Annotated in this window: 46 protein-coding genes (1 of these 46 only partly in view); 17 read left to right on the plus strand and 29 right to left on the minus strand. The window is 62.2% G+C overall.

What is annotated here, in order from left to right; translation table 11 throughout:
• Together rstB and PG900_RS17460 are read left to right on the plus strand one after the other, a co-directional pair.
• Window positions 1–27, plus strand: the 3' end of a protein-coding gene (gene rstB / locus PG900_RS17455) for a two-component system sensor histidine kinase RstB (RefSeq protein ID WP_017409702.1). Its footprint begins 1299 nt before the window's first position; the window shows 27 of its 1326 coding nt (coding positions 1300–1326); its start codon lies off the left edge, out of view; it ends in the stop codon at window positions 25–27.
• 54 nt (window positions 28–81) lie between these two features.
• Entirely contained in the window at window positions 82–264 is a 183-nt protein-coding gene (locus tag PG900_RS17460; RefSeq protein WP_010635722.1) for a hypothetical protein, read from the plus strand.
• Window positions 265–340: 76 nt separating this feature from the next.
• Here the strand turns inward: PG900_RS17460 and PG900_RS17465 are convergent, their stop codons facing one another.
• The 3 genes from PG900_RS17465 to rpmE all read right to left on the minus strand — a co-directional run bounded on the left by PG900_RS17465 (window position 341) and on the right by rpmE (window position 3595).
• A complete protein-coding gene (locus PG900_RS17465) occupies window positions 341–1597 on the minus strand; it encodes a malic enzyme-like NAD(P)-binding protein (RefSeq protein WP_024945532.1) in 1257 nt (418 codons plus the stop codon).
• Between the two features lie 181 nt (window positions 1598–1778).
• Window positions 1779–3212, minus strand: a complete 1434-nt coding sequence (locus tag PG900_RS17470) for a DUF2867 domain-containing protein (protein ID WP_065475069.1) — start codon at window positions 3210–3212, stop codon at window positions 1779–1781.
• Window positions 3213–3379: 167 nt separating this feature from the next.
• Window positions 3380–3595, minus strand: coding sequence for a 50S ribosomal protein L31 (gene rpmE, locus PG900_RS17475; RefSeq protein WP_016352348.1), 216 nt, complete (start codon window positions 3593–3595; stop codon window positions 3380–3382).
• Window positions 3596–3742: 147 nt separating this feature from the next.
• Between rpmE and priA the strand changes: the two genes are divergently transcribed.
• Entirely contained in the window at window positions 3743–5950 is a 2208-nt protein-coding gene (gene priA / locus PG900_RS17480; RefSeq protein ID WP_270831921.1) for a primosomal protein N', read from the plus strand.
• A gap of 79 nt (window positions 5951–6029) precedes the next feature.
• Here the strand turns inward: priA and PG900_RS17485 are convergent, their stop codons facing one another.
• The 7 genes from PG900_RS17485 to ilvG all read right to left on the minus strand — a co-directional run bounded on the left by PG900_RS17485 (window position 6030) and on the right by ilvG (window position 15020).
• Window positions 6030–7151 carry a hypothetical protein gene (locus PG900_RS17485; protein ID WP_270799625.1) on the minus strand — a complete coding sequence of 374 codons (1122 nt, stop codon included), beginning with the start codon at window positions 7149–7151 and terminating at the stop codon, window positions 6030–6032.
• Between the two features lie 152 nt (window positions 7152–7303).
• Window positions 7304–8410 carry a porin OmpA gene (gene ompA / locus PG900_RS17490; RefSeq protein ID WP_270831922.1) on the minus strand — a complete coding sequence of 369 codons (1107 nt, stop codon included), beginning with the start codon at window positions 8408–8410 and terminating at the stop codon, window positions 7304–7306.
• A 247-nt stretch (window positions 8411–8657) separates the two neighbouring features.
• Window positions 8658–10178 (minus strand): threonine ammonia-lyase, biosynthetic, encoded by a 1521-nt coding sequence (ilvA, locus tag PG900_RS17495; RefSeq protein ID WP_029304971.1) that lies wholly within the window; start codon window positions 10176–10178, stop codon window positions 8658–8660.
• Between the two features lie 3 nt (window positions 10179–10181).
• The gene (gene ilvD, locus PG900_RS17500; RefSeq protein WP_103827656.1) at window positions 10182–12023 is read right to left on the minus strand and encodes a dihydroxy-acid dehydratase; all 1842 of its coding nucleotides are present in this window, start codon (window positions 12021–12023) and stop codon (window positions 10182–10184) included.
• 145 nt (window positions 12024–12168) lie between these two features.
• On the minus strand, window positions 12169–13113 hold the full coding sequence (locus PG900_RS17505; RefSeq protein ID WP_242796966.1) for a branched-chain amino acid transaminase: 945 nt from the start codon (window positions 13111–13113) through the stop codon (window positions 12169–12171).
• A gap of 12 nt (window positions 13114–13125) precedes the next feature.
• Complete coding sequence (gene ilvM / locus PG900_RS17510) at window positions 13126–13377, minus strand: acetolactate synthase 2 small subunit (protein WP_005306810.1); 252 nt, start codon at window positions 13375–13377, stop codon at window positions 13126–13128.
• Window positions 13374–15020 (minus strand): acetolactate synthase 2 catalytic subunit, encoded by a 1647-nt coding sequence (gene ilvG, locus PG900_RS17515; RefSeq protein ID WP_168968153.1) that lies wholly within the window; start codon window positions 15018–15020, stop codon window positions 13374–13376. The genes ilvM and ilvG overlap by 4 nt, the downstream gene beginning before the upstream one ends.
• Window positions 15021–15403: 383 nt before the next feature.
• On the opposite strand from ilvG, the gene PG900_RS17520 reads away from it, so the two are divergent.
• From PG900_RS17520 to PG900_RS17530, 3 genes are all read left to right on the plus strand, one after another.
• Window positions 15404–16918, plus strand: coding sequence for a YifB family Mg chelatase-like AAA ATPase (locus PG900_RS17520; RefSeq protein ID WP_270831924.1), 1515 nt, complete (start codon window positions 15404–15406; stop codon window positions 16916–16918).
• A gap of 120 nt (window positions 16919–17038) precedes the next feature.
• The gene (locus PG900_RS17525; RefSeq protein WP_029302342.1) at window positions 17039–17953 is read left to right on the plus strand and encodes an acyltransferase; all 915 of its coding nucleotides are present in this window, start codon (window positions 17039–17041) and stop codon (window positions 17951–17953) included.
• Window positions 17947–18903: an acyltransferase gene (locus tag PG900_RS17530; protein ID WP_045525913.1), complete on the plus strand. Its 957-nt coding sequence runs from the start codon at window positions 17947–17949 to the stop codon at window positions 18901–18903. The genes PG900_RS17525 and PG900_RS17530 overlap by 7 nt, the downstream gene beginning before the upstream one ends.
• Here PG900_RS17530 and PG900_RS17535 read toward each other — a convergent pair.
• Together PG900_RS17535 and PG900_RS17540 are read right to left on the minus strand one after the other, a co-directional pair.
• Window positions 18849–19334: a DUF523 domain-containing protein gene (locus tag PG900_RS17535; protein WP_270831925.1), complete on the minus strand. Its 486-nt coding sequence runs from the start codon at window positions 19332–19334 to the stop codon at window positions 18849–18851. The genes PG900_RS17530 and PG900_RS17535 overlap by 55 nt on opposite strands.
• A gap of 97 nt (window positions 19335–19431) precedes the next feature.
• Window positions 19432–20082 (minus strand): NUDIX hydrolase, encoded by a 651-nt coding sequence (locus PG900_RS17540; protein ID WP_011707866.1) that lies wholly within the window; start codon window positions 20080–20082, stop codon window positions 19432–19434.
• Between the two features lie 75 nt (window positions 20083–20157).
• On the opposite strand from PG900_RS17540, the gene PG900_RS17545 reads away from it, so the two are divergent.
• Together PG900_RS17545 and pncB are read left to right on the plus strand one after the other, a co-directional pair.
• Entirely contained in the window at window positions 20158–20793 is a 636-nt protein-coding gene (locus tag PG900_RS17545) for a nicotinamidase (RefSeq protein WP_042067202.1), read from the plus strand.
• Between the two features lie 101 nt (window positions 20794–20894).
• Window positions 20895–22073 (plus strand): nicotinate phosphoribosyltransferase, encoded by a 1179-nt coding sequence (pncB, locus tag PG900_RS17550; protein ID WP_270831928.1) that lies wholly within the window; start codon window positions 20895–20897, stop codon window positions 22071–22073.
• Between the two features lie 75 nt (window positions 22074–22148).
• Here pncB and PG900_RS17555 read toward each other — a convergent pair whose 3' ends face one another.
• The 9 genes from PG900_RS17555 to rph form a co-directional block, all read right to left on the minus strand.
• Window positions 22149–22757, minus strand: a complete 609-nt coding sequence (locus tag PG900_RS17555) for a thiol:disulfide interchange protein DsbA/DsbL (protein WP_043126077.1) — start codon at window positions 22755–22757, stop codon at window positions 22149–22151.
• A 137-nt stretch (window positions 22758–22894) separates the two neighbouring features.
• Complete coding sequence (locus PG900_RS17560; RefSeq protein ID WP_043164000.1) at window positions 22895–23884, minus strand: serine/threonine protein kinase; 990 nt, start codon at window positions 23882–23884, stop codon at window positions 22895–22897.
• Window positions 23885–23972: 88 nt separating this feature from the next.
• Window positions 23973–25421: a cytochrome c oxidase accessory protein CcoG gene (ccoG, locus tag PG900_RS17565; RefSeq protein ID WP_270831930.1), complete on the minus strand. Its 1449-nt coding sequence runs from the start codon at window positions 25419–25421 to the stop codon at window positions 23973–23975.
• Window positions 25422–25620: 199 nt separating this feature from the next.
• The gene (locus tag PG900_RS17570) at window positions 25621–25884 is read right to left on the minus strand and encodes a YihD family protein (RefSeq protein ID WP_005306857.1); all 264 of its coding nucleotides are present in this window, start codon (window positions 25882–25884) and stop codon (window positions 25621–25623) included.
• Between the two features lie 30 nt (window positions 25885–25914).
• Entirely contained in the window at window positions 25915–27069 is a 1155-nt protein-coding gene (locus PG900_RS17575; protein ID WP_017409683.1) for a GGDEF domain-containing protein, read from the minus strand.
• 125 nt (window positions 27070–27194) lie between these two features.
• Window positions 27195–27584 (minus strand): Cu(I)-responsive transcriptional regulator, encoded by a 390-nt coding sequence (gene cueR, locus PG900_RS17580; RefSeq protein WP_010635698.1) that lies wholly within the window; start codon window positions 27582–27584, stop codon window positions 27195–27197.
• Between the two features lie 10 nt (window positions 27585–27594).
• A complete protein-coding gene (locus PG900_RS17585) occupies window positions 27595–30027 on the minus strand; it encodes a heavy metal translocating P-type ATPase (protein ID WP_270831932.1) in 2433 nt (810 codons plus the stop codon).
• Between the two features lie 179 nt (window positions 30028–30206).
• Window positions 30207–30860, minus strand: coding sequence for an orotate phosphoribosyltransferase (gene pyrE, locus PG900_RS17590; protein WP_270799592.1), 654 nt, complete (start codon window positions 30858–30860; stop codon window positions 30207–30209).
• Window positions 30861–30934: 74 nt separating this feature from the next.
• Window positions 30935–31651 (minus strand): ribonuclease PH, encoded by a 717-nt coding sequence (rph, locus tag PG900_RS17595; RefSeq protein ID WP_039213069.1) that lies wholly within the window; start codon window positions 31649–31651, stop codon window positions 30935–30937.
• A gap of 146 nt (window positions 31652–31797) precedes the next feature.
• Between rph and PG900_RS17600 the strand changes: the two genes are divergently transcribed.
• Both PG900_RS17600 and PG900_RS17605 read left to right on the plus strand, forming a co-directional pair.
• Window positions 31798–32661: a YicC/YloC family endoribonuclease gene (locus tag PG900_RS17600; RefSeq protein WP_042067209.1), complete on the plus strand. Its 864-nt coding sequence runs from the start codon at window positions 31798–31800 to the stop codon at window positions 32659–32661.
• Window positions 32662–32827: 166 nt separating this feature from the next.
• Window positions 32828–33895: a glycosyltransferase family 9 protein gene (locus PG900_RS17605; RefSeq protein ID WP_242796922.1), complete on the plus strand. Its 1068-nt coding sequence runs from the start codon at window positions 32828–32830 to the stop codon at window positions 33893–33895.
• On the opposite strand, the gene PG900_RS17610 is transcribed toward PG900_RS17605, so the two are convergent.
• From PG900_RS17610 to rfaD, 6 genes are all read right to left on the minus strand, one after another.
• The gene (locus tag PG900_RS17610; RefSeq protein ID WP_270799585.1) at window positions 33831–34943 is read right to left on the minus strand and encodes a glycosyltransferase family 9 protein; all 1113 of its coding nucleotides are present in this window, start codon (window positions 34941–34943) and stop codon (window positions 33831–33833) included. The genes PG900_RS17605 and PG900_RS17610 overlap by 65 nt on opposite strands.
• 55 nt (window positions 34944–34998) lie before the next feature.
• Complete coding sequence (locus PG900_RS17615; RefSeq protein WP_270799583.1) at window positions 34999–36027, minus strand: glycosyltransferase family 9 protein; 1029 nt, start codon at window positions 36025–36027, stop codon at window positions 34999–35001.
• Window positions 36028–36109: 82 nt separating this feature from the next.
• Window positions 36110–36775: a glycosyltransferase family 25 protein gene (locus PG900_RS17620; protein ID WP_270831933.1), complete on the minus strand. Its 666-nt coding sequence runs from the start codon at window positions 36773–36775 to the stop codon at window positions 36110–36112.
• Window positions 36772–37986: an O-antigen ligase family protein gene (locus tag PG900_RS17625; protein WP_270799580.1), complete on the minus strand. Its 1215-nt coding sequence runs from the start codon at window positions 37984–37986 to the stop codon at window positions 36772–36774. The genes PG900_RS17620 and PG900_RS17625 overlap by 4 nt, the downstream gene beginning before the upstream one ends.
• A complete protein-coding gene (locus PG900_RS17630; RefSeq protein WP_270799577.1) occupies window positions 37987–39750 on the minus strand; it encodes a polysaccharide deacetylase family protein in 1764 nt (587 codons plus the stop codon).
• A gap of 109 nt (window positions 39751–39859) precedes the next feature.
• Window positions 39860–40816: an ADP-glyceromanno-heptose 6-epimerase gene (gene rfaD / locus PG900_RS17635; protein WP_024945510.1), complete on the minus strand. Its 957-nt coding sequence runs from the start codon at window positions 40814–40816 to the stop codon at window positions 39860–39862.
• Window positions 40817–40972: 156 nt separating this feature from the next.
• Here rfaD and PG900_RS17640 point away from each other — a divergent pair, with 156 nt between their 5' ends.
• From PG900_RS17640 to PG900_RS17660, 5 genes are all read left to right on the plus strand, one after another.
• Window positions 40973–41617 carry a TetR/AcrR family transcriptional regulator gene (locus PG900_RS17640; RefSeq protein ID WP_011707886.1) on the plus strand — a complete coding sequence of 215 codons (645 nt, stop codon included), beginning with the start codon at window positions 40973–40975 and terminating at the stop codon, window positions 41615–41617.
• Window positions 41618–41732: 115 nt separating this feature from the next.
• Window positions 41733–42923: a glycine C-acetyltransferase gene (locus PG900_RS17645; RefSeq protein ID WP_219255706.1), complete on the plus strand. Its 1191-nt coding sequence runs from the start codon at window positions 41733–41735 to the stop codon at window positions 42921–42923.
• Window positions 42924–42979: 56 nt separating this feature from the next.
• The gene (tdh, locus tag PG900_RS17650; protein ID WP_270831934.1) at window positions 42980–44008 is read left to right on the plus strand and encodes an L-threonine 3-dehydrogenase; all 1029 of its coding nucleotides are present in this window, start codon (window positions 42980–42982) and stop codon (window positions 44006–44008) included.
• Between the two features lie 200 nt (window positions 44009–44208).
• On the plus strand, window positions 44209–44664 hold the full coding sequence (locus tag PG900_RS17655; protein ID WP_024945508.1) for a c-type cytochrome: 456 nt from the start codon (window positions 44209–44211) through the stop codon (window positions 44662–44664).
• Window positions 44665–44749: 85 nt separating this feature from the next.
• Window positions 44750–47035 (plus strand): putative bifunctional diguanylate cyclase/phosphodiesterase, encoded by a 2286-nt coding sequence (locus PG900_RS17660; RefSeq protein WP_041216899.1) that lies wholly within the window; start codon window positions 44750–44752, stop codon window positions 47033–47035.
• A 7-nt stretch (window positions 47036–47042) separates the two neighbouring features.
• On the opposite strand, the gene rep is transcribed toward PG900_RS17660, so the two are convergent.
• On the minus strand, window positions 47043–49055 hold the full coding sequence (gene rep / locus PG900_RS17665) for a DNA helicase Rep (protein ID WP_016352380.1): 2013 nt from the start codon (window positions 49053–49055) through the stop codon (window positions 47043–47045).
• A gap of 152 nt (window positions 49056–49207) precedes the next feature.
• Here rep and PG900_RS17670 point away from each other — a divergent pair, with 152 nt between their 5' ends.
• Both PG900_RS17670 and PG900_RS17675 read left to right on the plus strand, forming a co-directional pair.
• The gene (locus tag PG900_RS17670) at window positions 49208–50428 is read left to right on the plus strand and encodes an aminotransferase class V-fold PLP-dependent enzyme (RefSeq protein ID WP_270831936.1); all 1221 of its coding nucleotides are present in this window, start codon (window positions 49208–49210) and stop codon (window positions 50426–50428) included.
• Between the two features lie 13 nt (window positions 50429–50441).
• A complete protein-coding gene (locus PG900_RS17675) occupies window positions 50442–50876 on the plus strand; it encodes a SufE family protein (RefSeq protein ID WP_270831938.1) in 435 nt (144 codons plus the stop codon).
• A gap of 21 nt (window positions 50877–50897) precedes the next feature.
• On the opposite strand, the gene tcdA is transcribed toward PG900_RS17675, so the two are convergent.
• Window positions 50898–51734, minus strand: a complete 837-nt coding sequence (gene tcdA / locus PG900_RS17680) for a tRNA cyclic N6-threonylcarbamoyladenosine(37) synthase TcdA (protein WP_106551451.1) — start codon at window positions 51732–51734, stop codon at window positions 50898–50900.
• Between the last annotated feature and the right edge of the window lie 180 nt (window positions 51735–51914).

Here is a 51914-nt window from a genome sequence, read left to right on the forward strand (position 1 = left end):
ACTGAACCGCAGGTCGAACAGCCCTAGGATGAAGTCATGGAGAAACGCTCCATGTCATCAACCCGAATGAGGAACTGGAATATGAACAAGCTGATCCCCCTGAGCCTGGCTGCTGTCTTCGCCCTGACCTCCGGCTTCACCATGGCTGCCACCCCGACCAAGGCTGCCGCTCCCCAGGCTACCCAGACCAAGGTCGTGAAAAAACACCACAAGGCTGCCCACGCCAAGGCGCCGGCCGTCAAGGTTGCTCCCAAGACCAAGTAATCGACCAACAAGCTTCCCGTAATAAAAAGGGGCCCCGACATGGGGCCCCTTCTGTTTTCTGCGCGCTTGCCTTGGCTCAGCCCAGCATGTAATCCGCTGGCAGGGCGATGCGGGCCACCCCGGACTCCACCGCTGCCAGTGCCACGGCACGGGCGACGCGCGGCAGCAGACGGGCATCCATCGGCTTGGGAATGACGTAGTCCTTGCCGAAGGCCAGCTCGCTGACGCCGGCGGCGGTCAGCACCTCGGCCGGTACCGGCTCCTTGGCCAGACCACGGATCGCCTCGACTGCGGCGATCTTCATGGCATCGTTGATGCGGCTGGCACGGGCGTCGAGGGCGCCGCGGAAGATGAAGGGGAAGCAGAGCACGTTGTTGATCTGGTTCGGGTAGTCGGAACGACCCGTGCCCATGATGAGATCCTTGCGCACTGCGTGAGCCAGCGCCGGCTTGATCTCGGGGTCCGGGTTGGAGCAGGCGAAGATCACCGGGTTGGGCGCCATCAGCGCCACCGCTTCGGCAGGCAGCACATCCGGGCCAGAGACACCGACGAACACGTCCGCCCCGTCGATCACCTCCATCAGGGTGCGCAGGGGGGTGTCATTGGCGAAGCGCTGCTTGTACTGGTTGAGATCGGTGCGACCGCTGTGGATGACGCCCTGACGATCCAGCATGAAGATGTTGTGGGGCTTGGCACCACACTTGATCAGCAGCTCCATGCAGGCGGTGGCGGCAGCCCCGGCGCCCATGCAGACGATGCGGCTGTCGCCAATCTGCTTGCCCTGCACTTCCAGCGCGTTGAGCAGGCCGGCGGCGGTGACGATGGCAGTACCGTGCTGATCATCGTGGAACACCGGGATGTCGCAGCGCTCGATCAGCGCCTGCTCGATCTCGAAGCACTCGGGGGCCTTGATGTCTTCCAGGTTGATACCGCCGAAGGTGTCGGCGATGGCGGCGACCGTGTCGATGAACTGGGCGCTGGTCTCGTGCTTCACTTCGATGTCGATGGCGTCGATGCCGGCAAAGCGCTTGAACAGCAGGGCCTTGCCCTCCATCACCGGCTTGGAGGCCAGCGGACCCAGATTGCCCAGCCCCAGGATGGCGGTGCCGTTGGAGATGACGGCCACCAGGTTGCCCTTGCCGGTGTAGCGGTAGGCATCAGCCGGGTTGGCGGCGATCTCGCGTACCGGCTCGGCGACGCCCGGGCTGTAGGCCAGCGCCAGATCGCGGGCGGTCTCGGCGGGCTTGGTGAGGGCGATGGCGATTTTGCCCGGCACGGGCTGGGCGTGGTAATCGAGTGCTTGTTGACGAAGATCGTGACGCTGATCGGACATGGGTGACCCCGATACGGTAGTGAATTGAGTGGTGCATTGGCTCGCCCACGGGCGAGGGCTGGGGATCATAAAGAAAACCATCGGGCTTTCACAGAGGAAAGTATCGTCACCCAGCCACTGACAAGCCAGTAATTAGCATGTCATGCCAACCAATAATACCCATTTAGTTATAGATATGGTTTCACCCCATCACCGGAATGCCGGCTTTCGCCTCCGCCTGTCTGGCGATCGCCTCCGTCATGCCCTGGAAGATGAAGAGGTGGAACGGCAGCATGGCGAGCCAGTAGGCCAGTCCCCAGGCCCCCTGTGGATGCCAGTGGGCCGTCACCTTGAGCCGGGTCAGCCCCGACTCCTCCGGCAGTATGTTGAACTCCAGCCGGCCGACGCCGGGGGCCCGCATGTTGAACAGCAGATCCAGCCTGCGCCCCTCGTCCACTCCGAGGATCTGCCAGGAGTCCAGCATGTCCCCCTTCACGAAGCGATCCGGATTGGTGCGACCGCGGGTCAGCGCCGGGCCGCCGATCAGGTGGTCCATCCATTCGCGCACCACCCACAGCTGGTTCATGTAGAAGTAGCGCTGCTCGCCCCCCAGCTGCTGCAGCACCTGCCACACCACCTCGGGCGAGGCGAGGCAGATGGCATCGCCGCTGGCGGTGCGATCATAGAAGCCGTACTCGGGATGGCGCCAGCGCAGGCCGAGCGGGGTCTCCTCCCCCTGCTGCTCGGCGCCCAGCCGCTGCTCCAGAGAGAGGCTCTCGGCCAGCGCCTCGTCGAAGCTGAGCAGGGTTTGCGGCAGCAGGGCCCGCAGCGGGCCGTCGTCGGCCGGGATGTCGTGCTTGAGGCCACCCACCAGCGCCTTGGCCACCGGCTGCGGCACCGAGGTGACAAACTGCAGCCACCAGGCGGAGAGGCGCGGGCTGAGAAACGGCAGCGGGATGATGGGGCAGCGCTTGCCGATGTGGGCGGCGAACTTCTGCAACTGCTGCTGATAGCTGAGCAGCTCGGGACCGGCGGCGTTGAAGATCTGGCCATCCACCCCGTCGGCCTCCACCAGTCCGCCCAGATAGTGCAGCAGGTTGGAGAGCGCAATGGGCGGCGTGCGCGAGCGCACCCACTTGGGCGTCACCATCATCGGCAGGTTGAACACCAGATCCCGCATCACCTCAAACGCCGCTGAGCCGGGCCCCACTATGATGCCGGCGCGCAGCTCCACCGTCGGCACGCCGGCGCTCCGAAACAGCTCGCCGCAATAACGGCGGGAGTTGAGGTGACGGCTGTTGCACTGCGCCGGCTGGATGGCGCCCAGATAGATGATGCGACGCACCCCGGCGGCGCGGGCGGCGGCGGCGAAGTTCTTCACCCCCTGCTGCTCCAGCCGGTGGAAGTCGGCCCCCGCCCCCATGGCGTGCACCAGATAGAAGACGGTGTCGATGCCGGCCAGGGCGGGCAGCAATGTGATCGGCTTGAGGCTGTCGGCAAGGCGAAACTCTACCCCGGGCGGCAGACGGCAGGGGCGCCGCGCCCCGGCAATCACCCGATAACCCAGTTCTTGCAGATGGGGTACCAGGTAAGAACCTATGTAGCCCGCCGCCCCCATCACCAGACAATCACGCATCTGCACACTCCCTGTCTTGCCCATGTTACCGCCCCTCATCTCCACCCCTGCTCCCGCAAAGGGAGAAAGGAGAGTCCCACCATAGGGCAAAGCGGGCCGTTACAGAACGCCGACCAATAAAAAAGGCGCCCATCGGGCGCCTTTTTCAGAATTCTTCAGAAGTAGAATTACTTCTTGGTGGTCATCGCACCGAAACGCTTGTTGAACTTGTCTACGCGGCCGCCGCTAGAAACTTCTTTCTGCTTGCCGGTATAGAACGGGTGGCACTCGGAGCACACGTCCAGGTTCAGATCTTTACCCAGGGTAGAGAAGGTGTTGATGACGTTACCGCAAGAGCACTTGGCGGTGATGGCTACGTAGTCAGGATGGATACCAGCTTTCATGGACAACCTCAATTATCAGGCCGTGTCGCTATCCGATCTTCTGTCGGACACCACACGATTGTTGAACACAGTTTCAAAGGCTGCGAATAATATAGGAAATGCCTGAGTTCAGGCAAGTGGCTTCGCAGAAAAAATAGGCAATCTCTGGTGAATTCTTCCCAAACGCTGGATCTGGTTCGTGTGGCTGTGCCGGTGCCGTTACGCCGTCACTTTGACTATCTCTCCCCCTTACCTTTGCCTGCTCCCGGCTGCCGGGTCGAGATCCCGTTCGGCCCGCAAACCCTGGTCGGGCTGGTGGTGGATCACCCCGTCGACAGCCAGGTGCCGCGCAACAAGCTCAAGCCGCTCAAACGCGTGCTTGATAGCGCCCCCGTGCTGGGGCCCGACATTCTGGCGCTGATGAACTGGAGCGCCAGCTACTACCAGCATCCATTGGGGGAGGTGCTGCCCCACGCCCTGCCGGTGCTGGTGCGCAAGGGGGAGCCCGCCGCCTATCGCGAACTGGAATTCTGGTTCGCCACCGAGGCCGGCATGGCGATCGATCTCAACGAGCTCAAGCGGGCCGCCAAACAGCAGCAGGCCCTCGCCCTGCTGCGCAAGGGGCCGCAGACCCCCTCCGCCCTCAAGCAGGAGGAGATTTCGAGCGCCGCCCTCACCGCGCTGGAGAAGAAGGGACTGCTGGAGAAGCGCTCGCTGGAGCCGAGCCATGACGGCGACTGGGTCGCCCGCTTCGAGCCGGGTGAGGGGCTGCGCCTCAACGGCGAGCAGGCGCTGGCGGTCTCCGCCGTCACCAGCCAGAGCGACCAGTTTGGTGCCTTCCTGCTGGATGGCATCACCGGCTCCGGCAAGACCGAGGTTTATCTGAGCATCCTCGAGCCCCTGCTCAAGGCAGGCAAGCAGGCACTGGTGATGGTGCCCGAGATCGGCCTCACTCCGCAGACCATCAACCGCTTCCGGCGCCGCTTCAACGTGCCGGTGGTAGCGATGAACTCCGCCATGAACGACCGGGAGCGGCTCGACGCCTGGCTCGCCTGCCGCGACGGCGGTGCCGCCATCCTGATCGGCACCCGCTCCGCGGTGTTCACCCCGTTTCACAACCTCGGCATCATCATCATCGACGAGGAGCACGACGGCTCCTTCAAGCAGCAGGACGGTTTTCGCTACCACGCGCGGGATCTGGCGGTGATGCGGGCTCATCGTGCCGGTATCCCCATTTTGCTTGGCTCGGCTACCCCGTCGCTGGAGACGCTGCACAACGCCCGCAGCGGCAAGTATCACCACCTCACGCTCACTCGCCGCGCCGGTAACGCCCAGACTGCTCGTCAGGTGATCCTGGACATCAAGAATGTGCGGCTGCAGGCCGGGCTCTCCCCCCAGCTGGAGCAGCTGATGGCGGAACATCTGGCGGCGGGCAATCAGGTGATGCTGTTTCTCAACCGCCGTGGCTATGCCCCGGCTCTGATTTGCCACCAATGCGGCTGGAGCGCCGCCTGCGAGCGCTGTGACGCCTGGTACACTTGGCATCAGGCCGGGCGGCGGCTGCACTGCCACCACTGCGACAGCGTCCGACCCCTTCCCCACCACTGCCCCGAGTGCGGCAGCAACGAACTAATCGGCTCCGGCGTTGGCACCGAACAGCTGGAGCAGCTGCTTAGCACCGTGTTCCCGCAATATCCGGTGGTGCGCATCGATCGGGACAACACCCGTCGCAAGGGGGAGTTGGAAACCCACCTCGGCGACATCAAGGCGGGCAAGTACAAGATCCTGATCGGTACCCAGATGCTGGCCAAGGGCCACCACTTCCCGGATGTGACGTTGGTGGGGCTGCTGGATGTGGATGGCGCCCTGTTCAGCGCCGATTTTCGCGCAGCCGAGAAGCTGGCCCAGCTCTACACCCAGGTGGCGGGCCGCGCCGGCCGCGCCAGCAAGCCGGGGTTGGTGGTGCTACAGAGCCACCATCCGGAGCACGCCCTGCTGCAGGATCTGACCCAGAACGGCTATGGCCACTTCGCCGACACGGCGCTGAAAGAGCGCCGCCTGCTGGGGCTGCCACCGTTCAGCTATCAGGGGCTGTTTCGGGCCGAGGCCAACGGCCGCGACGAGGTGCAGCTGTTCCTCAGCCGCCTCGCCGATACCCTGCGCAGCGCCCGTTATCCCCATGTTCAGGTGCTGGGGCCCATCAGCGGCTTCATGGAGCGCAAGGCGGGCAAGTTTCGCATGCAGTTGCTGGTGCAGGGGCCGAACCGGGCGCCACTGGCCCAGTTGCTGGATTGGGCGGTGAAGGAGCTGGAGGGGTGGCCCGAGACCAAACGGGTGCGCTGGAGCCTCGACATCGACCCCACCGAGCTGAATTGAGTCAGGTTCTGGTCGCAGAGGGTGAAACGGCCGCCGACGTGCGGCGTCAGCGACCGGGTTTGCCATGCGGGTGCGGGGGTCAGACCCGCAGGTCGACCTGCTGCACCCAGCCTCCCTTGCCCTGCTCGGTCACATAGAGACCGGACTGGCGCAGCACCCCTTGATTGCCGCTTTCCCCCAGATGGTTGAAGGGGGTCTCGAGAGGATGCAACAGGATGGCGCCGATCCCCAGCTCCACCAGGGCAATAGGAGACTGTTCCGGTTGCCAGAACTGCAGCGCCGAGAACTGGCTGTCCCGCTCGTCCAGCACCCCGTTCCCATCCTCATCCAGGGTCGCCAGCTCGCCAAAACCGTTGCCGGAGCGGGCCCCGAACAGCTCGCCGCCATCATCTATGGTACCGTTGCCGTTGCGATCCAGCGCCACGAAGCCGCTCCCCTCACTCAGGCCGGGCAGGCTGTCCGCCTTGCCATCCTGATCGATGTCGAAATTGACCCGGGCGTCGGTCAGGCCGGCTATCTTGCCGTCCAGGCTGAGCACCAGCGGATCCTTGAGGGCATTGAGGGTGGTACGGCGCTGGCTGATGTCGAGCTGGCGCCAGTCCAGCACAAAACCCAGATCCAGCTGCAGGGTCTGGCCATCCTGGGTCTGCACGTTTGCCGCCGCCACCACGTTGAGCTGCTCTTTTTGCAGCAGGCTGTCGGTCACCTCCACCAACTGATCCGGCTCGGCGGCGGACTGAGTCCCCTCACCCGTCGGCGCGGGTACTCCCTCCGCGCTCTGGTCGGCCGGTTTGATCGGATCCGGCAACTCTATCTCGTGGCCCAGCATCGCCTCGATCATCAGCTTGATGAGCCGCTGGCGGTTGTCGAGCCCGTCGTTGGGAATGCCATCCTGCTCGCCCTTGCCGGCCTCGGCAGGCTTGGCGGGTGCCGGTGTGGGGGCCGCTGGCACCGGGCCGGCAGCAGTACGGCTGACCATCTGCAGCGTCAGCAGGCTGCTGCGGGTGAAGGTGAGCTGGCTGCTGCCTGCCGCAGGCGTCGAGTCCGCCGGCACCGTGGCAGGGGACTGCACCTGGCTGGCAGCCGGCACGGGGCCGAGCCGGCGCACCTTGCGGGACTGCGCCTGTTGCTGCTGGTATTGCACCTCCCCCTGGAGGTCGTAGTGATCGATGCGCATATCTTCGCCCTCGGCGCCATACATCTGGTCAGTTATCGACCAGCTGCCGGGGTAGGCTTAACACCGATTGGCTATATCAGGAGGCTGCGGCATCGGCATCTGCACATAACCGCCCCCGCTGGCGGCAATGAAAAGGGAAGCCTAAGCCTCCCTTGTCGTTCATGCTGCCACCGTGGTCATTGCGCCGGTTGGGAGACCCCTTCCAGCCGCACTTCCACTCGCCGATCCGGTGCCAGACAGGCGATCAGCGCCGGTTTGGAGCCGCTGCTGCAGTTGTTGCCGGTGATCGGAGAGGACTTGCCGCGCCCCTCGACCCGCACCTTGTCGGCAAACAGTCCCTTGGCGATCAGGTAGTCGGCGACGCTGCGGGCGCGCTGCTCGGAGAGCGCCTGGTTGTAGGCGTCAGAGCCGATGCGATCGGTGTGGCCGATCACGGTCGCCACCCCGTCTTTCGGATTGGCCGCCACTATCTGGCTGAACAGGTTGTCGAGCGCCTGGCTGGCAGCCGGCTTCAGGGTCGCCTTGTTGAACTCGAACAGTACGTCCGAGCTCAGGCTGAAGGTCTTGGGCACCACCACCACGGCGGGAGCCGGCGCCGCAGCCGGGGCCGGAGCAGGCGCCGCCACTTCGCCACCCTGCTGGCCGAAGCGATAGAGCATGGCAAACGCCAGCATGCCGTTGTCCATCTCGATGCCGGAACGATCGAGGGAGGTATCCCCGAGCGGGGTGGTGTACTGGTATTCGAGGCGGGCGGCCCAGTCACGGTCGATGGCGTATTCAGTCCCCAGCGCCCCGACGAACACGGCGCCATGCTTGTTGCCGGTATCCTTGATGAAGTCGGTGGCCGTCTGGGCCGACAATTCGCTGTTGGTCCAGGCGTAGCCGCCGCCGAGCCGGCCGTAGAGATCCAGCGCATCGTTGACCGGGAACCCTATCTTCATGGTGGTCTGGATCATCTGGCTCTTGGCTTCTCCTTCTACCCTCACCCCGCTCAATTCGCCGGACGAGGTGTACTTGCCGAACCAGTCATAGCCGAATTCGAAGCCCAGGTTGGGGTTGAGCTGATAGCCGGCAAAGGCGCCCAGCCCGAGCGTATCCTTGCTGGTACTGGTGTTCTGCAGTGCCCCCAGGGTGTCGGAGACGACCTGCTTCTGATCCACGTCGAAGAACTTGGACCAGCCGGCCTTGCCGCCGACGTACCAGGTGTTGTCCTGAGCGGCAGCCTGCACGGCCCCGCTGACGAGCAGGCCGCTGACCAGCACGGCAAGTATCGATTTGTTCATGGTGAAAGCCTCTGCAATGAGTCGTGATGGGCGCTCTTGCGCCTCTCTTCCCTGATGGGGCAAACCCGGCCCCGTCCATCAGGTTATCCCATCTGTTGCCAGCCTCAAATGACTTGGGACTCAAGAGTGTGAAGCACCCGGCATTCCCGGCAGGAAAACGCCCCATGCAGGGGGTATCCGCGGATGTGCCGGCCAGCGCCATGAAAAAGGGAGGCCAATGGCCTCCCTCTTACTGCTTGCAACGCACCTAACTGGCCAGAAACAGCCGGTAGGCGGGATCGTCGCTCACCTCTTTCCAGCCGTAGCCAATCTCGTGCAGGTAGTCGTGGAAGGCGGCCACGTCCTCGTCCGGCAGCTCGAAGGCGCAGAGCACCCGGCCATAGTCGGCACCGTGGTTGCGGTAGTGGAACAGGCTGATGTTCCAGCGGCAACCCAGGGTCTCCAGAAAGCGCATCAGGGCGCCAGGCTGCTCCGGAAACTTGAAGCTGTAGAGACGTTCACCAAGGGGCCGGGCCGGGCGGCCGCCAATCATGTAGCGCACGTGGTTCTTGGCCAGCTCGCTCTCGGTCATGTTGACCACCGGATAGCCATTGCCGCCGAGCTGATCGATGATCTGACCCAGCTCCTCGTCACCGCCGGTGAGGCGCACCGAGACGAACAGGGAAGCCTGCTCGGCATCCGCATAGCGGTAGTTGAACTCGGTCACCATGCGCGGCCCAAGCTGACGGCAGAAGTCGAGGAAGGCCCCCTTGCGCTCGGGGATGGTCACCGCCAACATGCCCTCGCGCTTCTCGCCGATCTCGCAGCGCTCCGACACGTAACGCAGGCTGTGGAAGTTGACGTTGGCGCCGGAGAGAATGGCCGCCATCCGCCCCCCTTTCACCTGCTCCCGCTCGCTGTAGGCCTTGAGGCCGGCCAGCGACAGGGCTCCCGATGGCTCGGCGATGGCGCGGCAGTCGTCGAAGATGTCTTTCAGCGCGGCGCAGATCTGGTCGTTGGAGACGGTCACCACCTCGTCCAGATACTGATTGCACAGCCGGAAGGTCTCCTCGCCGATGCGCTTGACCGCCACCCCGTCCGCAAACAGCGAGACCCGCTCCAGATTGACCGGCTCACCGGCCGCCAGCGCGGCCTTGAGGCAGGCGGAGCCCTCCGCTTCCACCCCGATCACCTTCACATCCGGCAGCAGCTGTTTGATGTAGACCGCCACCCCGGCAGCCAACCCGCCGCCGCCCACCGGTACGAAGACGTGGGTGAGGTGGGTATCCTGCTCCAGCAGCTCCTTGCCGATGGTGCCCTGGCCGGCGATCACCTCGACGTCGTCAAACGGCGGGATCAGGGTGTAGCCCTCCAACTCGGCGAGGCGGCGACTCTCGCCATAGGCCTCGTCGAAGCTGTTGCCAAACAGCATGACGTTGCCGCCCTGCCGGCGCACCGCGTCGATCTTGATGTCCGGCGTGGTCTTGGGCATCACGATGATCGCCTTGATGCCGAGCTTGGCGGCCGACAGGGCGACCCCCTGGGCGTGGTTGCCGGCGGAGGCGGCGATGACGCCGCGCTCCTTCTGCTCCTCGGTCAGGGTGGCGATCTTGTGGTAGGCGCCGCGCAGCTTGAAGGAGTGGACCGGTTGCAGATCCTCCCGCTTCAGGCTGACGTGATTGCCGAGCCGCTCGGAGAGCTTCTTCAGGGTTTGCAGGGGGGTGACTCGCGCCGCCTCATAGACGGGAGAGAGCAACACCTTGCGTAGATAATCCGCCGCAGAGACCATGGTTTATTCCCCCAGCATCGAACGATCGCGCACCGCACCCTTGTCGGCACTGGTGGCGAACATGGCGTAGGCGCGCAGGGCAAAGGAGACCTGACGCTGACGATCGAGCGGCTTCCAGCCACGGGCTTCCACGGCAACGCGGCGGGCAGCCAGCACGCTGTCGGCCACCTCCAGCACCATGCTGCGGGCCGGGATGTCGATGTTGATGATGTCGCCATCCTCCACCAGACCGATAGTGCCACCGGAGGCCGCCTCCGGCGAGACGTGGCCGATGGAAAGGCCCGAGGTGCCGCCGGAGAAGCGGCCGTCGGTGATGAGGGCGCACGCCTTGCCGAGTCCCATGGATTTCAGATAGGTGGTGGGATAGAGCATCTCCTGCATGCCGGGGCCCCCTTTCGGCCCTTCGTAGCGGATCACCACCACTTCGCCGGCCTTGACGGTGCCATCCAGAATGCCGGCGACCGCCGTGTCCTGGCTCTCGAATACCCGGGCCGGGCCACGGAAGGTGAGGTTCTCCTCATCCACCCCGGCGGTCTTGACGATGGCACCGTTCAGCGCCAGGTTGCCGGCGAGCACGGCCAGGCCCCCTTCCAGGCTGTAGGCGTTGTCCAGCGAGCGTATGCAGCCTTCGGCTCTGTCCAGATCCAGCTCGGGCCAGCGGCAATCCTGACTGAACGCCTTGGTGGTGCGGATACCGGCAGGCCCGGCGCGGTAGAAGTCCACCACCTCCTGGCTGGGCTGGCGGCTGACGTCGTATTCGGCCAGCAGCTCCACCAGCGAGGTGCCCAGCACGTTGCGGGTATCCCCGTGCACTAGGCCCGCTTTTTCCAGCTGGCCCAGGATGGCGACCACGCCGCCGGCGCGGTGCACATCTTCCATATGGTATTTCTGGGTAGAAGGCGCCACCTTGCACAGCTGCGGTACCTTGCGCGACATGCGGTCGATGTCGGCCATGGTGAAGTCGACGCCCGCCTCCTGGGCCGCCGCCAGCAGGTGCAGCACGGTATTGGTGGAGCCGCCCATGGCAATGTCGAGCGCCATGGCATTCTCGAACGCCGCCTTGGTGGCGATGTTGCGCGGCAGCGCCGAGGCATCCTCCTGCTCATACCAGCGCTTGGCCAGGGTCACGATACGCTGGCCCGCCAGCTTGAACAGCTGCTCGCGGTCGCTGTGGGTCGCCAGCAGCGAGCCGTTGCCCGGCTGGGAGAGACCCAGCGCCTCGGTCAGACAGTTCATGGAGTTGGCGGTAAACATGCCGGAGCAGGAGCCGCAGGTGGGGCAGGCGCTGCGTTCCACCTGTTCGCTCTGGGCGTCGGAAACCTTGGGGTCGGCGCCCTGGATCATGGCGTCCACCAGATCCAGCTTGATGATCTGGTCGGAGAGCTTGGTCTTGCCCGCTTCCATCGGGCCGCCGGAGACGAAGATCACCGGGATGTTGATGCGCAGGGCGGCCATCAGCATCCCCGGGGTGATCTTGTCGCAGTTGGAGATGCAGACCATGGCGTCGGCGCAGTGGGCGTTGACCATGTACTCCACCGAGTCGGCGATAAGCTCGCGGGACGGCAGGGAGTAGAGCATGCCGCCGTGGCCCATGGCGATGCCGTCATCCACGGCGATGGTGTTGAACTCCTTGGCGACGCCGCCGGCGGCTTCAATCTCTCGCGCCACCAGCTGACCCAGATCCTTGAGGTGGACGTGACCCGGCACGAACTGGGTGAAGGAGTTGACCACGGCGATGATGGGCTTGCCGAAATCCTGATCGGTCATTCCGGTGGCACGCCACAGGGCGCGGGCCCCGGCCATGTTACGTCCGTGGGTGGTGGTGGCGGATCTCAACTTCGGCATGTCTCTACTCCCTGAATGCCCAGCGGGCTCATTATCTTTGGAAATGAAAAAGTGACTCTCGGATCGGGAATCGATCCTGGTGAGGGCACAGCGCAGTGCCCTCACCGGAAGCGACTCGGGGAGGCACAGCGCCTCCCCTCTCTCATCAGTCGTTGACTGGCGTCAGCCAGCCCCACTTGTCTTCGGTCTGACCGTTGAACAGGCCGAAGAAGGCGTTTTGCAGCTGCTCGGTCACCGGGCCGCGGCAGCCAGCGCCCACCTTCATCCGATCGACGGAGCGCACCGGGGTCACCTCGGCGGCCGTGCCGGTCATGAAGATTTCGTCTGCCACATAGAGCGCCTCGCGGGGCAGCGCCTGCTCGCGCACCTCATAACCCAGATCGCGGGCCAGCGTCATGATGGTGTCGCGGGTGATGCCGGGCAGGATGGCGGCGGTAGCGGGCGGGGTGAACAGCACACCGTTCTTCACTAGGAACAGGTTCTCCCCCGCCCCTTCGCTCAGATAGCCGTTCACATCCAGAGCCAACCCCTCGGCGAAGCCGTTGCGCTTGGCCTCCCGGCTGATCAGCTGGGAGGAGAGATAGTTGCCGCCGGCCTTGGCGCCGGTGGGAATGGTGTTGGGAGCGAGCCGGTTCCAGGAGGTGACACAGACATCCACCCCGTTTTTCAGCCCCTCCTCCCCCAGATAGGCGCCCCAGGGCAGAGCGGCTACCATCAGGTCGGCCTTGGCATCCAGCGGCGGATGCAGCCCCAGCCCCACGTTGCCGACAAAGGCCAGCGGGCGCAGATAGCCGCTCTTCAGGCCGTTCTCGCGCACCACGGTGCGGCAGGCTTCATTCACGTCGGCCTCGCTGTAGGGAACGTCCATCCAGTAGATCTTGGCGGAGTCGAACAGGCGGCGGGTGTGCTCCTGCAGACGGAAGATGCAGGTGCCCTTGGGGGTATCGTAGGCGCGCACCCCTTCGAACACCGAGGAGCCGTAATGCAGGGCGTGGCTCATCACGTGCACCTGGGCATCCTGCCAGGGCACCAGTTTGCCGTTGAACCAGATGTATTGCGGGTGAGTGGTGGATTGGGAAGGCTGTGACATTGGCTTGGCTCCTTAAGCTCTGATCCGGGGTTGCTGTTCCAGTGCATCGACCCGGGAAACGTCCACCAGCTTCACCAACTGGCTCCACAACTGCTGGATAGGACGCACCGACTCGACAGTAACCGTGATCCGCAGTTGTTGGCAATCCTGCTCCATGTTGAGGGCGCAGAGGTTGAAACCGCGGTGACGAACCACCCGCAGCACCCGCTCCATCACTTCGGGTCTGGGCTGGGCATGGATTTGCAAGGTATTGAACTGACTCATGGGCGTTGCTCCATCATCTGGTGGTTGGCGACTCCTGGCGGAACCAGGGGCCAGACGTTTTCTTCCTCTGAAATGGCCACATGCAGCAGGTAGGCACTCTCGCTGGCCAGCAGGCGATCGAGGGCGCCGGCTATCTGATCCTTGCATGTGATGGTTTCGCCGGGGATGCCGAAGGCGGCAGCCAGGGCGATGAAATCGGGGTTGTCGGAGAGGATGGTCTCGCTGTAGCGGCCGTCGAAGAACAGCTCCTGCCACTGGCGCACCATGCCGAGGCGCTGGTTGTCCAGCAGCACCATCTTCACCTTGAGCTGGGCCCGGCGGATGGTGCCGAGCTCCTGCACGTTCATCATGAAGGAGCCATCACCGCTCACCAGCACCACTTCATCTTCGGGGCGCGACATCTTGGCGCCGATGGCGGCCGGCAGGCCGAAGCCCATGGTGCCGAGACCGGCGCTGGAGAGGTGGTTGCGCGGACTGGTGAAGCGCATGTGCTGGGCCACCCACATCTGGTGCTGACCCACGTCGCAGGCCACCACGCTGGTCTCCGGCAACCTGGCAGAGAGCTGCTTGAGCAGCGCCGGGGCATAGATGGGCTGACCGGGGTGGTCGTAGCGAAAGGCATACTCGCGGGCCATGTTCGCGCAATGCTCACGCCATGGGTCGATGGAGAGGGACATGGCGAGGCGCGGCAGCACCTGTTTGAGATCCTGAGTGATGCCCACCTCGGCGGCGCGGCGCTTGCCGAACTCGGCGGCATCCACATCGAGGTGGATCACCTTGGCTTCGGGGGCGAACTCCTCCAGCTTGCCGGTCACCCTATCGTCGAAACGGGCGCCCACCACCAGCAACAGGTCGCACTGCTGCACCGCGTAGTTGGCGGCCTTGGTGCCGTGCATGCCGAGCATGCCGAGATAAACGGGGCTGTCGGGGTCGAGCGCTCCTATCCCCTTGAGGGTGGTGACCGCAGGCATACCGGTGGCGGCGGCAAAATCGCGCAGCTGCTGCTCGGCATTGGCCATGCCCACCCCGCCACCGACGTAGAGCACCGGGCGCTCGGCGGAGGCCAGCAGGGTGCGGGCGGCCGTCAGTTCGGCCTGGCTCAGATGCTCGGGCTCTGCCACCGCAAACAGCGGGCTCTGGGCAGGCACCGCGGCCAGTTGCACATCCTTGGGCAGGTCGATCAGCACCGGGCCTGGGCGCCCTTCACTGGCGATGGCGAAGGCCTCGGTGATGACCCGCGGCAGATCGGCCACATCGGTCACCATGAAGGAGTGCTTGGTGCAGGAGAGAGACATGCCGAGCACGTCGACCTCCTGAAACGCATCGGTCCCGACGGCGGCACAGGGCACCTGACCGCTGATGGCCACCAGCGGCACCGAATCGAGCAGCGCCTCCGCGAGGCCAGTTACCAGGTTGGTGGCGCCGGGGCCGGAGGTGGCGATGCAGACCCCCACCTGACCGGAAGCGCGGGCATAACCTACCGCCGCCATGGCGGCACCCTGCTCATGGCGGCAGAGCTGATGGGCCAGGCCACCGTCATACAGGGCATCGTAGACCGGCATGATGGCCCCGCCCGGGTAACCAAACACCTGAGTCACACCCTGTTGTTTGAGAGCCTGTACCAAAAACTGCGCGCCGTTCATCTGCAAAATCCTGTCCTTTGGTCGAAAAAAAACCCCCGAGCTGTGAGGCTCGGGGGTCGCTTGTTTCGTTCTGTCCGGTGGTGGGTCTATCCCTTGTTCCGTGCAGCTAAACGAGCCCCGAGCGGTGAGATAATAATCACCACTAGGACCACAATAATGCTGACGAAACGGGAGGCCATGTTCATAGTTACAACCGGAAATCCTGTGAAGTTGGGCGGTTTTTACCGCGAATGGCTATTAGAACTAGCACGGTGATTTTTATTGGGCAAGCGTTTTTTGCCTGACAAGACTCTGATTTTGACTGAGTCCGAACGCGTCGATTGGAACAAAAAACTAATAAAAAACGGTTAACCAGCACATACATCAAACCAAGGACGGGATTTATGTCATTAGCTGTGGTTTATAGCCGTGCCAGCTTAGGTGTTGCGGCCCCGCAAGTGACGGTGGAAGTCCATTTATCCAACGGGCTGCCCGCCTTCAACATGGTGGGCCTGCCGGAAACCTCGGTGAAGGAGTCGCGGGATCGGGTGCGCAGCGCCCTGCTCAACGGCAATTTCGAGTTCCCGAGCAAACACATCACGGTCAATCTGGCTCCCGCCGATCTGCCCAAGGAGGGGGGCCGCTTCGATCTGGCCATCGCCATCGGCATTCTCGCCGCTTCCAAGCAGATACCGGCAAAATATCTGCTCGATCACGAATTTTTAGGCGAATTGGCCCTGACCGGCGAGATCCGTCCCGTGCTCGGGGTGCTGCCCGCCGTGCTCGCCTGCCGCGATGCGGGTCGCACCCTGCTGGTACCGCGAGAGAACGGCCCGGAAGCCTCCCTCATTCAGGACGCCGAAGTGCGCACCGCTCATCAGCTGCTGGCCGTCACCGCCTGGCTGGCGGGCCAGTACGAGCTGCCGCTGCCGGATCCCCAGACCACGGATGCCCTGCCCGATGTGCCGGACCTGCAGGATGTGATCGGCCAGTCTCAGGCCAAGCGGGCGCTGGAGATCGCCGCCGCCGGCAGCCACAACCTGCTGTTCATCGGCCCGCCCGGCACCGGCAAGAGCATGCTGGCGAGCCGTCTGCCCGGCATCTTGCCGCCACTGAGCGAACAGGAGGCGCAGCAGACCGCCGCCATCCACTCCATCGGCGGCCTCACCCCGCGCGCCGGTCACTGGCATCACAGGCCCTATCGCACGCCGCACCACAGCGCCTCGGCCGTGGCGCTGGTGGGGGGTGGCAGTCACCCGCGGCCCGGTGAAATTTCGTTGGCCCACAACGGGGTGCTGTTTCTCGACGAGCTGCCCGAGTTCGAGCGTAAGGTGCTCGACTCCCTGCGCGAGCCGCTGGAGACCGGCCATATCACCATCAGCCGGGCCGCCCGCCAGGTGGATTTTCCCGCCCGCTTCCAGCTGGTCGGCGCCATGAACCCCAGCCCTTGCGGCCACTATGGCGATGGCCAGACCCGCTCCAGCCCGGATCAGATCCTGCGCTACCTCGGCAAGCTCTCCGGCCCCTTTCTCGACCGCTTCGACCTGACGGTGGAGGTACCGCTGCTGCCCAAGGGCAGCCTGACCGGCAAGGCGGAGCGGGGGGAGTCGAGCCAGCAGATCCGCGAGCGGGTGCTGGCGGCACGGGAGCGCATGCTGAGCCGCAACGGCAAGCTCAACAACCTGCTTGATAGCCGTCAAATCGAAGAAATTTGCCGCCTATCGCCGCAGGATGCCGAGTTTCTGGAGAACGCCATCCAGAAGCTGGGGCTCAGCATCCGGGCCTGGCACCGCATCCTGCGGGTGTCGCGCACCATAGCCGATCTGGCAGGACGGCAGGCCATCGAGAAGGAACACCTGATCGAGGCGCTCGGCTACCGGGCCATGGATCGGCTGTTGTCACGGCTGCGCAGCGGCTGATACAGGGCAGGAAGCGACCGCGATGGCCCCTCGCATGGTCTCGCGGGCCATCGGCTGATATTATGGCCACAGATCTGACCACTTGATGGCCCCTTATCGACAGCAAGACGGACCCAACTCATGCCCAACAAGCTGATTGAGCGACTGCGCGGCAGCCTCTCGACCCTGCTCTATTTTCTCAACACCCTGTTCTGGTTTATCCCCATCCTCACGCTGGGCCTGCTCAAGCTGTTGCTGCCTCTCAAGGGCTGGCGCACCCTCTGCAACGCGCTGCTGGATGGCAGTGCCGGCTGCTGGATTGGTTTCAACAACCTGATCCAGAAAACCATCATCAGAACCCCTTTCGATGTGGTCGGAGTGGACAAAGGGCGCCGGAATGAGTGGTATATGGTGATTGCCAACCATCAATCCTGGGTCGACATACTGGTACTGCAGCGGATTTTTAATCAAAAAATCCCCTTCCTGAAGTTTTTCCTCAAGAAAGAACTGATTTGGGTACCTTTTCTCGGCCTGGCCTGGTGGGCGCTGGATTTCCCCTTCATGCGGCGATATTCGCGCAAGTTGCTGGAAAAGAAGCCGCATCTGAAGGGAAAAGACATAGAGACCACGCGCCAGGCCTGTGCCAAGTTCCGCCATATTCCGGTCAGTGTGATGAACTTCGTGGAGGGCACCCGCTTCACCGCCCGCAAACACGACAAACAGGCAGCACCCTATCGCCACCTGCTGCACCCGCGGGCTGGCGGCATCGCCTTCACCCTGGCGGCCATGGGGGATCAGCTGCACAAGCTGGTGGATGTGACCATCGCCTATCCGGACGGCATCCCCAGTTACTGGGACTTCATGTGCGGTCGGGTCAAGGAGATCAAGGTTCGAGTCCGCTTTTTGCCGATCGAACGCAATCTGGTGGGGGATTACTTCAATGACCCCGAGTTCCAACAAGAGTTTCAACAGTGGCTGAACGGGATCTGGCACGAGAAAGACCAGACCCTGGATCAGCTGCTGGCGGACAAGACGCCCTCAACGACGCCATGCTAACCCTGCTCCCGGGTCCGCTGGTGCTGCTCATCAGCGCCGGTCTGACCATACTGTTTACCGCCCTGTGCGCCAGCCTGATCCTGCTGGTGTCACTGGCCAAGCTGCTGCTGCCGATCCCGGCCTTTGGCCGTGCCTGCAGTCGCCTCAACAACCGTTTCATGCGCCTGTGGCTGGCCTGCAACGCCCTGGTGATCCGCCTCACTACCCGCATCGACTGGCAGGTGGAGGATGACACCCGGCTGCGCAAGGATGGCTGGTATCTGATCGTCAGCAACCACATGAGCTGGACCGATATCGTGGTGCTGGGCCACCTGTTTCGCGACCGGCTGCCGGTGCCCAAGTTCTTCATGAAGCACGAGCTCATCTACATACCGCTGCTGGGGCTGGCCTGCTGGGGGCTCGACATGCCCTTTATGCGTCGCTACTCACGGGAGTTTTTGCTGAGGAACCCGCATCTACGGGGCAAGGACATCGAGACCACCCGCAACGCCTGCGAGAAGTTTCGCCACATCCCCACCACCGTCATCAACTTCGTGGAGGGGACCCGCTTCACCGAGGCGAAGCGCGACGCCTCCCGCTCTCGTTACCAGCACCTGATGTCGCCCAAGGCGGCCGGGCTGGCCTTCACCCTGGCGGCCATGGGAGAGCAGTTCGACAGCCTGATCAACGTCACCATCAGCTACCCGGACAACCCCGAGACCCCCTTCAAGGATTTCCTGATGGGGCGGATGAAGCGCATCCGGGTACGGATCGAGGAGCTGCCGGTGGATGAGCAGCTGGTGGGGGATTACTTCAACGACAAGCAGTTCAAACGCGGCTTCCAACAGTGGCTGAACCAGCGCTGGCAGGAGAAGGACACCGTGCTGGCGCAGTGGCAGGCAGCCGATGCGGCGGCTCAGGCCGAGCCGCAGGCAGCCAAGGCGAGCGCCGAGGCCAGCTCGGGCAGCTGATCCTCGCTGAACACCCGGATGCCGTGGCGGCGCAATAGGGCCGTGGTCATGCCCTCGCCCGCCACAGAGACACCCTCGAAGCGGCCGTTGTAGATGCGGCCGCTGCCGCAGGAGGGGCTCCCCTCCTTCAGCAGGGCGAAGCGAATGCCCTGAGCCTGGCAGAGTGCCAGCGCCAGCCGAGCGCCGTGATCGAACTCTGCCGTCACATCCAGTCCACCCTCTGTCACCACCCGCTCACCCTGCCGTTCGGCAGGTGGGCGCGGGGTCGGCAGGCCGCCCGCTACCTCGGGGCAAAACGCCAGCGCTCGTCCTTCAGCCCCCAGCTCGCGCAGCCAGTCGCTGACAATGCCCTTGCTCTGACCGTCGTAGCGCACCGGCTGACCCAGCAAACAGGCGCTGACCAGCACCTTGTGCACGCGGGTCTCACTCATGCTTTGCTCCCCCGCTGGCTAAAACCTGGGCCCTCGTCGCGCAACGAACATGGACCCAGCAGGCAGGCGCTTACCAGCACACGAACAGGGGATGCGCTCATGCTTCCGCTCCGTTCATCACCTGATCGAACATCACGCAGCAGGGGCTCTCCATCCGGTAGAGGATGGCGGGGCGCTGCTTGCCGGTACGCTTGCGGCCGGTATCCAGCAGGATGCCGGCGCGATGGATCCGCTTGCGAAATGCCGCCGTGTTCATCGGCGTCTGCAGGATGATTTCGAAAGCCCGTTGCACCTCGGAGAGGGTGAACTCGGCCCCCAGCAGTTGCAGCGGCAAGGTGCTGTAGCGGCTCTTGATCCGCAGCCGCTCCAGCCCCCGGGCAATCAGCTGGGTGTGGTCGAAGGCGAGACTGAGCCCCGGCAGGTCACAGAGCGGGTGCCAGCAGCCGTGCACGGCTTCGACCTCGGAGTCCACCAGGCAGAGATAGACCAGGGTGGTGGACCAGCCACGGGGATCCCGCTCCAGATTACCGAGGGTGCAGACCTGCTCGCTATAGCAGTGGCCCAGCCCCCACTCGGTCAGCAGGCGATGGCGAGCCGCGTCCAGATCCCGATCCCGGGTCTCGTCGATGCGCAGCGCCGGCAGTTGCCAGCAGTGGGCAAAGGGTGGGCGATCGCGGGTCTCAAGCAGCAGCTCGAGCCGCTCCTCGTTCAACCGCAGCACCACCATATCCAGACTCATTCTCAACATGCCGATCGCCCTGCTCGCCTTCGATTAATGTTTGGTAGATAATATCACACGAATAGTATGTGCAGGAGCCACTCAATGGGAACCGTCGCCAGCCTGGATATTGATGCGCAGAAGGGCTTTACCCCCCTCTGCCCGAACGAACTGCCCGTCGCGGGCGGGGATGATATTGTGGCTGCGCTCAACGCTCAGGCCACCCTCGCCAGCCTGCGGATCGGCAGCAAGGATTCGCATCCCGCCAACGCCGCCTGGGCCGTCAGCGATCCCGCCGGCATGTTGCTGCCGCTGGACCTGCCCAACGCCGACCTCACCTGGCCGGTGCACTGCGTGCCGGGTACCCGCGGCTTCGAACTGCTCGACGGCCTGCCTGCCCCGGTCGATTACGACTTCTTCGTCTGGAAGGGGGTCGAGCCGGATCTGCACCCCTACGGCACCTGCTTCCACGATCTGGCCGAGCGCCGCAGCACCGGACTCATCGAGTTTCTGCAAGCCCGCGGCGTCACTACCGTGCTGGCCGGCGGCCTCGCCACCGACTACTGCGTCAAGACCAGTGTGCTGCAGCTGCGCCGCGCCGGCTTCCGGGTGATCGTCCATCTCGATGCCTGTCGTGGCATCGCTCCCGAGACGGTTGCCAGCGCCCACACCCAGATGATCGAGGCCGGCGCCGAACTAGCCCAGAGCCTGATCGATGTACAACGCCTGCTGGACGTCTGATATGCCCCTCATTCTCATCAGCCTGCCCAATACCGGCGTCTGCAATCTACAAAAGCGGCAGGGGAGCGCTCTTGCGTTCACCCGCCTGCGGGGAGTCTGATATGCCACCCATACTCAACAGCCTGCTCGATACCGATGCTTACAAGCTGCACATGCAGCAGGCGGTGTTTCATCGCTATCCGGATGCCGAGGTGGTGGCCGAGTTCCACAGCCGCAACGAAGAGGATCTGCTGCCCATGATGGGCCAGATCGAGGAGCAGCTGCATCTCGCCGGCTCGCTGCGACTGACCAGGCCCGAGCTCAACTTCCTGGCTGAGCGTCCCTTCTTTACCGCCGATTACCTCGACCACCTGCGCCGCAAGCCGCTGGATGCCTCCCTGCTCAAGGTGTTCGAGCAAGACGGTCGCATCAACGTGCGGGTCGAGGGCCCCTGGCAGGACGTGATCCTGTGGGAGATCCCGGTGCTCGCCATCATCAGCGAGATGCGCAACCGCTTCCGCTACCCCCAGTTCGGCGTCACTCAGGCGCTGGAGCGGCTCGATCAGAAGATCGACAAGCTGGAGCGGGAGCTGAGCCGGGAAGAGATGAGCGAGTTCAACCTCATCGACTTCGGCACCCGACGCCGTTTCTCCCTCGCGGTGCAAGATACGGTGGTGGGTCGCCTCAAGGAGCGGCTGCCGGCGTTTCGCGGCACCAGCAACTACCTGCTGGCCCAGAAGTACGGCCTGCCGGCGGTGGGTACCCAGGCCCACGAGTGGTTCCAGGCCCACCAGCAGCTCGGCTTCCCGCTCGAGCACAGCCAGCGGGCCGCCCTCACCAGCTGGCTCGATGAGTTCACCAACCACCTCGGCATCGCGCTCACCGACTGCATCACCATGGATGCCTTCCTGCGCGACTTCGACTTCGAGCTGGCCAGCCGCTACCAGGGCTTGCGCCACGACTCCGGCGATCCCGTGGTGTGGGGCGAGAAGGCCATCAGCCACTATCAGCGGCTCGGCATCGACCCCACCGAGAAGACGCTGGTGTTCTCCGATGGCCTCAACCTCGACAAGGCGGTCGAGTTGTTCCGTCACTTCCGCGGTCGCATCAACACCAGCTTCGGCATCGGCACCAAGCTCACCTGCGATCTGCCCGGCGTCAGCCCGATGAACATCGTGTTCAAGCTGATGGAGTGCAACGGCGGCCCGGTCGCCAAGATCTCCGACAGCCCCGGCAAGACCCTGTGCCGTGATGCAGACTTCATCCGCAACCTCAAGCAGGCGTTCCACGTCGGGGTCTGACTTGGGCCAATCTGATGGCAAACAAAAAGCCCGCCGGTTTGCACCGGCGGGCTTTTTTCATCGGGTCTGACGGGATCAGTCTTTCTTGGCCAGCAGGAATTTCACCAGCTGGTTGAACTGTTCCTGGGAAGTAATGGATTCGATCTTCACCATGTACTTGCCGTTGACCAGGAAGGCCGGCACACCGCGGATATTGTAGCTCTCGGTGTTGCGGTCAAACTGGGAGACCATGCCGGAGACGGCGAAGCTGTCGACGGCACCGTCGAACTCCTCGGCCGGCACGCCGTTGTCCACGAAGATCTGCTTCACGTCGGTACGGCTCTGCGGGTACTGACGCTGGGTGTGGATCTTGTCGAAGATGGCCGGGGTCAGCTTGCCTTCAACGTTCAGCAGGCTGGCAACGGCGTAGGCACGCTGCATCTCCGGACCCATCTCGCGGCCCAGGAAGGCCACCGGGTTTTTCTTCATCGGCACGCCTTCCGGCAGGTTCTTCTTCAGATCCTCGGCAATCGGCTCGAACTTGGCGCAGTGGGGGCAGTAGTAGGAGAAGAACTCCAGCACTTCCGGTTGGGCGCTACCGGTCTGTTTGACCACATCGTAGTTGACGCCTTCCTTGAATTCGGGGGCGGCGTGAACCATGGGGATCATCAGCATGGCAGCAAGGAAAAATAGTACTTTTTTCATGACGTTTCCTGTTAAGGGATCACTGTGAGGCACGCCCGGCGAACCGAAGCAGTGCCAAGCCTATTGCGTCACCACTGCGCAGTCAATGGTCAAGCAGGGTACGCGAGTCCCGTCCGCCGCCCGCTCTCTTTCCCTCATCACCAGCCAGGCGTCAGCGTCAGGGGCGGTGCCTTGAGCGCTTCCAGCTGGTCGTGCAGGGTCGCTATCTGCTGGCGCCAGTAGTGATCGGTGTTGAACCAGGGGAAGTGGCGCGGGAAGGCGGGGTCTTCCCAGCGCCGGGCCAGCCAGGCCATGTAGTGGACGATGCGCATGGCCCGCAGCGGCTCGATCAGCGCCAGCTCGCGCGGGTCGAACTCCATGAATTCTTCATAGCCCGCCAGCAGGGTATCGAGCTGGATCAGCTGCTCGTGCCGCTCGCCGCTCAGCATCATCCAGAGATCCTGGATGGCGGGGCCGCTGCGACAGTCATCGAGATCGACGAACATCGGGCCATCGCGCCAGAGAATGTTGCCCGGGTGGCAGTCGCCATGCAGGGAGATCCGGGCCACGTCCAGGGTCATGGCGTCACTGACATGCTTGATCAGCTCGTCCAGCACCCCGAAGAAGGACTTGGCCAGCCCGCTCGGCAGCCACTCGCCGGACGCCAGCAGCTGACGCGGCTCGTGCAGCATGCTTTCCACATCGAGCCGGACTCTGTGGTGGAAGGGGCGGCTGGCACCTATCTGGTGGATGCGGCCGAGGTAGCGCCCCACCCACTCCAGCTGGTCGAGGTTGTCCACCTCGAACTGGCGGCCCCCCACGCTCTGCCAGATGGCGAAGGGGTAGCCCTGATGCTCCAGCAGGGTCTCACCGGCAAAGGCGATGGGGGCGGCAACCGGGATCTCCGCCTCATTGAGGCGGGCGGCAAAGTCGTGCTCTTCGAGGATCTGGGCCCGGCTCCAGCGACCGGGACGATAGAACTTCACCACGTAGCGGCGACGATCTTCATCCTGAAACTGGTAGACCCGGTTTTCGTAGCTGTTGAGTTCGATGAGACCGGAGTCGATACGCAGGCCGCTGAGGTCCAGCGCATCCATGATGAGATCGGGATTGAGGTCGGAATAGTTGAAACGCATGTCATCCACCATGAGAAAGGGGCGCCGTTGCGCCCCATTCTATCACTACTGCTTATCATTGCCGCGCCCGATGACCGGCTAAAACCGGCCATGGTGGCGGTCACAGCCGGCTGATGAACTTGCTTGGCTGGCGCAGGATTCCCTTGCTGTCGTCTGCGGCCGTCCCTTCGCGTTTGAGCACGAAGCGGATGTCCAGGGTCGGCTTCTTCAGATTGAAGGGGTCGACCGCCACGCTCACCGGCAGGGTGAAGATCTCGCCCGCCTTCAAGGTCACCTCGCGCGGGCCGAACCATTCGTGCTCCGGCAACCCCTCCACATCCAGCTGATAGGTCTGGGGATACAGGGTCTTGTTGAGGATCTTGAGGGTATAGGTGTTCTCGATGAGCCCCTCACTGTTCTCGCGGAACAGCTGGTTGCGATCCCGCAGGATATCGAGCCCCATCGGCATGATGGACATGGCGTTGTAGACGAACACCCCCAGCATCACCGCCATCACCAGGCCGTAACCAATCAGCTTGGGCCGCGCCACGTGGGTGGAGTCGTTGGCCAGCTTGTGCTCGGTGGTGTAGCTGATGAGCCCCTTCGGATAGCCCATCCGCTCCATGGTCTGATCGCAGGCATCGACGCAGGCACCGCAGTTGATGCACTCGTACTGCAGGCCGTCGCGGATATCGATGCCGGTCGGGCAGACCTGCACGCAGAGGTCGCAGTCGATGCAGTCCCCCAGCCCCAGCGCCTTGGGATCGGCCTTGCGGGCACGGGCGCCACGGGTCTCACCGCGCTTGGCGTCATAGCCGACGATGAAGGTGTCCTTGTCGAACATGGCGGACTGGAAGCGAGCATACGGGCACATGTGAATGCACATGATGGCGCGCATCCAGCCGGCGTTGCCGTAGGTACAGGCGGCGAACAGCACCACCCAGAAGATGACCCAGCCGCTGGCCTGCAGGGTAAAGAAGTCCGGCACCAGCTGGAACACATCCTGGAAGTAGGCGACGAAGGTGAGGCCGGTACCCAGCGACAGCAGGATCCAGGCCAGATGTTTGGCCCCCTTGCGGGCCAGCTTCTCGGCGTTCCAGGGCGAGGCATCCAGCTTGCGGCGCTTGTTGGCCGCCCCTTCCAGCTTCTCTTCGAACCAGATGAACATGAAGGTCCACACCGTCTGCGGGCAGAGATAGCCACACCAGACCCGGCCGAGGAAGGTGGTCACGAAGAAGAGCCCGAAGGCGGCGATCATGAAGATCCAGGCCAGCAGGGTCAGGTCCTGTGGCCAGATGGTGGCACCGAAGATGTGGAACTGCTGGTGACCGATGTCGAACAGCACGGCCTGGCGACCGTCATAGCGCAACCAGGGAATGGCGACGAAGAGCACCACGAAGAACCAGCCCATGGCCTTGCGCACCCGCTGCCAGTAGCCGGTCTGGGCCCTCACGTAGATGCGGTTGCCGGGATTGAACCTGTCATCGCTCGCTTTGAAGGTATTGGGGTTGTATGTCCCCGTTACATCGCCGGTGACATCCTTGATATCGATCTTGTCCTGGTCGGCCATTGCAACACTTCGCTCCACTCATTAATTGTTATGGAGCGGATTATATCTTAAACAGCCTGCTAATTGTGTGGGTAAAATGTATCTAATGTTCGAGTGGCGTCGCAATTTCAAGCAACAAAAAAGACGTATCGCCAGTTGACGAAACGCCTTTTTGTGAGATTCTTTTGAACACCAACAAAGGCTCCAGCTGGAGCAATCTTTACTTGATGCCGCGGGCCTTGAGCAGGGCTTCCTTGAAGTCGGGCACGTGATCCTTGGCCAGGCCCGGGATCATCGCCTGCTTGTCGGATTCTCGCATTTTGAGGTGATAGATCAGCATGTCGTCGGTCAGCTCGGACAGAGGACCTTCAAATCCCGCTTCCTCGGCCAGTTTGGCAACAAACTGCACCAGGCTGAGATCCTGTTCCTTGATCCAGGCAGGCTGCAACAACTCCAGCAGCTCTTCGATACGATGACATTGCATAGACGACCTCTTTAATCTGTCTTGTGAAACTCAGGCAACCTTACCCATCAAGGCTACTTCGATACGATCCCGCCCATTATGCTTGGCCTGGTAGAGGGCCGCATCCGCTTTTTGAATCAGCTCGCTGATGGAGAGGCTCTGATCCGGCACCAGGGTCGCCACCCCGAAGCTGCAACTGACCCGGCCAGAGACCAGGGATTTCTGATGGGGAATGCTCAAATCCTTCAGCGCCACCCGCACGTTCTCGGCGATCTGCAACGCCCCCTGCATGCTGGTACAGGGCAGCAGCAGGGCGAACTCCTCGCCGCCGTAGCGAGCGGCGAGATCGTCCTCGCGCCGCTGCACTTCGGCCAGCAGACCCGCCACCTGCTGCAGGCACTCGTCCCCCAGCTGATGGCCGTACAGGTCGTTGAATTGCTTGAAGTAGTCCACATCCACCAGCACCAGCGACAGCGGCGCCCGGGCCCGGTGACAGCGACGCCAGGCGCGCTCGAGGCAGTAGTCGAGGTGGGCCCGGTTGGCGATGCCGGTCAGTCCGTCCAGCCGGGAGGTGAGCTTGAGGTGCTCGGAGACCGCCTTCAGCTCGGCCACCAGATCGGCGTTGGAGAAACGGTGATAAAGCGAGGCCACCTGATCCCGCCGCAGGCGGCGCAGCAGGGTAGGTAGGAAGACGAACAGGTAGCCCGCCAGCATGCAGGAGACGATCCGCTCCTGCTCGTTGCCCGCCCCCAGCTCGAACAGCATGGCCAGCCCGAGCGGCAAGACGGCGCCGTAAAGCGAGCGGCGGCTGCCGAACAGCATGATGGCGCTGCCGGTGAGAATGAGGCTGGAGAGCATCATCATGGCCGCGCGATAGGTGTCGGGCAGCTTGTCCATGTAGAGCAACACGCCCAGCGCCCAGATGATGGAGGTGATGGTCACCCCGATGAAGAGCTCGCGCTCCAGCACCGGCAGCGGGATCTGCGCCAGCCTGGGCTGACGCCAGCGCAGGTGCCAGCCTCGGCAGATCAGCAGCAGCAACACCCCGGCCAGCCAGCCGAGCGCTTCGGCGGCGGGCAGGTAGTCGTGGAACAGCAGGCTCCAGCCAAGCGCCAGCAGACCCAGGCAAGGCAGGCTGAATGAGGCGTGGGTATAGAGCTGGGCCATGATGGCCTGCTTCACCTGACGTGTCACACTCTGGGTCAACTGCGTACTCCCTGTACAAGAGCCGCACAGTCTACCACTACCCCTTCGGAGCCAACAATAAAACGTCCGTTATTAAGCGGTTAGTCAGTCGATGATGCCAGGCCCAACCTGCCGGCAGAGACGGTTCAGCCGCGCTCCAGCTCGTCGAGGATCGGGCACTCGGGGTTTTCATCCCCGTGGCAGCAGCCGACCAGCCCCTCGAGGGAGCTGAGCATGGCCTGCAAGCCGGCGATGCGGGCGCGCAGATCGACGATCTTCTCCTGCGCCAGCTTCTTCACCTGGGCGCTGGTTCTGTGCTCGTCCCGATAGAGTGCCAGCAGCTCCTGGCACTCCTCCAGATTGAAACCGGTCTCCCGCGCCCGCTTGACGAAGCGCAGCTCGCGCAGCGCCCCCTCGGTGTAACTGCGGTAGCCGTTGTCGCTGCGGACCGGCGCCGAGATGAGGCCGATGCTCTCGTAGTAGCGAATGGTCTTGGCGGTCAGTCCCGTCGCCTTGGCTACCTTGCTGATGTTCATGGATGACTCCTTAACGGTTCGATTCTGTGCTGACATGGTGGCTGACCTGGGCAAGTGCCCGCGGCTGCCAACGCTTCAATAACAGGGAATTGCTCAAGACTGTGATGCTGCTCAATGCCATGGCCGCCCCCGCCAACTCGGGGCTGAGGTAACCCAGCGCCGCCAGCGGAATGCCGATGATGTTGAACACAAAGGCCCAGAACAGGTTCTGCTGGATGGTGCGCCAGGTGGCCGCCGAGATGTCGATGGCATCAGCCACCAGCCGCGGGTCAGATCGCATCAGGGTGATGGAGGCGGTCTCCATCGCCACGTCGGAGCCGGAGCCCATGGCGATGCCCACATCCGCCGCCGCCAGTGCCGGGGCGTCGTTCACCCCGTCCCCCACCATGGCGACCAGCCCGCTGGTTTGCGCCCGCAGCGCCTCCACTTTTTCCACCTTGCCGGCTGGCAGGACGGAGTCGAAGGCCCCATCCAGCCCCAGCTTGGCGGCGATATGGGCCACCGGCGCCGGCGCATCACCGCTCACCAGCCAGCTGGCGATGCCGCGCTGGCGCAGGGTGGCGATGGCATCCGGGCTCTCGGGGCGCAGGGTATCGGCCAGCGCGGCTATGCCGGCCACCACGCCGTCGATGGCCACCCAGACCCGGGTCGCGCCGTCGGCGGCTTGTTCATCCTGTTGTGGCGGTTCAATACCGAGCTGGGCCAGCAAAGAACCATTGCCGATGGCGACCGTGTGGCCGGCGACCTGACCGACAATACCGGCACCGACCCGCACTTCCACCGCCTCCGGCTGGGGCAGCATGGCCTCCTTGCCGACTGCCTCGCGCATGGCCAGCGCCAGCGGGTGTTCGCTCGCCTGCTGCAGGGCGGCGGCGAGGCGCAGTTGCTCGTCGTCGCCGCTCCAGCTGGCCAGCACCGGCCGGCCCTGGGTCAGGGTACCGGTCTTGTCGAAGATCAGCGCCTTGATGGCGTGGGCCTTCTGCAGGGTATCGACATCCTTGATCAGAATGCCGTGGCGCGCCGCCACCCCGGTACCGGTGACGATGGCCGCCGGCGTCGCCAACCCCAGCGCACAGGGACAGGCGATCACCAGCACGGCCACCGCCGCCAGCAGCGCCTGACCGAAGTCGTTGCTGATGGCGTACCACACCAGCAGGGTGAACAGGGCGATGGCCATCACCACCGGCACGAACACGGCAGAGACCTTGTCCACCAGCTGCTGCAGCGGCGCCTTGCCCATCTGGGCGTTTTCCACCAGTGCGATGATCTTGCTGAGGCTGGAGTCCTCCCCCACCGTGGTGGCCTCAATCTCCAGCACGCCGGAGCGGTTGATGGCTCCGCCCAGCACCTTGTCACCCTCGCCGCGCGGTACCGGCAGGCTCTCGCCGGTGAGGATCGACTCATCCAGCTCGCTCTCGCCGCTCACGATTCTGCCATCCACCGGCACCCTCTCACCCACCAGTACCCGCAACCGATCGCCGCGCAGCACCTCGTCGATGGCGACGCTCTGCCAGCTCTCGCCACGCCAGACGGTAGCGGTTTCCGGCCGCAGCGCCATCAGTTCGCGAATGGCGGACTGGGTGCTGCGTCTGGCCCGAGCCTCCAGCAACTTGCCGAGGGAAATCAGGGTGATGATGATGGCGCTTGCCTCGAAATAGAGCTGGCCGCTGGCGGCCATCCCCAGGTTGAGCAGCAGATAGAGGCTGTAGAAGTAGGCAGCACTGGTACCGGTTGCCACCAGCACATCCATGTTGGCGGAGCGGTTCTTGATGGCGAGCCAGGCACCACGATAGAAGCGGGCCCCGATCCAGAACTGCACCGGGGTGGCGAGCACCAGCTCCAGCCAGGCGGGCAGATGCCAGGGCAGCAGACCGGCCATGGCCAGCATGCCCGCCAGCAGCGGCAGGGTCAGCAGGGCCGAGACGATGACCCGGGTTTGCGCCTGACGGGCGCTGGCGGCCTCCTGCGCTTCCCGCTCCAGCAACTGCTGACGGCGACCGCTGGCCGAGCCCTGCGCCAGCTGGGCGCCAAAGCCGAGCGCCTCGATCTGCTCGCGCAGGCCAGCGGGCGTCTGTATCCCGGGGACCAGCACGATACGGGCCTGCTCGATGGAGAAGTTGACGTCGGCGGAGATGACGCCAGGCAGCGCCGCCAGCATCTTGTTCAGGCGGGCCGAGCAACCGGCACAGGTCATGCCGGTGATCTGAAACAGTATGGTCTCGCTGCCGTAGTCGTAACCCTGCGCCTTGATGCTCTCCAGCACCGCTGGCAAACGGTCGGGGCTGGCCAGGTCGATGGCGGCTTGCTCCAGTGCGAAGTTGACGGTGGCCGATACCCCGTCGAGCTTGTTGAGGGCGGTCGTGATGCGGCCGGCGCAGTTGGCGCAGCTCATGCCGCTGAGCGGCAACTGCAGATGAATAGGTGATTGAAGATGAGTGGTCATGTTGTTCCTCCCCGGAACCAGTCGGCCAGAATGAGCACCGACCAACAAACCCTAACCTTTACTGTAAGGGTAAGCTCAAGCCACCTGACTCACTTTTTGCAGATGAAAAAACGGCGCCCGTTTGCTGCCAGAGAGCCAACGGGCGCCGCCTTCAACTATTGCGCGGTGTGAACTGCGACTCAGATACCGTACTGGGCGCGATAGGCCTTCATGGCAGCCAGTTGCGCCGCCAGCTCTGGCTGCTCGGCCTGCTTCTCTTCCAGATAGGCAATCAGGTCACTCATCTGAATGATGGCGATGATGTGGGCGCCGTAGTCACGCTCCACTTCCTGAATGGCGGAGAGCTCGCCCTTGCCCTTCTCCTGACGGTCCAGCGCGATCAGCACGCCGGCCAGCGAGGCGCCGTTGGCCTGGATCAGATCCATGGATTCGCGGATGGCGGTACCGGCAGTGATGACGTCGTCCACCAGCATGATGCGCCCCTTGAGCGGGTTGCCCACCAGATTGCCGCCCTCGCCGTGATCCTTGGCCTCCTTGCGGTTGAAGCACCAGGGCACGTCCACGTCGTGCTGCTCCACCAGTTGCACTGCGGTGGCGGAGGCGATGGGGATCCCCTTGTAGGCCGGGCCAAACAGCACATCAAACTCGATACCGGCATCCATCAGCGCGGCGGCATAGAAGCGGCCGAGACGGGCCAGATCGCGGCCACTGTTGAACAGACCGGCGTTGAAGAAGTAGGGGCTTTTACGACCGGATTTCAGGGTAAATTCACCGAATTTGAGGACCTGCTTCTCCAGGGCGAACTCGATAAATTGACGCTGGTAGGCTTTCATTCTGGCTCCTTGCTTGGCTTGTCGTTTACTTTCGTGGGGTATAAAAAAACGCGGTCAATGCCGCGTTTTTAAAATCATGCAAGTGACTGCTTCTGCAGCGCAATGATGTCGGCGATGCCGCCCTTGGCGAGCGCCAGCATCTCCAGCAGCTCTTCGTGGGTGAAGGGTTCGGCCTCCGCGGTGCCCTGCACCTCGATGATGCGACCATCTTCGGTCATCACCACGTTCATGTCGGTCTCGGCGGCGGAGTCTTCGATGTACTCCAGATCGCAGATGGCTTCCCCTTCATACATACCGACGGAGACGGCGGCGATCATCTGCTTGAGCGGGCTCTGCTTGAGCATGCCCTTCTCGACCATCCAGTTCAGCGCGTCGACCAGCGCCACGCAGGCACCGGTAATGGCGGCGGTGCGGGTGCCACCGTCGGCCTGCAGCACATCGCAGTCAACTGTGATGGAGTGCTCGCCCAGCGCGGTCAGGTCTACCGCAGCGCGCAGGGAGCGGGCGATCAGCCGGGAGATCTCCAGGGTGCGGCCACTCTGCTTGCCGGAGGCCGCTTCGCGGTTCATCCGGGAGTGGGTGGAGCGCGGCAGCATGCCGTACTCGGCAGTGACCCAGCCCTGATTCTTCCCTTTCAGGAAGCGCGGAACACTGGTGTCGACGCTGGCGGTGCAGAGCACGCGGGTGTTGCCGAATTCCACCAGCACGGACCCTTCAGCATGCTTGGTGAAGTGGCGGGTAATGGTGACCGGACGAAGCTGCGCGGCAGTACGATCGCTGGGACGTGACATGAGACGGACCTCTGGGCTGGCTGAATTGGCGCAGGAGTATAAGTGATCCCAGCCCAAATATCAGCCGCTAAAACCACGCTGTCGGCTGACGGAGCAGGGCTGGCTGAGTATACTGGCACCACACTTCATCAAGCCCGGAACAATCAATGATTCACAGCATGACCGCCTACGCCCGCAAGGAACTCAAGGGCGACTGGGGCACAGCCGTTTGGGAAATTCGTTCGGTCAACCAGCGCTATCTGGAGACCTACATTCGCCTGCCGGAACAACTGCGCAGCCTGGAGCCGGTTCTGCGTGAGCGCTTCCGCGCCAAGCTGCAGCGCGGCAAGGTGGAATGCAACCTGCGCTTTGAGGCCGCGCAAGCCGCTGCCAGCCAGCTGCACATCAATGAAGAGCTGGCTAGGCTCATCATCGACAGCGCCAACTGGGTGATGAAAGAGGCGGGCCAGGGCCAGCTCAACCCGGTCGACGTGCTGCGCTGGCCGGGCGTGATGGCTGCCGCCGAGCAGGACATGGATGCGGTCGCCACCGAGCTGCTCGGCGGATTTGACCTGACCATGGAAGATTTTCTCGCCTCCCGTGCCAGCGAAGGGGCCAACCTCAAGGCCCTGATCGAACAGCGTCTGGCCGGCATTCAGGTAGAAGTGAAGAAGGTGCGCGTGCACCTGCCGCAGATCATCGAGTGGCAGCGCCAGAAGCTCACCGACCGGCTGGCCGAAGCCAAGGTGGAGCTGGATCCGGCCCGCATCGAGCAGGAGATCGTGCTGCTGGCCCAGAAGATCGACGTGGCCGAAGAGCTGGATCGCCTGGAGATGCACATCAGCGAGACCAACAAGATCATGAAGAAGGGTGGCGCCTGTGGCCGTCGTCTCGACTTCATGATGCAGGAGTTCAACCGCGAGTCGAACACGCTGGGCTCCAAGTCCATCAACGCCGAGGTGACCCAGTCTGCCGTCGAGTTGAAGGTGCTCATCGAGCAGATGCGCGAGCAAATTCAGAACATCGAGTAATCGATACAAGAAGCCCGTCAACGACGGGCTTCTTTCATTTGACGACGTGCCCGGTTGGCGGCCTGCGCCAGATCGGATTTTCACGTTGCACCGACAGCATCTGACTCACTTGTGCGGTATGCTGTCACGCTGACGATCAACCATGACCTCTGTTGAGGCCTGCCTTATGAAATACCTTGTAGTTCAAACCAAACAGATAGGGGATGTACTGATCTCCACCGCGCTGTGCAACAACCTCAAGCAGAATGACCCAAGCGGCGAGGTTCACTATCTGGTCATGGATTATTGCGCGGGTATGGCGCAGGGCAATCCCAATATCGATCGGCTCATCATCATCGAGAAGGCCAGGCGCAACCAGTGGCGCTACATGAAGGATCTGCTGCTGGCCATTCGCCGCGAGCGCTACGACGTGGTGGTCAACAGCCAGGGCCAGATGATCGGCCTGCTTAGCTGCCTCTTCTCCGGTGCCCGCCTGCGCATCGGCTTTGACTCCTTCCCCTGGCGGCTCGGCCACAACCGTATCGTGCGTTTTCGCAAGGACACCGAATTCCAGGGCAACAGCACCCTGGTTGACGACCGCTTCTCGCTGCTCAAGCCGCTCAAGCTGGCCAGCGAGGATCGCAACTACTACCTCTGGCTGAGTGTAGAAGAGAAGCAACAAGGCAAGGATGCCCTGCTGGCCGCCGGCGTCGACCTGAGCCGCCCGCTGATCGCCATGGGCGTCAACTCGCTCGGGCACTACAAGCGCTGGCCCATCGACTGCTTCGCCAAGGTCGCCCAGTGGCTGATCGAGCAACACGACGCCCAGATCCTGATCTACTGCGGGCCGGGGGAAGAGGAGTACAACCGCGGCCTGAAACCGCTGCTGCCCGCCGCCCTGCAAGCCAGCGTCTTCGACCACATCAAGACCCGCTCGGTACGGGAACTGGTGGGGCTGTTCGCCCACTGCCGGCTGTTTGTCGGCAATGACACCGGCCCCCGTCACATGGCGCAGGCCATCGACCTGCCCCTGCTGACCATAGTGGCTCCCGGTGGCGACAAGATCATCGCCAACCCGGTCAACCACCCCCGTTATCAGGCCATCGATGTGTTCGATGCCAAGGGACCCGATTTCCAGCTGCCGCAAAACGCGGAAAAGGACTTCATCGACGAAGCCCTGCTGCGCGCCATCACTCCCGAGCTGGTGATTGAACGGCTGACAGCGCTGCCTGGTTGGCAAGCAGCCACGCCCTGAAGGTACGCTCGAACTCGGCCAGATCGAGGGAGTTGATATCCTGCTCCCAGGTATTGGTCGAGAACAGCACGGTGGCTGACGGGGAGTTGGGGTGCCACTCCAGGAAGTTCTCGTTGCCACCCCCTATGTCCGGGTTGTAGAGGCCAAGAATGGGCTTGTGCAACCCGGCGGCGATGTGCACCGTCGCCGTGTCCACCGAGATCAGCCCCTGACACTGGCGCAACTGGGCGAACAACCCGGCCAGCGAGGGTGCATCCGGTGACAGCAGCAGGCGCTCCGGTCGGCTCAAGCCGGCCCGGATCCCGGCCACCTCCTCCTCCATACCCGGTGGATAGAGCAGGCAGATGGCGCAAGATCCAGCCGCCAGCATCTGCTCAAGCATCTGGCTGATAAGCTCGGGCCGCAGGCGGCGAGAGCTACCGCTGCCGTAAGGGTTGAAACAGAGTACCGGCTCTGCCGGCCACCAGCTGGCCAGCGCATCGGGCGGGCTCATGGTCGGGACTATGTATTGCTGGTCCGGATTGCTCACGCCAAGTCGCTGCAACAGCAGGGCGAACTTGTCGGAGAAGTGCATGCCGCTGGAGGCCTTGCCCAGCTTGAGGTTGACCGCCTGCAAGGCGTCGTCCATGCCGGCAACCCAATCCGCCCTCACCTGACTGATAAAGTAGATGTCCTTCATTTTCAGCATCTTGCCAAAGTGCACCAGACACTCCACCTCCCCCAGCGAGTGCGCCAGGCGCTTGAGCTGGCCATAGCCAGGCCGCTTGGGCACCTCTATCACCTTGTCCATGCCGAAATGATCGCGAAACAGGGGAGCCATGGCCGCAGTCGTGACGATCCACACTTCCCGCTCCGGGCTGGCGCGCTTGATTTCGCGGGCCACCCAGGATGAGACGATGGCATCGCCCAGCTTGGCATCCCAGCGCAGCAACACTATCTTCCCCTTGCGCTCATGCTGCGGGGCCGGCCGCTTGCGATCGAACAGCAGTTGTCCCAGCTTGCGGCGAAGAATGTCACGCTGGAGTTGCAGATCGTTGATTAATGACATGAATCCACCAGAAGGGCCGTTGAGTTGGAAAAAGGATGATAACAGCCTGATGCGACTAGAGCGCCATCAGGGCATCGACCTGGCGGCTGATCTCCGCCGGTGACAGGGCCGCCAGCTTGTCCGTGGTCGAGCGCAGGATGATATTGCGACCCGCCAGCGGAATGAAGGCATCGCGCCAGCGCTCGTTGTTCATCAACACCAGGGTGGGCACCCCGAAGGAAGAGGAGATATGGATGATGGAGGTATCGGTCGAGATGACCCCTCGCGCATCCTTGATGATCTTGGCGGCATCGAGAATGGTGTCAGGAAACAGCACTCTCATGTCCTGCCGCGGGCACGCCACGGGCTGCCTGGAGAATACCAGGTAGGAGATCCCCTGGTAGGTCGGCAGCTGGGCCAGGATCCCGTCGATCTGTGCCTCCGTCATCGAGTTGCCGACCTGGCTGCCCGTCAGGTTGACCAGCAGATAGCGGCCATATGCGCCGGTATCGAGCTGCTCGTTGCAAGGCGATGGTACTGTGGCCGGCACGCCAGCTGCATCACCAGCCACGCTGAGCATGCGATAGACGAAGTGAGCCCTGACTGGGAGTGACGACACTATGGTGGCCTTCTGGTTGAACAGCGGCAGCAACTTCTGCTGCCCTTCGCTCTTGAAGCGCAGGGGCAGCGACTGCAAGCGCCCGTTGGCCAGCAACAGCAACTTGGCCATGGCGATATCGTCGGGCTCGTCAAACAGATTGATCACCAGGTCATACTGCCGTTGCCTGAGTTCACGCAGCTTGCACCACATGCTCGCCGGCCACAGGGTGTCGTTCAGGGTGAGCACGTGACACTCATCGATCCCGGCGACCGACGCCGCCAGCAGCTGGTTGCGCTGGCTGCACACCAGCTCGAGGCGCGCGGCGGGGTAGATCTCCCTGAGCCGGGCAATGGCGGGCAGGGTGAGAATGAAATCGCCGATGGCGTCATAACCTACCACCAGCACCCGCTTCACCTCCGCCCCGGCGGGGCATGGGGCGGCGTCAGGCGCTCTGCCGATCAGCCATCTGGCAATGGAGTGGGTAAGCAACTTCTTGAGATTCATGGGTTATCCAGCTTGTATGGCCAGCAGCGTCGGCAAAGCTGGCGAGGCAGCCGACCAACAACCGCCGCCGGCACGCCCAGTGCTATTTCAGATAGTGACCGTAGGCTCTGTCATCGATAGTGGTGGTGAACAGATCCACATCCAGACAGCAGGGCTCCACCCCGGAGGCAGACAGGCCGTTGAGCTGCAAGCGACCGGTCAGATAGTCGGAGGGCATCCGCAGCGGATAGGCGCACTGCAATAATTTTTTCGCCCCAGCCAGGGTCAGCACATACCCAGCGGTAGAGAGCACTCCTCGCTTGGAGGAGCGGCTGGGCGTCAGGTATCTGGCAAGCCGGTAGCCGCCGGGCAGGGATGACAGGAATGGCCAGCGTTTGGCTTTGCCATGATGCAGGAAGACGATCTCGGACTGACAGGAGTGCACTATCGTCTCGATGATCGCCTTGCTGTGCATGTGCAGGTAGATGTCATCCTCGAGCACCACGCAGCGATCAATACCCTCGGCGACGATGCGCTCATAAACTCGGATATGGCTCATGGCACAACCGATCTCGCCAAAACTCAGTTCATGGCCACACACTTCTTTGGCCAGCTCCAAATCCACCTTGGCCAGCTCGGCATTGCTCAACGCCTTCCCGTCGGTTGCATCTACAAACTCGAAATCTATGCCCAGATGCGCCATCTGCTGGACAACCATCGCCCGTCGCTCAACGCTGCGAGCCAAACTGATGACAAAAACCGGAATCATGACGTGCGGGTATCCTTTTTAGACTCATGGGCAAACCAGATGAAAACCAGGCTGAGCGTGTACAGATAAAGCACCCCTTGATGCTCAAACGGCACATCGCTTAGGGAGTTAATGGCAAATGCGAGGGGAACCAGCACACCCGCCGAAATTCTGCTTATATTGTTCGCCGCCAGATAGAGCGGCAGACCAAGAAAGATAACCAGTGCAATAAATCCTATGCTGCCGCGAACGACCAGATTCTGCATATATTGATTATGTGAATGGACCAGCGCCGGATGAAATATCAGGGGAGATATCTGATGATTATCGATCTGGGCCTGTTTCAATGCATTGAAACCATCCGTGCCCACCCCTGCCACAGGTGAATCCAAAAATCCCAACCAGGCACTCTGCCAGGCAATGACGCGCAAGCCCCACGATGAGTCGTACGAACCTTTTTCTGCCGAGTTGAGATCCGAGACTGCCTCTGCGACCCGAACCTGAACCAGCTGGTTGGTCTGATAAATGGCGCCCGTTGTTGCCGTACACAGTATGGCTACCGCAATGTATTTCCACGGTTTGAAGTAGGCCTTGTAGCAGATGACGTAGGCAAGAATAATCCCGAAGGCGAGCCAGACCCCCCGGCTCTGGGAGAGATAAAGCGCAAACAGGGCAGCAATCAAGCCAAACAGGCTCCCCCCCCTCAACCATCCAGGCAACTGTTTTTGCTGGAAGACAAACCAGTTGAGGATGGCCAGCGTCAGCGCAGCCTGCGAGAAAAGGATCGCGTTGGTAAACCCTTCCACCCTGGCAATGCCGTGTTGGTATTGCCAGATGCTGAGGATGCCCAATCCCATCCCGCCCAGCACGATGGCCAGGTACCCCAGCATCAGCAGCACGGGTTTGCGCGGCATCATCAGCGCAAAGACGACGACATAAAACAGCCCGCGCATGACTCCGTATTGATCACCGTGGATCAACCGGTTGATGAAGATCATGGCGGCATAGACCAGCAGCCCCCAGAGAATGCGACGGTCTTTGAGCCCCACATCCCGTTGTTTGCCGACAAAGTAATTCAACAAACCGAATATGCCGGTCACGGCCAGCAGATTGGATTGAATGCTCTGGCCGAAAGGGGCCAGAAACAGGCCGCAAAAGGAGAACAGGATGGTCAGCGCAAACAGGGCTGTGGTTGTTCTATCGAGCAAGGCAAGGCTTCTGCTGAGCATCAATCAAGACTTCCTGAAGACATAGTTACCCCGGATTTTGCGCCACAGGCCAAAAACATCGGTACGCGGGAAAATGGCAATGCGGCGGATCCGGAAAGGGTCCTGGTGCATGGCTCTGGGCCCGCTATTGGTGGCAACCGCAAAACGGTAGCCCGCCGCCATCGCCTGCGCCTTGGCACTCTCATCCATATCCCCATAAGGGTAGGCGAACGACAGCAGAGGGTGGCCGAGCAGGGCTTCGAGCTGTCGTTTGTTCTCTTGGATTTCATGAGCTTGCTGCTCGGGTGCAAGCTTGCTCAACCTGGGGTGGGTCAGGGTATGCCCGCCGATCTCCACATGACCGGAGGCCGCCAGCGCCTTGAGCTGCTCGCCATTCATCAAGTCCACCCGGGTGTCCGGATTGCTCGCATGCTCCACGTCCCAGCGGTTATACCCTTCCCCCGTGACCACGTATACCACGGCTTTGTAACCATACTTTTCCAGCAGAGGCAGCATGCGGGTCAGGTTGTCCTGATAGCCGTCGTCGGCGGTGATCATCAGGTATTTCTTGCCGTACTGCAGCCGGTGAATGAAGCCCTTGTCCGCCAGATCGCGGAACGTCAGGGTCTCATAGCCGAGCCACTTCAGCAGGCGCAGGTGCTTCTCGAACATGACGATCGGCATCCAGGTGCCGTGCACCCCCTTCTCGCTGTCATGCTCGATGAAGCGGTGATACATGATGACCGGCATCTCGCGGCGCAGGGTCTCGACCACCGCATCCTGATAGATGGATTCCAGGCCGGAGACGACTCCCGCCAACCCATATTCGGCCTGAATGCGCTGACGAATTGTGGCTGAAACGGTGCCACTGGCCAGCGCCGGGGCAATCTGTGCCTTCAGTGCGGCAAAATCGATCGCCAGATCCTGGGGGCCAATATCGCCGAAGTTGCTGGCCAACGCCTCATCCAGATTCTGCTCGGTCACCAGCCCGGTGGCCTTGGCTTCACCGATGGCAAAGGCGGGACGACCGCAGAGCAGGGCCTCCATCGCCACCCGACCGGCACCGATCACCAGATCGCATTGCGCCATCAGCGCAGGGACATCCTCCACGTAGCCGACGAAATCGACCCGCTCCTGAAAACGCTGGAAACGCGCCGGCAGCTGGCTGCCGCTCACCACCTTCACCTGGTAGGCATCCAGATCCAGCACCTCATCCAGCAACCGATAGCAAAGCTCACCTTTGGGGCCGCTCAGCCGGCCTATGATGGCGATCACCGGCCTGGCATTGGTCGGAGCAGGCACAGGCTGGAACTTGTCGGTTTCGATGCCGTTGCGCAGCACCTGCACGATAGCCGGGTCAACGCCAAGGTTGTCGATGATCTGGTGGGCGATATCCTCGCAAACGGCAACCGCCCTGAACCCAAGGGCATGGAAGGCCTTGCGGGAGGCATGCACCGGCTGGCGACCGTGCACCGTGGTGATCATGGGGGTGCCGGTCAGCTTGCAGGCCACATAGCTGCTCCAGCCGGAGGCACGGGAGTGGGCATGCATCAGCTGGATATGATGCTTCTTGATCAAATAGATGAGGTAAAAGACGTGCCAGAAGCGGCGCAGAATGCTGCGCTTGTTGAATCGCAGCTTGAACACCTCACCCAGAGTGGGCTTGGTCAGGGTGTCCGAGACATAGAAAACCTGGTGGCCACGCCGGGTCAGTTCGTTACCGACCGTGGTGGCATAGACCTCAGCGCCCGTCACTTCGAGCTGGGAGAGTGCCATCAATATGTTCATTGCGTGGTTACCCGGTAGAAACTGAGAAAAACCGTGACAAACAACAGAGCCGGAAGCAGGTATGGCCTGCTTCCGGCTTGTCTGCATATGGCGGTGTAAAGCTCACCCGTTAGCGGTTGAGCCACGCCATATAATCCGCGACCCCTTCGGCCACGGTTTTGAACTCGGCGTCATAACCGACGCCGCGCAGCTTGGTCATGTCCGCCTGGGTGAAGCTCTGATAGCGGCCCTTGAGGTGATCCGGGAAGGGAATGTACTCGATGGCACCCTTCTGATGATGCTTGATCACCGCTTCGGCCACGTTCTGGAACGGTTCGGCCCGGCCGGTACCGCAGTTGAAGATGCCGGAGTGCTGCGGATTCTGCCAGAACCAGAGGTTCACCTTGCAGACGTCATCCACATAGATGAAATCGCGCATCTGGCCGCCGTTGGGGAAACCGTCGCAGCCTTCGAACAGCTTGGGATTCTCGCCCTTCTTCACCTGGGTATTGAGGTGGAAGGCAACCGAGGCCATGGAGCCCTTGTGCTGCTCGCGCGGGCCATAGACGTTGAAGTACTTGAGACCGACTACCTGGGAGTTGATCTCCGGCATCCAGCGACGCACGTACTGGTCGAACAGCTGCTTAGAGTAGCCGTAGACGTTGAGCGGCTGCTCGAACTTCGGATCTTCGATGAAGTTGTCGTTGCGCCCGCCATAGGTTGCAGCAGAGGAGGCGTAGATAAACGGGATCTCGCGTTCGATGCAGTAGTGGAACAGATCCTTGGAGTACTCGTAGTTGACCTCCATGATGAACTTGCCGTTCCACTCGGTAGTGGCGGAGCAGGCGCCTTCGTGGAAGATCACCTCGATGCCGCCATCCCACTCTTCAAATTCGTCGCCGGAGACGATCCGCGCCTGGAACTCATCCTTATCCATGTAATCGGCAATGGTCAGATCGACCAGATTGACGAACTTGGTGCCGTCGGTCAGGTCATCGATGACCACCACATCGGTCCGTCCTTGAGCGTTCAGCTGCTTGACCAGATTGCTGCCGATAAAGCCAGCACCGCCAGTTACTACGATCATGGAGTTTGCCTCGCGTACGTTGATGGCCACGTGTGACTGCCTGTTAAAGCTGTGTATAGTGAGCCAATTTGAAATTGCCGAAAAGTTTATCACGGGCCGCAAGGGGATTCGACCTTGACGATTTCACCGGCCAGGGGCCCGGCAGAGGGAACAGCGATGAAAACCAGAGACAGGATCATTCACAGCGCCACCGAGCTGTTCAACGATCAGGGTGAGCGCAACATCACCACCAACCACATTGCCGCCCATCTGGGCATCAGCCCGGGCAACCTCTATTACCACTTCCGCAATAAAGAAGACATCATCCACTCCATCTTCGACCAGTACGCCCGCCACCTGAGCGAGAGCTTCACGCCGGCACGCAGCGACGAGATCAAGCTGGAAAACCTGATGGGCTATCTGGATGCCATCTTCTATCTGATGTGGCAGTTCCGCTTCTTCTACGCCAATCTGCCGGACATCCTCAGCCGCGATGAGCCGCTGCAGCAGAAATACCTCAAGGCCCAGGAGCAGTTGCGCGCCGCCGTGGTGGCCCTGCTCAGAAGCCTGCGCGAGGGCGGCATCATAAATGTCAGCGACGAGGATCTGCCGGATCTGGGCCAGACCATCAAGATGGTGGTCACCTGCTGGATCCCGTTCCAGATTGCCCAGGCCCCCAACACCCGCATCACCAAGCCGTTGCTCTATCAGGGCGTCTTGCGGGTACTGTTCCTGCTGCGCCCCTATGTGCAGCCCCAGGTGGCCGACCAGATCCGCCAGCTGGAACAGCACTATCGTCAACTGGCCCAACCAGCCGGGTGAGATCTGTTTCACAATTGTTGAATGTCAGCACAATCATTTGAATTCACCGCAACAGATTGCAGTAAAATACTGCCCATTGTTGATAATCAGCTGAAATAGCCAATAAGGATCGAGGATGTCTAACGGATTCTATCGTCACCTGACCGAGCAGCTTGAGCAGGTGCAGGCTGAAGGGTTGTACAAGCAGGAGCGCGTCATCACCTCGGCCCAGCAGGCCCGGATTGCGGTGGGCGGCGAGCAGGTGCTGAACTTCTGTGCCAACAACTATCTGGGACTGGCCAACCACCCGGACCTGATCGCAGCGGCTCATCAGGGGCTGGACAGCCACGGCTTCGGCATGGCCTCGGTCCGTTTCATCTGCGGCACCCAGGATCAGCACAAGGAGCTGGAGCAGAAACTGTCGGGTTTCCTCGGCACCGAAGACACCATCCTCTACTCCTCCTGCTTCGATGCCAATGGCGGTCTGTTCGAAACCCTGTTCGGTGCCGAAGACGCCATCATCTCCGATGCTCTCAACCACGCCTCCATCATCGACGGGGTACGGCTGTGCAAGACCAAGCGTTATCGCTACGCCAACAACGACATGGCCGAGCTGGAAGCCCAGCTCAAGCAGGCTGACGCCGACGGCGCCCGCTTCAAGCTGATCGCCACCGACGGCGTCTTCTCCATGGACGGCGTCATTGCCGACCTCAAATCCATCTGCGATCTTGCCGACAAGTACGACGCCCTGGTGATGGTGGACGACTCCCACGCCGTCGGCTTCATCGGCGAGAACGGCCGCGGCACCCACGAATACTGTGGCGTGATGGACAGGGTCGACATCATCACCGGCACCCTGGGCAAGGCGCTCGGCGGCGCCTCCGGTGGCTACACCTCCGGCAAGAAGGAGGTGATCGACTGGTTGCGCCAGCGCTCCCGCCCCTATCTCTTCTCCAACTCGCTGGCCCCCTCCATCGTCGCCGCCACCATCAAGGTGATCGACATGCTGGCCGACGGGCATGCGCTGCGCTCCAGCCTCAAGGAGAACAGCCAATACTTCCGCGAACGGATGAGCGCCGCCGGCTTCACCCTGGCCGGGGCCGATCACGCCATCATTCCGGTGATGCTGGGTGACGCCAAACTGGCCGCCGAGATGGCAAGCCGCATGCTGGCCGCCGGCATCTACGTGGTGGGCTTCTCCTTCCCGGTGGTGCCCAAGGGCCAGGCCCGCATCCGCACCCAGATGTCCGCCGCCCACACCCGTGAGCAACTGGACAAGGCCATCGATGCCTTCATCCGCATCGGCCGCGAACTCGACATCATCTGATTTGAATCAAGGGGCCTGGCGCCCCTTCTTTCTGCATTCATCGTGAAGGAACAACCATGAAAGCGCTCTCCAAACTGCACAAAGAGGTCGGCATCTGGATGACGGACGTACCGGCCCCCGAACTCGGCCACAACGACCTGCTGATCAAGATCCGCAAGACCGCCATCTGTGGCACCGATATCCATATCTACAACTGGGACGAATGGTCACAGAAGACCATCCCGGTGCCCATGGTGGTCGGCCACGAATACGTCGGGGAAGTGGTCGCCATCGGCCAGGAAGTGCGCGGCTTCGCGGTCGGAGACCGGGTATCCGGTGAGGGCCACATCACCTGTGGCCACTGCCGCAACTGCCGTGCCGGCCGCACCCACCTGTGCCGCAACACCATAGGCGTCGGCGTCAACCGCCCCGGCGCCTTCGCCGAGTATCTGGTGATCCCGGCCTTCAACGCCTTCAAGCTGCCGGACAACGTCCCCGATGAACTGGCCGCCATCTTCGATCCGTTCGGCAACGCGGTGCACACCGCCCTCTCCTTCGACCTGGTCGGTGAAGACGTGCTGATCACCGGCGCCGGCCCCATCGGCATCATGGCCGCCGCCGTCTGCCGCCACGTAGGTGCCCGCCACGTGGTGATCACCGACGTCAACGAGTACCGGCTCGAGCTGGCCCGCAAGATGGGCGCTACTCGCGCCGTCAACGTAGTCAAGGAACAGCTCAGCGACGTGATGAACGAACTCGGCATGACCGAAGGGTTCGACGTGGGGCTGGAGATGTCCGGCGTACCCAGTGCCTTCCAGGACATGATCGACAAGATGAACCACGGCGGCAAAATCGCCATGCTCGGCATCCCCCCCGCCACCATGGCCATCGACTGGGGCAAGGTGATCTTCAAGGGACTGTTTATCAAAGGGATCTACGGTCGTGAGATGTTCGAGACCTGGTACAAGATGGCCAGCCTGATCCAGTCCGGGTTGGATCTTTCCCCCATCATCACCCACCGCTTCCACATCGACGACTTCCAGCAAGGGTTCGATGCCATGCGCTCAGGTCAGTCCGGCAAGGTGATCCTCAGCTGGGACAAATAAGCCTTTCGGCCCTCCCGTGAGATGAAACCCGGTGAAAACCGGGTTTCTTTTTTTCGGGCCTGCCTCGCCAGTTTGTGATCTGACGAAGAAACTTTGCACGCAGAGTGCTTAACACTTCACACACAAGCGTTTAAATGGCTGTAACTATTCGGTTATAATCCAGTCGTTTTCTAGGGATAATAAAAGCCTGCTGGGAGTACATGAGCGTGTTGAAAAAACTGAGCTATTTGCTGGCGGTCGGGATGACGGCCGCCAGTTTGTCCGGCGTGGTGCTTGCTGCCGATGATATGTCACCGGAGGCAATTGCCGAGCGGATCAAGCCTGTCGGTCAAGTCTATACCGCCAAGGATCTGGAAGGGATTGCGACCGCAGGCGCAGCCCCTGCGGCGGCAGCGGCATCTGGTCCGCGCGACGGCGAAGCCGTGTTCAAGGGCGCCTGCTTCGCCTGCCACGATGCCGGCATCGCCGGTGCCCCCAAGCGTGGCGACAAGGCCGCCTGGGAACCACGTATCGCCCAAGGTATTGAAACGCTTAAGAAACACGCCATTGCCGGCTTCGCAGGCAAGACCGGTGTGATGCCGCCACGAGGAACTTGCGCCACCTGTAGCGATGAAGAGATCGAAAACGCCATTCACTACATGATCGACAAGCTCTAAGTGATTGAAAGGGCCGCATTTGCGGCCCTTTCAATCTGATGACTTCCGGCTACTCTTTGTAGGGTAGGCAAACCGGGAGTTACTCATGTCAGCGCAACCAATAGCACCCCATTACTCGACTCCCTTGCTGGCGTTGGTCTCCGCTATTATGGATTTCCCCGCCCCCTCCGCCGCCACTTCCAAAGATTACGACACCCTGATCCAGCAGCTGAACCAGCTCTGCCCGCTGCAGCATTTCGGCATGCTCGGCTTGTCGGAAGCCGGCCTGCAGTGGGTATGCGAATACCAGATATCCGACAGCTTCAAGTTGCAGCTGGGGCTGGAAGAGTCGCGCATCACCGATCAACTGACCCAGCTCGATGAAGCCGATGGCTGGTGCTCGCTGCCGGTCGAGCATGGTCAGGTCCAGTGGTTGCTGGCCTGCTGCCAGCCCAAGGAGCTGCCAACCCTGCGCCTGTTGCTGGAGTGCCTGGCCAAACGGTTGAACGAGACCCAGGCAGGCTCCCAGCTGTCGGAGCTGGCCTCGCCGCTGATCCGCAAAGACCCTGACTGGCAGAAGAAGATCGAGAGCATCAACCGCATCATCCGGCTGGCCAACACCTTGCCCAGTCAGGCGCTGTTCTCCCAGCTCGAGGCAGTCCTGCGCCAGATGCTGGCCATTCAGGACATGTTGCTGGTGCGCATCGACAGCCACCGGCTCGAGAAGATCTATCCGGAGCAACCTCCCCACAGCGACGAGTTCATCACCGGGTTGTGCCACAGCACCAACAACATGGAACAACACAAGGAGCAGCTCTACTGGTACAGCCAACCGCTGCGTCTGCAGCAGCAGTACTTCGCCCACTTTCTCATCAGCCTGCAGCACCCGCTGGAAACCGATGACCGGCTGTTTCTCGACTTCCTGCGCAGCCAGCTCACCCTGCTGCTGGAGCTGAGGCGGATCCGCCAGCAGCTGCACGACATCAACTCGGAAGATTCCATCAACCAGCGCCTGCAGCAGTTGCGTCAGACCAACCTCAGGCTGCAAAAGCAGCTCAAGCAGCATCAGGAACTGGAACGCCGGCTGCAGTTCGACGCCCTGCACGATCCGCTGACCCAGCTGCCCAACCGGGCCCTGCTGATGAATCACCTCAATCATGCCATGACCCACTTTCACCGCTACAAGTCGCCCGGATTTTCGCTGATCTTCATCGATGTGGACCACTTCAAGCAGGTCAACGACACTCTGGGCCACAGCGCCGGTGACCAGCTGCTCAAGGAGATGAGCCGCCGCCTGCAGACCTGCATTAGGCAAAACGACATGGTGGCCAGGCTAGGTGGGGATGAATTCGTCATCTATCTGGACAACAGTAAGACCGAGGAGGATATCAGCCCGGTGCTCAACCGCATCATCAGCCGCCTCTCCTACCCTTTTCGACTGATGGGCAACGAGCTGGGCATCACGGTCAGTCTGGGGGTGGCCAGTGTATCGGAACAGACCTCCGACATCAGCCAACTGCTTCATCAGGCCGACTTGGCCATGTATCAGGCCAAACGCAACGGTCGCAGTCGCATCGTCAGCTATTCAGAAGAGTGCTCGGTCCAGACCTGGGCCTCGCCGGAAGAGATGCTGGCAAGAGCGCTGCGCGAAGGGCGCATCGTCCCCTATTTCCAGCCGGTGATCCGGCTCAAGGACAGTCGGCTGACCGGGCTGGAGGTGATGGCCCGCTGGATCACCGAAGAGGGGGTACTCAAGGATGCGTTCGACTTTATCCCGCTGGCGGAGCAGTGCGGCCTGATTCAGGAGCTGGACTACCAGATCCTGAGCCACACCTGCCAACAATTGAAGGAGTGGCTGCCGCTGTCAGGCCAGAGCAAGTTCAAGGTGGCCATCAACTTGTCCGGCAAGCATCTGGTCAGCCATGAACAGATCATGAAGTTGGTTGAAATCATCGAATCCGAGGGGATAGCCCCCGGCTATCTGATCTTCGAGTTCAACGAGCGGGAGCTGTCACGGCAGGACTCCGATGCCCTCACCTCGTTGCACGAACTGAGAGCCAAGGGTATCCAGATCAGTCTGGATGACTTTGGGACCGGGTTTTCTTCCCTCAACGCCCTGTTCCACTTCCCGGTGGACTACATCAAGGTGGATGACAGCTTCACTCATCGCATGCTGCAGTCACCCAAGGATCTCGCCCTCATCCGTGCCATGCGCGACATCTGCCAGGATCTGGACTTCACCCTGGTGGTGGAAGGCATCGAAAACCAGCAACAGCTACAGAAACTGATCGATCTTGGTTGTCTGATGGGCCAAGGGCGCTATATCTCGCCGCCCATGCCCGGAGCCGATATCACCCCCCTGCTCACCCAGACCAAGAACGAGCGCGGCTAACCGCCACTCAATCCTTCTTGAACAGCGCTCTCAGGTTGGCGACCCCGACCTGCCCCTTCTGCTGACGCTCCTCGGCCGTCACCTTCTTCTGGTTTTCCCACTCCAGATCGTCCTGAGGCAGTTCCAGCAGGAAGCGACTCGGCTCCGGCCGCACCGACTCGCCGTACTGGCGCCGCTCCTTGCAGAGGGTAAAAGTCAGTTCGGTCTGGGCCCGGGTGATGCCCACATAGGCTAGGCGCCGCTCCTCCTCCACGTTGTCCTCGTCAATGCTGGTCTGGTGGGGCAGCAAGCCCTCCTCCATGCCCACCATGTAGACGTAGGGAAACTCCAGCCCCTTGGAGGCGTGCAAGGTCATCAGCTGCACCTGATCTGCCTCGTCCTCTCCCTCGTTGCGCTCCATCATGTCACGCAGGGTGAGCCGGGTAACCACCTGAGCCAGGGTCATCGCTTCCTCCAGCTCATCTCCCTCCAGCATCTCGGTGATCCAGCGGTAAAGGGTGGAGACATTCTGCATCCGCATCTCTGCCGCCTTCGGGCTGGGAGAGGTCTCGTAGAGCCACTCCTCGTAGTGGATCTCCTTGATCATGTCCCGCACCGCCTCCACCGGATTGCCGCGCAGCGCCTGATCGCCGAGCCGCACCAGCCAGTTGGTGAAGGCCTGCAGAGCGGATAGACCGCGCCCGGAGAGGTGTTGTTCCAGCCCCAGCTCGAAGCTGGCGGCAAACAGGCTCTTGCCGCGCTGGTTGGCATACTGGCCCAGTTTTTCGAGGGTAGTGGGGCCTATCTCGCGGCGCGGCAGGTTGACCACCCGCAGGAAGGCGGTGTCCTCGTCCGGGTTAACCAGCAGCTTGAGGTAGGCCATGATGTCCTTGATCTCGGTGCGGGAGAAAAACGAGGTGCCGCCCGAGATACGGTAGGGAATGCGGTTGGTCATCAGCGCCTTCTCGAAGATGCGCGACTGATGGTTGCCCCGATAGAGGATGGCGTAGTCCTTGAACCGGGTGCGGTTCATGAACTTGTGGCCCATCAGCTCGGCGGCGATACGCTCCGCCTCGTGCTCCTCATTCTTGGCAAACAGCACCTTGAGCTTCACCCCTTCATCGAGCTCGGAGAAGAGCGCCTTGTCATAGACGTGGGGGTTGTTGGCGATCAGGATATTGGCGCACTTGAGGATGCGTTTCTTGGAACGGTAGTTCTGCTCCAGCTTGATGAGCTTGAGGCTGGGAAAATCCTCGTTCAGCAGCACCAGGTTCTGCGGCTTGGCACCGCGCCAGGAGTAGATGGACTGATCGTCGTCCCCCACCACGGTAAAACGGGCCCGCTCGCCGACAATCTGCTTCACCAGCTCGTACTGGCTGGTGTTGGTGTCCTGATATTCGTCGACCAGCAGATAACGGATCTTGTTCTGCCAGCGGGTGCGTACCTCCTCATTGCTCTTGAGCAGCAGGGTCGGCATCACGATGAGATCGTCAAAATCCAGCGCGTTGTAGGCCACCATCTGGCGGTGATAGCGCTCATAGAGCTGGGCCAACAACACTTCTTCCGGGCCGCGGGCGATGCGCATGGCGCGAGCCGGCAGGATAAGGTCGTTCTTCCAGTTGGAGATCTGGCTGATGAGGGCCGAGAGCTTATCCTTGTCGTTATCGAGCTCCGCCTCGGTCAGCTCTTTCAGCAGCGCCAGCTGATCTGTATCGTCAAACAGGGAAAAATTGGCCTTGAGGTTCAGGCTCTTGTGCTCGCGGCGGATGATCTCGAGCCCCAGAGTGTGGAAGGTGGAGACCATCAGCCCCCGTGCCTCCTTGCGACCCAGGGTCTGGCCGACCCGTTCTTTCATCTCCCGCGCGGCCTTGTTGGTGAAGGTGACGGCGGCGATGTTGCGCGCGTTGTAGCCGCACTGCTGTACCAGATAGGCAATCTTGTTGGTGATGACGCGGGTCTTGCCCGATCCGGCACCCGCCAGCACCAGGCAAGGGCCGGAGACAAACTTGACCGCTTCGTTCTGATTGGGGTTGAGCTTCATGGGCCGGATCTCTTGGCTTATGATGAGGGGCGGCATTGTAACAGAGATCCCGCAGGCAGCCGAAACCGCAGGCAATATCCCGCCACTGCGCCTTGTGTTTGACCGCCATTTTCCGGATCATGACCGACTTTTCCAGATGATATGAGGGGAGCATGAACCAGCAACAGCACGCTCGGCTGCGCAGCCAGTTTCCGGCCTTGGCGCAAGAGGTCAACGGCCACACTCTGATCTATCTGGACAACGCCGCCACTACCCAGAAGCCCCAGGTGGTACTGGATGCCATCGCACATTACTACAGCGCCGACAACGCCAACGTACACCGCGCCGCCCATGCCCTGAGCGGCCGCGCCACCCGTGCCTTCGAGGCCGCCCGCGAGACGGTTGCCCGCTTTATCAATGCGCCTCACAGTCGCGAGGTGATCTGGACCCGTGGCACTACTGAGGCGATCAATCTGGTGGCCCAGAGCTGGGGCATGAGCGAGCTCAAGGCGGGAGACGAGATAGTGCTCAGCACCCTGGAGCACCACGCCAACATCGTCCCCTGGCAGCTGATTGCCCAGCGTACCGGCGCCGTGATCCGGGTCATCCCCCTCGATGAACGGGGCGATCTCGATCTGGCGGCCTATCACGCCATGCTGGGGCCACGCACCCGGCTGGTGAGCGTGGCCCACGTCTCCAATGCCCTTGGCACCGTCAATCCAGTCAAAGAGATAGTGGCCGCTGCCAAGGCGGTCGGGGCCCTGACCCTGATCGACGGCGCCCAGGCGGTGGCCCATCTAGAGGTGGATATACCGGCCATCGGCTGCGACTTCTACGCCTTCTCCGGCCACAAGCTCTATGGCCCGACCGGGATCGGCGTGCTGTGGGGCCGCACCGAACTGCTGGAGCGGATGCCGCCCTGGCAAGCGGGGGGCGAGATGATCGACAGAGTCAGCTTTGCCGGCACCACCTTCAACACCCTGCCCTTCAAGTTTGAAGCTGGTACTCCTCATATTGCCGGCGCCATCGGCCTCGCCGCAGCCATCGACTTTGTGATGGCGCAGGACAAGGATTCATTGGCCAGCCATGAAGCGGCGCTGACCGACTATCTGGTTGCCGGACTGCAACAGGTGCCGGGGCTGCATCTGGTCGGCGAACCTCGCCAACGCGCCGGCGCCGTCTCCTTCCTGCTGGAGGATATCCACCCGCAGGACGCCGCCACCCTGCTCGACATGCAGGGGATCGCGCTGCGGGTCGGCCATCACTGCGCCATGCCGCTGATGGAATCACTCGGTATTGGCGGTACCCTGCGCGCCTCGCTGGCCTGCTACAACAATCGGGACGATGTCGACACCCTGCTGGCCGCCCTGCACAAACTCAGTGACTTCTTCTAAGGCAGACAATCCAATGAACAGCCTCGCAACCTATACCCGGATAGGCGTTGAGCCCGACGCAAATAGCATTCGTCAGCAGTTTGCAGCAGCAAACGGTTGGGAAAACCAGTACCGGCTCATCATCCAGCTCGGCAAGCAGTTGCCTGCACTGCCCGGCGAATGGCAGCAGGAGGAATTTCGCCTCAAGGGATGTGAAAGCCAGGCCTGGCTGAAGGGGGAGAAGAGCGAGGATGGTTGCTGGCACTTTGCCTGCGATTCCGATGCCCGCATCGTGCGCGGCCTTATCGTCATCGTGCTGGCGGCGCTCAACCACCAATCTGCAGCGACGATCCATTCCTTCGACATGGAAGGCTATTTCACCGAACTGGGGCTTGAGAAACACTTGAGCCCGTCGCGGGGCAACGGGCTCAGAGCTATCGTGTTGGCAATCCGGGAGCAGGCAGTCTAACCCGCCTTGTTCAGTGGTCGATTAGGCTTTGCCAATCGACCCTGCTTCTTCATTCCCGGCCTCTTTCTCGGCACGGGCTCCCCGCTCGGCAATCTTCTTCAATACCCGGGACGCGGCAACCAAGCCAAAGGTAGCCGTCACCGGCGTCACGGCGCCAAAGCCAGAGGCACAATCCATCTTCATATTGCCGTCGCTGGCCGCCTTCGCCTGGCAGGTGCCGCCATTGCCATCCGGATAACTCAGCTGCTCGGTTGAGAAGACACACTCCACCCCGAACTTGCGCGCCGGATTCTTGCTGAAGTTGTGCAGCCGACGCAGGTCGGAGCGCACCTTCGCGGCCAGCGGATCCTGAATGGTCTTGGCCAGATCGGCCACGGTGATCTGGGTCGGGTCCATCTGCCCGCCCGCGCCACCCGCCACGATCACCGGGATCTTGTTGCGCTTGCAGAAGGCAATCAGCGCCACCTTGGCCTTGACCGAGTCGATGGCATCCACCACATAGTCAAACTCCCGCTTGATATGCTCGTCCAGGTTGTCGGCGGTGACGAAGTCATCCACCTCGATCACCTCGCAATCCGGATTGATGGCACGGATGCGCTCGGCCATCACCTCCGTCTTGAGACGACCGACCGTGCCCTGCATGGCGTGGATCTGACGATTGGTGTTGGTGATGCAGATGTCGTCCATGTCGATCAGGGTGATCTGGTTGATGCCGGCCCGAGCCAGCGCCTCGGCCGCCCAGGAACCGACGCCACCGATCCCCACCACACAGACTTTCGCCTGGCTGAAGGAGCGCAGCGCACTCTGACCATAAAGACGGGCAATGCCCCCGAATCGCTGTAGATACTCTGCTTTCATACCACCACCTTGCTTGAGGGCGCCATTATAGCGGCAACCTCTCTCAGGGGCGATGATCGGATGATGGCGGTGTTGATGTGAGGGAAAATGAGTGCGGTGCCGCAAACGAAAAAAAGCCCAGTCGTTAGACTGGGCTTCTTAAGTAGTGGCGGAGCGGACGGGACTCGAACCCGCGACCCC

The sequence above is a fragment of the Aeromonas sp. QDB03 genome (genome assembly GCF_027707985.1).
Lineage (GTDB): Bacteria > Pseudomonadota > Gammaproteobacteria > Enterobacterales > Aeromonadaceae > Aeromonas > Aeromonas hydrophila.

Excerpts from the sequence above, each read along its gene's own strand:
- ompA (WP_270831922.1), bottom strand. The coding sequence starts at position 8,410 with ATGAACAAATCGATACTTGCCGTGCTGGTCAGCGGCCTGCTCGTCAGC.
- PG900_RS17465 (WP_024945532.1), bottom strand. The coding sequence starts at position 1,597 with ATGTCCGATCAGCGTCACGATCTTCGTCAACAAGCACTCGATTACCAC.
- PG900_RS17600 (WP_042067209.1), top strand. The coding sequence starts at position 31,798 with ATGATTCACAGCATGACCGCCTACGCCCGCAAGGAACTCAAGGGCGAC.
- ccoG (WP_270831930.1), bottom strand. The coding sequence starts at position 25,421 with ATGGCCGACCAGGACAAGATCGATATCAAGGATGTCACCGGCGATGTA.
- ilvM (WP_005306810.1), bottom strand. The coding sequence starts at position 13,377 with ATGAGTCAGTTCAATACCTTGCAAATCCATGCCCAGCCCAGACCCGAA.
- PG900_RS17555 (WP_043126077.1), bottom strand. The coding sequence starts at position 22,757 with ATGAAAAAAGTACTATTTTTCCTTGCTGCCATGCTGATGATCCCCATG.
- rep (WP_016352380.1), bottom strand. The coding sequence starts at position 49,055 with ATGAAGCTCAACCCCAATCAGAACGAAGCGGTCAAGTTTGTCTCCGGC.
- PG900_RS17540 (WP_011707866.1), bottom strand. The coding sequence starts at position 20,082 with ATGTTGAGAATGAGTCTGGATATGGTGGTGCTGCGGTTGAACGAGGAG.
- pncB (WP_270831928.1), top strand. The coding sequence starts at position 20,895 with ATGCCACCCATACTCAACAGCCTGCTCGATACCGATGCTTACAAGCTG.
- PG900_RS17605 (WP_242796922.1), top strand. The coding sequence starts at position 32,828 with ATGAAATACCTTGTAGTTCAAACCAAACAGATAGGGGATGTACTGATC.
- tdh (WP_270831934.1), top strand. The coding sequence starts at position 42,980 with ATGAAAGCGCTCTCCAAACTGCACAAAGAGGTCGGCATCTGGATGACG.
- pyrE (WP_270799592.1), bottom strand. The coding sequence starts at position 30,860 with ATGAAAGCCTACCAGCGTCAATTTATCGAGTTCGCCCTGGAGAAGCAG.
- PG900_RS17655 (WP_024945508.1), top strand. The coding sequence starts at position 44,209 with ATGAGCGTGTTGAAAAAACTGAGCTATTTGCTGGCGGTCGGGATGACG.
- PG900_RS17545 (WP_042067202.1), top strand. The coding sequence starts at position 20,158 with ATGGGAACCGTCGCCAGCCTGGATATTGATGCGCAGAAGGGCTTTACC.
- PG900_RS17660 (WP_041216899.1), top strand. The coding sequence starts at position 44,750 with ATGTCAGCGCAACCAATAGCACCCCATTACTCGACTCCCTTGCTGGCG.
- PG900_RS17585 (WP_270831932.1), bottom strand. The coding sequence starts at position 30,027 with ATGACCACTCATCTTCAATCACCTATTCATCTGCAGTTGCCGCTCAGC.
- PG900_RS17670 (WP_270831936.1), top strand. The coding sequence starts at position 49,208 with ATGAACCAGCAACAGCACGCTCGGCTGCGCAGCCAGTTTCCGGCCTTG.
- PG900_RS17675 (WP_270831938.1), top strand. The coding sequence starts at position 50,442 with ATGAACAGCCTCGCAACCTATACCCGGATAGGCGTTGAGCCCGACGCA.
- PG900_RS17615 (WP_270799583.1), bottom strand. The coding sequence starts at position 36,027 with ATGAATCTCAAGAAGTTGCTTACCCACTCCATTGCCAGATGGCTGATC.
- PG900_RS17470 (WP_065475069.1), bottom strand. The coding sequence starts at position 3,212 with ATGCGTGATTGTCTGGTGATGGGGGCGGCGGGCTACATAGGTTCTTAC.
- PG900_RS17535 (WP_270831925.1), bottom strand. The coding sequence starts at position 19,334 with ATGAGTGAGACCCGCGTGCACAAGGTGCTGGTCAGCGCCTGTTTGCTG.
- PG900_RS17630 (WP_270799577.1), bottom strand. The coding sequence starts at position 39,750 with ATGAACATATTGATGGCACTCTCCCAGCTCGAAGTGACGGGCGCTGAG.
- tcdA (WP_106551451.1), bottom strand. The coding sequence starts at position 51,734 with ATGAAAGCAGAGTATCTACAGCGATTCGGGGGCATTGCCCGTCTTTAT.
- cueR (WP_010635698.1), bottom strand. The coding sequence starts at position 27,584 with ATGAACATCAGCAAGGTAGCCAAGGCGACGGGACTGACCGCCAAGACC.
- PG900_RS17645 (WP_219255706.1), top strand. The coding sequence starts at position 41,733 with ATGTCTAACGGATTCTATCGTCACCTGACCGAGCAGCTTGAGCAGGTG.
- PG900_RS17640 (WP_011707886.1), top strand. The coding sequence starts at position 40,973 with ATGAAAACCAGAGACAGGATCATTCACAGCGCCACCGAGCTGTTCAAC.
- rph (WP_039213069.1), bottom strand. The coding sequence starts at position 31,651 with ATGTCACGTCCCAGCGATCGTACTGCCGCGCAGCTTCGTCCGGTCACC.
- PG900_RS17460 (WP_010635722.1), top strand. The coding sequence starts at position 82 with ATGAACAAGCTGATCCCCCTGAGCCTGGCTGCTGTCTTCGCCCTGACC.
- PG900_RS17505 (WP_242796966.1), bottom strand. The coding sequence starts at position 13,113 with ATGTCACAGCCTTCCCAATCCACCACTCACCCGCAATACATCTGGTTC.
- ilvG (WP_168968153.1), bottom strand. The coding sequence starts at position 15,020 with ATGAACGGCGCGCAGTTTTTGGTACAGGCTCTCAAACAACAGGGTGTG.
- PG900_RS17610 (WP_270799585.1), bottom strand. The coding sequence starts at position 34,943 with ATGTCATTAATCAACGATCTGCAACTCCAGCGTGACATTCTTCGCCGC.
- PG900_RS17520 (WP_270831924.1), top strand. The coding sequence starts at position 15,404 with ATGTCATTAGCTGTGGTTTATAGCCGTGCCAGCTTAGGTGTTGCGGCC.
- PG900_RS17570 (WP_005306857.1), bottom strand. The coding sequence starts at position 25,884 with ATGCAATGTCATCGTATCGAAGAGCTGCTGGAGTTGTTGCAGCCTGCC.
- PG900_RS17485 (WP_270799625.1), bottom strand. The coding sequence starts at position 7,151 with ATGTATGGCGCCGAGGGCGAAGATATGCGCATCGATCACTACGACCTC.
- rpmE (WP_016352348.1), bottom strand. The coding sequence starts at position 3,595 with ATGAAAGCTGGTATCCATCCTGACTACGTAGCCATCACCGCCAAGTGC.
- ilvA (WP_029304971.1), bottom strand. The coding sequence starts at position 10,178 with ATGGTCTCTGCGGCGGATTATCTACGCAAGGTGTTGCTCTCTCCCGTC.
- PG900_RS17530 (WP_045525913.1), top strand. The coding sequence starts at position 17,947 with ATGCTAACCCTGCTCCCGGGTCCGCTGGTGCTGCTCATCAGCGCCGGT.
- rfaD (WP_024945510.1), bottom strand. The coding sequence starts at position 40,816 with ATGATCGTAGTAACTGGCGGTGCTGGCTTTATCGGCAGCAATCTGGTC.
- ilvD (WP_103827656.1), bottom strand. The coding sequence starts at position 12,023 with ATGCCGAAGTTGAGATCCGCCACCACCACCCACGGACGTAACATGGCC.
- PG900_RS17525 (WP_029302342.1), top strand. The coding sequence starts at position 17,039 with ATGCCCAACAAGCTGATTGAGCGACTGCGCGGCAGCCTCTCGACCCTG.
- PG900_RS17560 (WP_043164000.1), bottom strand. The coding sequence starts at position 23,884 with ATGGTGGATGACATGCGTTTCAACTATTCCGACCTCAATCCCGATCTC.
- PG900_RS17620 (WP_270831933.1), bottom strand. The coding sequence starts at position 36,775 with ATGATTCCGGTTTTTGTCATCAGTTTGGCTCGCAGCGTTGAGCGACGG.